The 49,901-nt window shown below is 66.6% G+C and carries 49 protein-coding genes and 1 tRNA gene; 24 read left to right on the forward strand and 26 right to left on the reverse strand.

All coding sequences use genetic code 11. The annotated features are described in order from the left end of the window. Positions 1 to 116: 116 nt before the first annotated feature. On the forward strand, positions 117 to 332 hold the full coding sequence (locus ASE91_RS06455; protein WP_056002471.1) for a hypothetical protein: 216 nt from the start codon (positions 117 to 119) through the stop codon (positions 330 to 332). A gap of 92 nt (positions 333 to 424) precedes the next feature. Here the strand turns inward: ASE91_RS06455 and ASE91_RS06460 are convergent, their stop codons facing one another. Further along, the gene (locus tag ASE91_RS06460; protein WP_056624025.1) at positions 425 to 1,480 is read right to left on the reverse strand and encodes a glycosyltransferase family 4 protein; all 1,056 of its coding nucleotides are present in this window, start codon (positions 1,478 to 1,480) and stop codon (positions 425 to 427) included. Continuing rightward, complete coding sequence (locus ASE91_RS06465) at positions 1,477 to 2,349, reverse strand: UDP-2,3-diacylglucosamine diphosphatase (RefSeq protein ID WP_056624126.1); 873 nt, start codon at positions 2,347 to 2,349, stop codon at positions 1,477 to 1,479. The genes ASE91_RS06460 and ASE91_RS06465 overlap by 4 nt, the downstream gene beginning before the upstream one ends. 266 nt (positions 2,350 to 2,615) lie before the next feature. Between ASE91_RS06465 and ASE91_RS06470 the strand changes: the two genes are divergently transcribed. The 5 genes from ASE91_RS06470 to ASE91_RS06490 all read left to right on the forward strand — a co-directional run bounded on the left by ASE91_RS06470 (position 2,616) and on the right by ASE91_RS06490 (position 7,423). Continuing rightward, entirely contained in the window at positions 2,616 to 3,302 is a 687-nt protein-coding gene (locus ASE91_RS06470) for a class I SAM-dependent methyltransferase (protein WP_082449873.1), read from the forward strand. 31 nt (positions 3,303 to 3,333) lie between these two features. Further along, on the forward strand, positions 3,334 to 3,945 hold the full coding sequence (locus ASE91_RS06475) for a hypothetical protein (protein ID WP_056501337.1): 612 nt from the start codon (positions 3,334 to 3,336) through the stop codon (positions 3,943 to 3,945). Between the two features lie 627 nt (positions 3,946 to 4,572). Next, positions 4,573 to 6,534: a vanadium-dependent haloperoxidase gene (locus tag ASE91_RS06480; protein ID WP_056624028.1), complete on the forward strand. Its 1,962-nt coding sequence runs from the start codon at positions 4,573 to 4,575 to the stop codon at positions 6,532 to 6,534. Positions 6,535 to 6,739: 205 nt separating this feature from the next. Then, a complete protein-coding gene (locus ASE91_RS20510) occupies positions 6,740 to 7,210 on the forward strand; it encodes a hypothetical protein (protein ID WP_235530359.1) in 471 nt (156 codons plus the stop codon). Positions 7,211 to 7,228: 18 nt separating this feature from the next. Then, on the forward strand, positions 7,229 to 7,423 hold the full coding sequence (locus ASE91_RS06490; protein WP_056002454.1) for a hypothetical protein: 195 nt from the start codon (positions 7,229 to 7,231) through the stop codon (positions 7,421 to 7,423). A 21-nt stretch (positions 7,424 to 7,444) separates the two neighbouring features. Here ASE91_RS06490 and ASE91_RS06495 read toward each other — a convergent pair whose 3' ends face one another. Further along, positions 7,445 to 9,097, reverse strand: coding sequence for an aminotransferase class III-fold pyridoxal phosphate-dependent enzyme (locus ASE91_RS06495; protein WP_056624032.1), 1,653 nt, complete (start codon positions 9,095 to 9,097; stop codon positions 7,445 to 7,447). A gap of 35 nt (positions 9,098 to 9,132) precedes the next feature. Here ASE91_RS06495 and asd point away from each other — a divergent pair, with 35 nt between their 5' ends. From asd to ASE91_RS06510, 3 genes are all read left to right on the forward strand, one after another. Further along, positions 9,133 to 10,053, forward strand: coding sequence for an archaetidylserine decarboxylase (asd, locus tag ASE91_RS06500; protein WP_235530360.1), 921 nt, complete (start codon positions 9,133 to 9,135; stop codon positions 10,051 to 10,053). A 130-nt stretch (positions 10,054 to 10,183) separates the two neighbouring features. After that, positions 10,184 to 12,058, forward strand: a complete 1,875-nt coding sequence (locus ASE91_RS06505; RefSeq protein WP_056624038.1) for a M61 family metallopeptidase — start codon at positions 10,184 to 10,186, stop codon at positions 12,056 to 12,058. 2 nt (positions 12,059 to 12,060) lie between these two features. Then, positions 12,061 to 12,948: an ROK family protein gene (locus ASE91_RS06510; protein WP_056624042.1), complete on the forward strand. Its 888-nt coding sequence runs from the start codon at positions 12,061 to 12,063 to the stop codon at positions 12,946 to 12,948. 102 nt (positions 12,949 to 13,050) lie between these two features. On the opposite strand, the gene ASE91_RS06515 is transcribed toward ASE91_RS06510, so the two are convergent. The 4 genes from ASE91_RS06515 to ASE91_RS06530 all read right to left on the reverse strand — a co-directional run bounded on the left by ASE91_RS06515 (position 13,051) and on the right by ASE91_RS06530 (position 18,468). Next, positions 13,051 to 13,383 carry a hypothetical protein gene (locus ASE91_RS06515; protein WP_056002442.1) on the reverse strand — a complete coding sequence of 111 codons (333 nt, stop codon included), beginning with the start codon at positions 13,381 to 13,383 and terminating at the stop codon, positions 13,051 to 13,053. A gap of 125 nt (positions 13,384 to 13,508) precedes the next feature. Then, positions 13,509 to 14,243 carry a GDSL-type esterase/lipase family protein gene (locus ASE91_RS06520; RefSeq protein ID WP_056624044.1) on the reverse strand — a complete coding sequence of 245 codons (735 nt, stop codon included), beginning with the start codon at positions 14,241 to 14,243 and terminating at the stop codon, positions 13,509 to 13,511. Continuing rightward, positions 14,240 to 15,739 carry a carboxylesterase/lipase family protein gene (locus ASE91_RS06525; RefSeq protein ID WP_235530361.1) on the reverse strand — a complete coding sequence of 500 codons (1,500 nt, stop codon included), beginning with the start codon at positions 15,737 to 15,739 and terminating at the stop codon, positions 14,240 to 14,242. Before ASE91_RS06525 ends, ASE91_RS06520 begins: the two co-directional genes overlap by 4 nt. Before the next feature lie 218 nt (positions 15,740 to 15,957). Continuing rightward, positions 15,958 to 18,468: a glycoside hydrolase family 3 protein gene (locus tag ASE91_RS06530; protein WP_082453854.1), complete on the reverse strand. Its 2,511-nt coding sequence runs from the start codon at positions 18,466 to 18,468 to the stop codon at positions 15,958 to 15,960. A 224-nt stretch (positions 18,469 to 18,692) separates the two neighbouring features. Between ASE91_RS06530 and ASE91_RS06535 the strand changes: the two genes are divergently transcribed. Beyond that, entirely contained in the window at positions 18,693 to 19,889 is a 1,197-nt protein-coding gene (locus tag ASE91_RS06535) for an ROK family transcriptional regulator (protein ID WP_056624050.1), read from the forward strand. A 9-nt stretch (positions 19,890 to 19,898) separates the two neighbouring features. Here ASE91_RS06535 and ASE91_RS06540 read toward each other — a convergent pair whose 3' ends face one another. After that, positions 19,899 to 20,288, reverse strand: a complete 390-nt coding sequence (locus ASE91_RS06540) for a hypothetical protein (protein WP_056624053.1) — start codon at positions 20,286 to 20,288, stop codon at positions 19,899 to 19,901. A gap of 206 nt (positions 20,289 to 20,494) precedes the next feature. Here ASE91_RS06540 and ASE91_RS06545 point away from each other — a divergent pair, with 206 nt between their 5' ends. After that, complete coding sequence (locus tag ASE91_RS06545) at positions 20,495 to 21,430, forward strand: ROK family protein (protein ID WP_235530362.1); 936 nt, start codon at positions 20,495 to 20,497, stop codon at positions 21,428 to 21,430. A gap of 88 nt (positions 21,431 to 21,518) precedes the next feature. On the opposite strand, the gene ASE91_RS06550 is transcribed toward ASE91_RS06545, so the two are convergent. The 3 genes from ASE91_RS06550 to ASE91_RS06560 form a co-directional block, all read right to left on the reverse strand. Further along, positions 21,519 to 21,857 carry a DUF3060 domain-containing protein gene (locus ASE91_RS06550; protein ID WP_056002422.1) on the reverse strand — a complete coding sequence of 113 codons (339 nt, stop codon included), beginning with the start codon at positions 21,855 to 21,857 and terminating at the stop codon, positions 21,519 to 21,521. A gap of 76 nt (positions 21,858 to 21,933) precedes the next feature. Beyond that, positions 21,934 to 23,283 carry an MFS transporter gene (locus tag ASE91_RS06555; RefSeq protein WP_056002419.1) on the reverse strand — a complete coding sequence of 450 codons (1,350 nt, stop codon included), beginning with the start codon at positions 23,281 to 23,283 and terminating at the stop codon, positions 21,934 to 21,936. Between the two features lie 448 nt (positions 23,284 to 23,731). Continuing rightward, positions 23,732 to 25,123, reverse strand: coding sequence for a glutamate ligase domain-containing protein (locus tag ASE91_RS06560; RefSeq protein ID WP_056624056.1), 1,392 nt, complete (start codon positions 25,121 to 25,123; stop codon positions 23,732 to 23,734). 48 nt (positions 25,124 to 25,171) lie between these two features. On the opposite strand from ASE91_RS06560, the gene ASE91_RS06565 reads away from it, so the two are divergent. After that, positions 25,172 to 25,987 (forward strand): LD-carboxypeptidase, encoded by an 816-nt coding sequence (locus ASE91_RS06565; protein ID WP_056624059.1) that lies wholly within the window; start codon positions 25,172 to 25,174, stop codon positions 25,985 to 25,987. Between the two features lie 3 nt (positions 25,988 to 25,990). Here the strand turns inward: ASE91_RS06565 and ASE91_RS06570 are convergent, their stop codons facing one another. Both ASE91_RS06570 and ASE91_RS06575 read right to left on the reverse strand, forming a co-directional pair. Beyond that, entirely contained in the window at positions 25,991 to 26,671 is a 681-nt protein-coding gene (locus tag ASE91_RS06570; RefSeq protein ID WP_056624062.1) for an NYN domain-containing protein, read from the reverse strand. A 121-nt stretch (positions 26,672 to 26,792) separates the two neighbouring features. After that, entirely contained in the window at positions 26,793 to 27,992 is a 1,200-nt protein-coding gene (locus tag ASE91_RS06575; RefSeq protein WP_056624065.1) for a penicillin-binding protein activator, read from the reverse strand. A 13-nt stretch (positions 27,993 to 28,005) separates the two neighbouring features. On the opposite strand from ASE91_RS06575, the gene rsmI reads away from it, so the two are divergent. Further along, complete coding sequence (rsmI, locus tag ASE91_RS06580) at positions 28,006 to 28,842, forward strand: 16S rRNA (cytidine(1402)-2'-O)-methyltransferase (RefSeq protein WP_056624133.1); 837 nt, start codon at positions 28,006 to 28,008, stop codon at positions 28,840 to 28,842. Between the two features lies 1 nt (position 28,843). On the opposite strand, the gene ASE91_RS19245 is transcribed toward rsmI, so the two are convergent. From ASE91_RS19245 to ASE91_RS06590, 3 genes are all read right to left on the reverse strand, one after another. Beyond that, positions 28,844 to 29,041: a hypothetical protein gene (locus ASE91_RS19245; protein ID WP_156357704.1), complete on the reverse strand. Its 198-nt coding sequence runs from the start codon at positions 29,039 to 29,041 to the stop codon at positions 28,844 to 28,846. 144 nt (positions 29,042 to 29,185) lie between these two features. Beyond that, positions 29,186 to 29,545: a GntR family transcriptional regulator gene (locus tag ASE91_RS06585; RefSeq protein WP_056624068.1), complete on the reverse strand. Its 360-nt coding sequence runs from the start codon at positions 29,543 to 29,545 to the stop codon at positions 29,186 to 29,188. A 38-nt stretch (positions 29,546 to 29,583) separates the two neighbouring features. Further along, entirely contained in the window at positions 29,584 to 30,162 is a 579-nt protein-coding gene (locus ASE91_RS06590; RefSeq protein ID WP_056624072.1) for a nitroreductase family protein, read from the reverse strand. Between the two features lie 236 nt (positions 30,163 to 30,398). On the opposite strand from ASE91_RS06590, the gene ASE91_RS06595 reads away from it, so the two are divergent. The 5 genes from ASE91_RS06595 (at position 30,399) to ASE91_RS20930 (ending at position 36,132) form a co-directional block, all read left to right on the forward strand. Continuing rightward, on the forward strand, positions 30,399 to 31,973 hold the full coding sequence (locus ASE91_RS06595) for a peptide MFS transporter (protein WP_082453858.1): 1,575 nt from the start codon (positions 30,399 to 30,401) through the stop codon (positions 31,971 to 31,973). Between the two features lie 37 nt (positions 31,974 to 32,010). Continuing rightward, positions 32,011 to 33,879, forward strand: coding sequence for an acyltransferase family protein (locus tag ASE91_RS06600; RefSeq protein ID WP_056624082.1), 1,869 nt, complete (start codon positions 32,011 to 32,013; stop codon positions 33,877 to 33,879). Positions 33,880 to 33,948: 69 nt separating this feature from the next. After that, positions 33,949 to 34,024, forward strand: a tRNA-Val gene (locus ASE91_RS06605). Between the two features lie 148 nt (positions 34,025 to 34,172). Next, a complete protein-coding gene (locus tag ASE91_RS06610) occupies positions 34,173 to 34,484 on the forward strand; it encodes a hypothetical protein (RefSeq protein WP_056624086.1) in 312 nt (103 codons plus the stop codon). Further along, positions 34,474 to 36,132, forward strand: a complete 1,659-nt coding sequence (locus tag ASE91_RS20930) for a methyl-accepting chemotaxis protein (protein ID WP_327196765.1) — start codon at positions 34,474 to 34,476, stop codon at positions 36,130 to 36,132. The genes ASE91_RS06610 and ASE91_RS20930 overlap by 11 nt, the downstream gene beginning before the upstream one ends. On the opposite strand, the gene ASE91_RS06620 is transcribed toward ASE91_RS20930, so the two are convergent. The 7 genes from ASE91_RS06620 to ASE91_RS18705 all read right to left on the reverse strand — a co-directional run bounded on the left by ASE91_RS06620 (position 36,090) and on the right by ASE91_RS18705 (position 41,067). Further along, positions 36,090 to 37,064, reverse strand: a complete 975-nt coding sequence (locus tag ASE91_RS06620; RefSeq protein WP_056624090.1) for a winged helix DNA-binding protein — start codon at positions 37,062 to 37,064, stop codon at positions 36,090 to 36,092. The two genes, ASE91_RS20930 and ASE91_RS06620, sit on opposite strands and share 43 nt — an antisense overlap. 22 nt (positions 37,065 to 37,086) lie before the next feature. Further along, positions 37,087 to 38,589, reverse strand: coding sequence for an NAD(P)(+) transhydrogenase (Re/Si-specific) subunit beta (locus tag ASE91_RS06625; RefSeq protein ID WP_056624099.1), 1,503 nt, complete (start codon positions 38,587 to 38,589; stop codon positions 37,087 to 37,089). 5 nt (positions 38,590 to 38,594) lie between these two features. Further along, positions 38,595 to 38,873, reverse strand: a complete 279-nt coding sequence (locus ASE91_RS06630) for an NAD(P) transhydrogenase subunit alpha (protein ID WP_055757824.1) — start codon at positions 38,871 to 38,873, stop codon at positions 38,595 to 38,597. Between the two features lie 3 nt (positions 38,874 to 38,876). After that, on the reverse strand, positions 38,877 to 39,257 hold the full coding sequence (locus ASE91_RS20520; protein ID WP_327196766.1) for an endonuclease domain-containing protein: 381 nt from the start codon (positions 39,255 to 39,257) through the stop codon (positions 38,877 to 38,879). Between the two features lie 173 nt (positions 39,258 to 39,430). Further along, positions 39,431 to 39,799, reverse strand: a complete 369-nt coding sequence (locus tag ASE91_RS06640) for a PH domain-containing protein (RefSeq protein WP_056394053.1) — start codon at positions 39,797 to 39,799, stop codon at positions 39,431 to 39,433. A 13-nt stretch (positions 39,800 to 39,812) separates the two neighbouring features. Next, the gene (locus ASE91_RS06645) at positions 39,813 to 40,940 is read right to left on the reverse strand and encodes a Re/Si-specific NAD(P)(+) transhydrogenase subunit alpha (RefSeq protein WP_056624106.1); all 1,128 of its coding nucleotides are present in this window, start codon (positions 40,938 to 40,940) and stop codon (positions 39,813 to 39,815) included. 1 nt (position 40,941) lies between these two features. Further along, complete coding sequence (locus tag ASE91_RS18705) at positions 40,942 to 41,067, reverse strand: aa3-type cytochrome c oxidase subunit IV (RefSeq protein ID WP_082453856.1); 126 nt, start codon at positions 41,065 to 41,067, stop codon at positions 40,942 to 40,944. A gap of 166 nt (positions 41,068 to 41,233) precedes the next feature. On the opposite strand from ASE91_RS18705, the gene ASE91_RS06650 reads away from it, so the two are divergent. Further along, the gene (locus ASE91_RS06650) at positions 41,234 to 42,664 is read left to right on the forward strand and encodes a sigma-54-dependent transcriptional regulator (protein WP_056000277.1); all 1,431 of its coding nucleotides are present in this window, start codon (positions 41,234 to 41,236) and stop codon (positions 42,662 to 42,664) included. A 71-nt stretch (positions 42,665 to 42,735) separates the two neighbouring features. On the opposite strand, the gene ASE91_RS06655 is transcribed toward ASE91_RS06650, so the two are convergent. Beyond that, positions 42,736 to 43,284 (reverse strand): pseudouridine synthase, encoded by a 549-nt coding sequence (locus ASE91_RS06655; protein ID WP_056624109.1) that lies wholly within the window; start codon positions 43,282 to 43,284, stop codon positions 42,736 to 42,738. Between the two features lie 40 nt (positions 43,285 to 43,324). Then, complete coding sequence (locus ASE91_RS06660; RefSeq protein WP_056000283.1) at positions 43,325 to 44,155, reverse strand: DUF4253 domain-containing protein; 831 nt, start codon at positions 44,153 to 44,155, stop codon at positions 43,325 to 43,327. Between the two features lie 94 nt (positions 44,156 to 44,249). On the opposite strand from ASE91_RS06660, the gene fghA reads away from it, so the two are divergent. Next, positions 44,250 to 45,089, forward strand: coding sequence for an S-formylglutathione hydrolase (gene fghA / locus ASE91_RS06665; protein WP_056624112.1), 840 nt, complete (start codon positions 44,250 to 44,252; stop codon positions 45,087 to 45,089). 32 nt (positions 45,090 to 45,121) lie between these two features. Here the strand turns inward: fghA and ASE91_RS06670 are convergent, their stop codons facing one another. Further along, positions 45,122 to 45,856 carry a FadR/GntR family transcriptional regulator gene (locus tag ASE91_RS06670; RefSeq protein WP_156357706.1) on the reverse strand — a complete coding sequence of 245 codons (735 nt, stop codon included), beginning with the start codon at positions 45,854 to 45,856 and terminating at the stop codon, positions 45,122 to 45,124. Between the two features lie 76 nt (positions 45,857 to 45,932). On the opposite strand from ASE91_RS06670, the gene ASE91_RS06675 reads away from it, so the two are divergent. The 4 genes from ASE91_RS06675 to ASE91_RS06690 form a co-directional block, all read left to right on the forward strand. Beyond that, a complete protein-coding gene (locus ASE91_RS06675; RefSeq protein WP_056624114.1) occupies positions 45,933 to 47,513 on the forward strand; it encodes a sodium/sugar symporter in 1,581 nt (526 codons plus the stop codon). Continuing rightward, positions 47,504 to 48,373, forward strand: coding sequence for a 2-dehydro-3-deoxygalactonokinase (locus tag ASE91_RS06680; protein WP_056624117.1), 870 nt, complete (start codon positions 47,504 to 47,506; stop codon positions 48,371 to 48,373). Before ASE91_RS06675 ends, ASE91_RS06680 begins: the two co-directional genes overlap by 10 nt. Continuing rightward, positions 48,370 to 49,008, forward strand: coding sequence for a 2-dehydro-3-deoxy-6-phosphogalactonate aldolase (locus ASE91_RS06685; protein WP_056624119.1), 639 nt, complete (start codon positions 48,370 to 48,372; stop codon positions 49,006 to 49,008). The genes ASE91_RS06680 and ASE91_RS06685 overlap by 4 nt, the downstream gene beginning before the upstream one ends. A gap of 374 nt (positions 49,009 to 49,382) precedes the next feature. Continuing rightward, positions 49,383 to 49,901 (forward strand): DUF1440 domain-containing protein (locus ASE91_RS06690; RefSeq protein ID WP_156357707.1); only part of this gene is annotated, 519 nt, incomplete at its 3' end.

Below are 49,901 nucleotides of genomic sequence, written 5' to 3' on the forward strand. Positions count from 1 at the left end.
ACCGCCTTGAAACTCGCCCTTCCGCGAGTTTCCAAACGGACTCCAAGGCCGGATCGGGCGTACCGAAGGGAACGCCCGCCCGCGTCCGGGCATTGGACGCCCCGAAAGGAATTCCCATGCCCGACGCGATCACCGAAACCCGCCACCGCGAGATCGCGGTCGAGCATCTGCTGTTCTGGACGATGCGCTATGTCGAGGAACAGCATCCCGGCCTGCTCGATTCGCTGGAGGCCAGCCTCGACAAGCTGGGCGACCCGAGCCCGGGCGGCGACAAGAATGACGGGGCCGTGCGGCATATAGCCGCGAAGATGATCGCCGGCGCACGGGGCTGAACCGGCCGTTCGTCACCCCGGACCCAAGCGGTTCGTCGGCGATCAGGGGTGACGGGTGCGGCCGGGAACCCGGTGCGGAGGAACGCTCTTCGCTACGCAGCCACCGCCGCACCATCTGTCGTCAGGCCGGCATCGACCAAATTGCCGACGAACTGGTCGGTGCAGTGCGACCAGCAATAGCCGGTGCCGACACGGACGCAGGCGTCGCGGTCAGCAATGATCGCCTGTTCGACCGCCGCTGCCAGATCGGCGTCGAGCGCGCCGACGCGTCCGCTGCCGCCGCCCGTGCCGTCCAGCCCGATCACGTCGAGTGGCCCCGGCACCGGATAGGCGGCAACCGGCGTGCCGCAGGCCAGCGCCTCGATCATGACGAGGCCGAACGTGTCGGTGCGGCTGGGAAAGACCAGCACATCGGCAGCGCGATAGGCAGCGGCGAGCGCCGCGCCCTGCTTCACCCCAACGAATTGCGCCAGCGGATAGCGGCGCTCCAGATCGGCGCGCGCCGGGCCGTCGCCCACCAGCAGCTTGGCGCCCGGCGTATCGAGCGCGAGGAACGCCTCGATATTCTTTTCGATGGCGATGCGCCCGACATGGAGCAGGATCGGGCGCGGTAGCGTCGCCACGTCGAGCTGCGCGCCATCGGGCTTGAACAGCGACAGGTCGACCCCGCGCGACCAGCGCCGGGTATGGGCGATGCCGTGGTCGTGGAGCGCGCCGGCGACACGCGCGGTCGCGGTCATCACCCCGCTGGCGGCGGCATGGAAGCGGCGCAGGAACGGCCAGAACAGTCCGGCGGGCAGGTGCGTGCGCATCGCCAGATAGTCGGCGAAATTGGTGTGGAACGAGGTGGTGAAGCGCGCGCCCCGCCCCCGACACCAGCGCCGCGCCGCCCAGCCGAGCGGCCCCTCGGTCGCGATATGGATCGCGTCGGGGTGGAAGGCAGCCATCCGCCGGCCGAGTTCGGAACCACAGCCGAACGCCAGCCGGATTTCGGGATAGCCGGGGCATGGCCGGGTGGCGAAACCGTCGGGGGTGAAGGTTTCGACCACATGGCCGCGATGTTGCAGGCGAGAGATCGTCGTTTGCAGCGTGCGGACGACACCATTGACCTGCGGGCTCCACGCATCGCTGACGATGGCGATCCTCACGCGGTGGCGACCGCCCGGCCGGCATCAACGGCCTTGCCGTTCGACCTGGCCAGTTCGCGTTCCCACGTCTCGGCACGCCAGTCGATCAGCGACAGCGCCCCCTGGTGATCCTCGACCAGCGCGGTGCAGCTCTCCACCCAGTCGCCGTCGTTATAATACATGATATCGCCGATCTGGCGGATTTCGGCGGTGTGGATATGGCCGCAGACCACGCCGTCGACGCCATGTTCGGCGGCGGCGTGCGCCACGGTTTCCTCGAACCGGCCGATGAAGTTGACCGCGTTCTTAACCCGGTGCTTGGCATAGGCCGACAGCGACCAATAGGGGAGCCCCAGCTTGCGCCGTGCGAAGTTCCAGACGCTGTTGGCCTTGAGCAGCGCGGTGTAGGCATGGTCGCCGAGAAAGGCGAGCCATTTGGCATAGAGCACCACGCCGTCGAACTTGTCGCCGTGCAGCACCAGCAGGCGGCGGCCATCGGCGGTTTCGTGGATATCCTCTTCGACCATTTCGACGCCGCCGAATTCGAGACCGGTATAGTCGCGAAACGCCTCGTCATGGTTGCCGGGGATGTAGATGACGCGGGTGCCGCGCCGCGCGAACTTCAGGATCGATCGGATCACGTCGTTATGGCTTGACGGCCAGTACCAGCCGCGCCGGATCTGCCAGCCATCGACGATGTCGCCGACCAGATACAGCGTCTCGCATTCGAACGAATGGAGGAAGTCGACCAGTTGCGTCGCGCTGCATCCCGGCGTGCCGAGATGGACGTCGGAGATGAAGACGGTGCGATAGGACTTTTTCGCACCCTCGGCACGATAGCTTTGCGGGTCGTTGATCCAGTCGGGAATCTTTCGCGCGAGGGACTTCACGGTCGCGGCCGATGAATTCTGTCGATTGGTCCGGGATACAAATGCCGTCGTCATCGTACTTCTCCACGCCAGTGGACGGGACTTGCGTCCCTGCGATGACGTCGCTGTAGCGATGCCGCGCGACAATTGTATTTCGCGCGTGTGACGGCGAGTTCCATCAAACTGAAACCTTGCTGACACGTCGGCGACATTGGCGTGTCATCGACGCACGTCATCTTATCGGGCCAGACAAGCCCGGTGCGGCACTGGACAAGGAAACTCTCGGATTGGCTCAGGAACTGAACCGCCTCGGCGTGGCGACCGCCTATGATCGCTGGGCACCGATCTACGATCTGGTCTTCGGTCCGGTGTTCAAGCGCGGGCGTCGTGCCGCGATCGATGCCGCCGAAACGGTCGGCGGCCGCATCCTTGAGGTCGGCGTCGGCACCGGCATCTCGCTGCCGCATTACCGCGCCGACAGCCGGATCACCGGCATCGATATCGCCGACCAGATGCTCGACAAGGCCCGCGACCGGGTTCGCCGGCTGAAGCTGAACCATGTCGAACGGATCGCGATCGGCGATGCCGAGGCGCTGGACTTCGCCGATGCGTCGTTCGACGTGGTCGTCGCGCAATATGTCGTGTCGGCAGTGCCGCATCCCGACCGCGCACTGAGCGAATTCCTGCGCGTGGTGCGGCCCGGCGGCATGATCGTGATCGCGACCCGGCTGGGTGCGGAGGCGGGGATGCGCGCGAAGATCGAGCGGGTGCTGATGCCGATCACCAGCCGGCTTGGCTGGCGCACCGATTTCCCGTGGTCGATCTATGGCGACTGGGCGGCGCGCAACCCGCAGGCGGAGCTGATCGAGCGCCGCCCGCTCCCCCCGCTCGGCCATTTCTCGCTGGTCTGCTTCCGGCGCGCGGCGGGCGTGCAGGACAACCACCCGACGCCCGCGCACGCCGCGACCGCCTGAACCCAAACCCTTTTGATCAAAGGCTTATTCGATGTCCGGATTCAAGGAAGCGCTGAAGGAACAGCGGTGGGACGATCATCGCTATTACCATCACAGCATCATCAACCAGGCGCTGCATTTCGTCAGCGCGACGACGTTCCTGATCGCCTATGTCGTGGTGTGGATCGATCCGGCGGTCGCCAGCCTGCTCGGCTGGCTGGTGGCGATGACCGCGCGGCAATCGGGGCATTTCTTCTTCGAACCCAAGACCTACGACCATCAGAATCAGGCGACACACGAACACAAGGAAGAGATCAAGGTCGGATATAACCTGTTCCGCAAGGTCGTGTTCATGGGCCTGTGGGCGGCGACGCCGATCCCGCTGCTGATCGATCCGACCTTTTTCGGCATCTTTGAACCGCATGTCGGGTTCGTCGGGTTCCTGCGGCATCTGGCGCTGCTGTGGCTGGCGTTCGCGGTCGGCGGGTTGCTGTTCCGGGTGGTGCAGCTGTTCGTGCAGCGCGACGTGATGACCGGGCTGGTGTGGGCGACGAAGATCGTGACCGATCCCTTCAACGACTTCATCCTGTATCGCAAGGCGCCGGTGCAGTTGTTGAAGGGCGCGCGGATCGACACCGATTTGCAGGAAGCGGCGCGCCACTAAGCGCCGGGCAAGGCGTAGCGAAGCTACGCCACGCCTCAAGGCGCCCCCGGCCGGCGGCGCGAAAAGCGCCGTCCGACGAGCGTCGAGGTGCGGACTGCCCCGCAGTCCGCAGATCGTGCCGGGTGCACGATCGCCCTCGACGCTGGCTTTGCCCGTGGCGGGGCCTGAAAACACAGCTGTTTTCCACCAAAGGTCACAAACGTCACACTCGCGACCGGTTTGCCACACAGGCGGACCGGTCGCTTTGCGTTCGCATGGGGCCGACGCTGAGAAAGAGCGGTAGCAACCATGACAGGTAGCTATGCTGTAGGACAGCGCCGGGATCGACCACCACCATATACCGCGCGCGATCGTGCTTCTGTCGTCTGGACTGTTTCGTTACCATTGGGATATAGTTCCGGATACTACATTTGCAGTACATCGGGTGCAATTTACTTACGAATTGCATATTAGCACCTTTTCTACATTAAGACCGATCGTATACTTCAAATTATGCGTTTAATTATGTCGTGTTATGATACACATATCTTGTCGATTCGCGAATCCTTGACCTTGTCTGCTTAACCCGTCCCGGCTTTCGACTGGCGCGGGTACCGTAGCCTACTGTAAAGAACAGGAGAGGATTCCATGCTGCAACTGCCCGATGTGTCGCACGACGAACCCGATTTCGAACATAAGAACGCATTTCCCGTCTTCTACTGGAACCATGTCGCGCTGGAGATGAACCGCGTGACGCATTCGCTCGGGGGGCCACAAACCGGTCCGACGATGAGTTCGCGAGCGATCGGCCTGCTTCATATGGCGATGCACGATGCGTTTTTCGCGACGCTGAAATTTGGAACGGGGGCTTTGCCCGCCGGGACGGGTTCCTTGTACGAACCTTATCTGGCCGAGTTGCGCCAACCATTGCCCCCACCGCCCGGGGCGTCACCGGCAGCACAGATGTTGCTTGGCAAGATTAACGGCGTCGCGAAAACGCTGCCGGACGCCAACGAAGCGCTGACGGGTGCCGCGATCGCTGTCCTCGATCGGCTTTACGGCTCCCGCGGCCCTGGCATCTCGGCGGTCGCGCATCAAACGCTGACCAGCACGCTGTCGCAACTGGTGGCCGACTATCAAGCGCCAATCAACGTGCTATCGGCAGCCCATGGCTTCGGAGAGTATGTCGCGAACCTGATCCTCGCACGGCTGGCAGTGAAACCGGGCGAACCGGGTGCCGATCAAGGCCGGTTCGAGCCAATGCAGGCGCGTTACGCGTTTCGCGACGAACCGAGCAATCCGGTGCGTCGCGACCCGATCGACCGCGATCATCCGGAATTCGGCGACAAACCGGTTCGCATCTACCATGGCCCGTTTTACGGCACGACCGTAGCCACGTTCGCGGTCAGCGACGATGCGCTGCATGCGCTCGCACCGCCGCCGGTCTGGCATGGTGGGCCGCAGGCCTCGACGGTCTATGACGACAGCCTGTTCGAAGTATACCGGGCGGGTGGGCAGCCAAACTCACCGCTGACCCAGCGGACACCCGACCAGACGTTGGCGGCGCTGTTCTGGGCCTATGATGGGGCCAATCTGATCGGCACGCCGCCGCGGCTATACAATCAGGTCATCCGGGTCGTGGCGTGGAATAAAAAGAACACCGGTATCGCCGGCCCCACTAACCCGGCGACGCCGATCCCGGCGAACGTTCTGGACCAACATGCCGAATTCGTCCGCATCTTCGCGCTGTGCAATGCGGCGATGGCCGATGCCGGCAAGTTCGCTTGGCGGGAGAAGTACAAGTTCCAGCTATGGCGCCCATTGAGCGGCATCCGCGAACACGACATGGCAAGCGGCCCTGCCGCGAACGTAGCAGGTGGCTCCAACCACATCGCGTCCAATGCAGACCCGTTCTGGGTGGCGTTCGGCGCACCGGAGACGAACACGAACCGGATCACGTTCAAGCCGCCCTTCCCTGCCTATCCATCGGGCCATGCCACGTTCGGCGCTGCGTGTTTCCAGATGCTGCGGTTATTCTATCGCGATGCGGAACCCGGCAAGTGCGACCAGATCGGCTTCTCGTTAGTGTCCGACGAGATGAACGGAATCAGTCGCGACCTGTATCAGGGGTATCGCGGTGACCAGCCGCTGGCCGATCAACCGGGACTGGTCCGTACGCGCGTCGTCCGGCGATTCACATCGCTGTGGCATGCGATCTTCGAGAATGCGTTCAGTCGCATCTGGCTGGGCGTGCACTGGAATTTCGATGCTTTCGGCTCCGCCAACGCGGTCAAGACCGTCGCCACGGCGGACAAGGTGCCAGTATATCACGATCCCGGCGACATCGATTACGACAACGTCTACGATCCGGCCAACACTCCGGCCAACATTCCGGCCAAGGAATCGGCAGTTGGCGGCGTTCCGCTTGGCCTCGGTATCGCCAACGACATTTTTGCCTCGGGGCTGGTCGACCCCAGGGTGGCGCAGATGGCAGCCACCGACGGAGACGCGACCATGACGCAACCCCTGAAAGCGATCGCAGCGGCGTTGCAGGGCGAACAGATCGCCATCAAGGCGACCAACACCAGCACTACCCAATCGGCGCGATAATTGCGACCGATGACGGCGGCATCCCTTCGGGGTGCCACCGCTGCCTTATCCTCGACAAGAGCCGTCGCGATAGCGTTTCCTTCGACACCTGCCGCCGCAACGGCTTGTCGGTAGGGCCGGGCGCGCTTCACCACCAGTCGTTCGTCCGCATCGCTCACGCCGCAATGGACTGTTTGATCGGACCTTAGCGGCATCTTCGAGCCGCATGCACGTTCCGTCCGCTTCCCGTGGCATCTGGCGGCCCGAAAGCCTCAGGACAGCAGAAAGCCCCAAACCCCTCTGGTTTGCCGCCGCCGGCACCCCATATACGATCTGGTTCGCCCGGTATCGACCGAACGACCCTGCTACCGGCGCCGGCTGGCTAAACTTTCCCGCGTGGCCCGGCTGGTCCGCATGCTCGAAATATGAATGGATCTGCATGCAGGACGATTGGCGCCGGGGCGCTTCGACCCCGACCACGACATCGCGCGCGATGAATGTCAGCATCGCTCAGGCCGATGTGGTGGCGTTGTGCCGCAAGCACGACGCATTGATCAGTGCCATCGAGACGCTGCATTCGGGGGGCACGCATGTCGTGCTGCGGAACGGCGAAGGTGCCGACAAGATGCGCAAGGCGTTCGGCAAGAAGGTCATTACCGGTGCCGTCGTGCGAACGCCGTGGGTGCGGAACGGCTGAGCAGACGGGCGACAGCGCGTGGCTCGCGAAACGCCGGCGTTGACGCGGGCAATCGAACTGGCCGCTACCGGCGACTATATTTCGGTGAATCATATCCGACAGGCACTGCGCCGCGAGGGCTTTACCACGCTGGCGCAGGATCTGTCGGGACCGGTGGCCAACCGGGCGATCATCGACGCGTTGCAGGCGGCAATGGCGCAGCGTCGCCAATAGGCCGGGACGGGTCGGGGATGCCTATCCCCGACCCAGCCGCCGCGACAGGGTTTCCTTCAGCACCTGCCGCCGCAACATCTTGTTGGTCGTGCCGGGGGTGCTCCACCACCAGCCATCGGCCTGACACGCCTGTGCCGCCTGTACGAAGCGCGCGACGACCTCGGCAAACGCCGCATCGTCGTAATTCAGGCTGAAGATCAGGCGACCGGTGCCGACCCAGCTGAGCGCCAGCCCTTCGGCACGGCAGTAATATTGCAACATCCAGTTGTAGCGCGACGGCACGGTGTAGCCGATCGTCCAGACCGTCTGCATGCCGGTGGCACGGACCGGCAGGTCGGCCTGTGCCATCGCGGCGTTGAACTGGTCGATGCGCGCGTCCCAGCGGGCGTCGACGTTCGCGTACATCGCCCGCACCTCGGGTGAATCGAGGCGTTCGAGGAACACGTCCATCGCCCCCATCACATAAGGATGCGCGTTGAACGTGCCGCGCGCGAAGCAGATGTCGGCGGGCTGTTCGGGACGGAAGCGCTTCATCAGATCGGCCCGACCGCAGACGACGCCGACCGGCAGGCCACCGCCCAGCGTCTTGCCATAGGTGACCATGTCGGGCTGCACCCCGAACGCCTCGGCCATGCCGCCCTTTGCCAGCCGGAAGCCCATGAAGACTTCGTCGAAGATCAGGACGATGCCGGCTTCGGTACAAACTTCCCGCAAGCCCACCAGCCAGTCGCGATAGGCGGCGCGATCGAGATGCGCCGAGCGACTGCTGTCGATCAGCGTCCCGTCGGACGGCGCGCCCTTGTTAGGGTGCATCGCCTGTAGGGGGTTGACCAGCACGCAGGCGATATCCTTGCGCGTCGCCAGCACGTGCAGCGTCCGGTCGGACATTTCGGACAGGGTCAGCGTGTTGTCGGCCGGGGTCGGGTTGCCGATGCCCGGCTGCACATCACCCCACCAGCCATGATAGGCCCCGGCGAAGCGGACCACACGGCGACGGCCGGTGTGGTAGCGGGCGAGGCGTACCGCCTGCATGACGGCTTCGGTGCCCGACATGTGGAACGACACCTCGTCCATGCCGCTGATCGAGCGCAGCCGGGCGACATTGCCGGCGATGACCGGGTGATAGGTGCCGAGCACCGGCCCCAGATCGGCGACGCGCGCGGTCCCTTCCGCAATGCAGTCCTTGTAGAAATCGTGCCCGAACAGGTTGACGCCGTAGGAGCCGGCAAGGTCGTAGAAGACATTGCCGTCGAGGTCGGTGGCGGTGACACCCGACGACGATTGGTAGAAGGCTCCGGTGGCGAGGCGTTCGCCGACCAGCCGGCTGAACTGGAACGGTACGCGGTAGCGGCCGGTGAATTGCAGGTCGGACAGCCCTTCGCGCAATTCCCTGGTCGCGGCGACCGTCTTCGCGAATCGGGTTTCGTAAAGCGCGGACAGGCGGTCGAAGCCGGCGCGGCGGCGGGCGGCGATCTCAGCCGGGGCATCGTCGGCGGCGAAGAAGCGGTCGTCGTCATAGTCGTAGAAGGCGATCGCCCTCGCGATCCGCTGTCCCCAGCGGACATGGCCGGTCAGCGAGCCGTGTTTGGCACGGCTGAGCGCGAGGCGGGCGCGGCCCTTGGTAGCGACGAGACCGGCGGTACCGGCGGCGAGCACGATGGCGAGTGGCGACATGACTGTCGCGAATATGACCCGATGGGGAAATATTGATGACGGCCATGGACGATATCCGCCCCGCCCCGCCCACGCCCGTGAATTCCGCGCTGTCGCGCGCCATTGCGAAGCTGACCGACATCGAATCGGTCAATTACGCGCTGACCAACTGGCTGCCGCGACGCAGCGCCACGCGGGCGATGGGGTGGTTGAGCAAGGTGGAGCAGCCGCTGGTCGCGCGCAGCCTGATCGCGGTGTGGCGAATCTTTTGCGATGTCGACCTGTCCGATGCGGCGGAGGCGCGGTGGCCGTCGCTGCACGCCGCGTTCATCCGGCGGCTGCGGCCGGGGGCGCGGACGTTCCGCGCGCCGGCGCATCAATTGTCTTCACCGTCGGACGGGATCATCGTCGCCAGTGGCCGGATCGACGGTGACAGCATCATTCAGGCCAAGGGGCGGCGCTATTCTATCAGTGAGCTGACCGGCGGCGAGGGAGAGGCGTATATCGGCGGCAGTTTCGTGACGCTGCGGCTGACGGCGGGGATGTATCACCGCTTCCATGCGCCACAGGATGCGGTGGTCGAACGGGTGCGCTACTTTCCCGGCGACTGTTTCAACGTCAATCCGCCCGCGCTCAATCGCGTCGACCGGCTGTATTGTCGCAACGAACGCGCGACGGTGCGGCTGCGGCTGGACGACGGGACGCCGGTGCTGCTGGTGCCGGTCGCTGCGATCCTGGTCGCGGCGATCCGGCTGACCTTCCTCGATACCGTCAAGCTGCTGCGCGAACGGGCCGATCCGGTCGCGACGCTGGCGACGCCGGTCGTGCAGGGGGAGGAGATGGGCTGGTTCGAACATGGCTCGACGATCGTGATGCTGACGCCCGCGCCGTTCGTGACGGCGGCGGGGGTGGCGACCGGCGACCGAGTGCGCGCGGGGGACGTGTTGTTCGATCGGGTGGTGATCGAGGACATCTAGGGCGGATCAACGATCGACCGGAACGTCGGCGGCTTAACTGCCTTTCCCGACCAGCGAGGGGAGAAGAAGGCGTGGACCGTTCCACCCCTCCCGGCCTAGAAGACGGCGACTGTCTTTCCGGGGAGCCTCCATGGTCCGTTCGCTGTTTGCTGCCTTGCTTGTTTCGTCAATCGCGCTGCCCGCGCTGGCTCAGAGTGCGCCGGTGCATCCGGCCCCTGCCCCCGGCCAGCGCGATCCCGGCACGGCGGCGAAGGTGCGCTACGACGTTTCGTTTCCGCAGGTCGAGCATCACCGCGCGCGGATCACCGCGACATGGACCGGGGTACCCGCCGGCCCCCTGCGGGTCCAGATGTCGCGGTCGTCGCCGGGGCGCTATGCGATCCATGAATTCGCCAAGAACGTCTATGACGTGACCGCGACCGACGGCGCCGGGCGGCCGCTGAAACTGACGCGGAGCGATCCCTATGGCTGGAGCGTCGCTGGGCATGACGGCACGGTCGTCGTCACCTACACCTTGTTCGCCGATCACGGCGACGGCACCTATGCGCAGATCGATACGAGCCACGCGCATCTAAACATGCCCGCCACCTTCCTGTGGGCGTCCGGCTATGACGCGCAGCCGATCCGCGTCCGCTTCCAGAGCCCGGACCCCACATGGAAGGTCGCGACGCAGTTGCCGGAGAGCGACGCGCCCGGCACCTATTGGGCGCCGAACCTGCAATATTTCATGGACAGCCCGACCGAGCTGTCGGACCATATGGTCCGCGAATGGCAGGAGGGCGGCAAGACCTATCGCCTTGCGCTCCACCATGACGGCAGCGCCGCCGACATGGACCGCTTCACCGAAAAGGCGAAGAAGGTCGTGGCGCAGCAGATCGCGATCTTCGGCGCGCCGGCTCCCTATGATTTCGGCCGCTATACCTTCATCGCCGATTACCGGCCTTCTATCGTCGGCGACGGGATGGAGCATCGCAACTCGACGATCATCACGAACGCGCAGTCGCTGGCGGAGGCGAAGGACGACCAGCTCGGCACGCTGGCGCATGAATTCTTCCATAGCTGGAACGTCGAGCGCATCCGCCCGGCCGAACTGGAACCGTTCGACTTCACCCGCGCCAATCCGACGCCGTCGCTGTGGCTGGCCGAGGGGTTCACCAGCTATTACGGGCCGCTGTCGATCCGGCGCGCGGGCCTTGCCAGCGTCGACGAGTATCTGGGCGAGATGGGGCCGATGCTGAGCGGCATCGTCAACAATCCGGCGCGGATCGCAGCGCGGATCAACGCATCGCCGCAGGAGATGAGCCTGCGCGCGCCGTTCGTCGATGCCGCGCGCTCGATCGATCCGGTCGATCCCAATATCTTCGTGTCCTATTATCCCTATGGCGCGATCATCGGCATGGCGCTCGACCTCGAACTGCGGCAGCGGTTCGCGGGCAAGAGCCTCGACGATTTCATGCGGACGCTGTGGGCGCGGCATGGCAAGGGCGAGAAGCCGTACACGCCCGCCGATCTGCGCGCGGCGCTGGCCGCGACGACGGGGGACCAGGGCTTTGCCGACGCGTTCTTCGCACGGTCGATCGATGGCAGCGGCCTGCCCGACTTCGCACCGCTGCTGGCGCAGGCGGGGCTGGTGCTGCGGCCCGCCGCGCCCGCGCGTGGCTGGATCGGACGGACGGCAGCGAGCGAGGAGGCGCAGGGCGTGACGCTGACCTTCCCGCCCGCGCAGAATTCGCCGCTGTTCGCCGCCGGGCTGGATCAGGGCGACGTCATCGTCGCGCTCGGCGGGCAGGCGATCGGCAACGGCGCTGCGTGGAACACCGCGCTGGCGGCTATCAAGCCGGGCACGCCGGTCGAGCTGCGCTATCGCCGGTTCGGGGCCGAACGCACCACGACGCTGACCCCGGCGGCCGATCCGACGCTGGAGGTAGTGCGTGGCGAGACGGTCGGACAGGCGTTGACGGGCACGCAACGGGCATTCCGCAAGAGCTGGCTGGGCGCGGAATAACGATGCGGCTTTGCGCCGATGTCGGTGGGTCGTTCGTCGACATCGGCGCGTTCGACGATGCGGGGGCGATCGGCTGGCGACGCAAGGTGCCGACGCCGGTCGGCGACTGGGCGGCGTTCGTCACCGTGTTTGCCGATGCGCTGGCGGTGACGAAGGGCGACCGGGTGTCGATCGCGACCGCCGGGCTGGTCGATCCCCTATCGGGCATCGTCACCAGCGCCAATATTCGCTGTATCGACGGGCAAGTGCTGGCCGACGAACTGGCCCGTGCGCTGGGGGTGCCGGTGCGGGTTGTGAACGACGCCGATGCGTTCGTGCTGGCCGAGGCGGCGCGCGGGGTCGCGATCGGGCATGACCGGGTGTTCGGCATCATCCTTGGCACCGGGGTCGGCGGCGGGCTGGTCGAACGCGGCCGGATCGTGAGCGGCGCGGGCGGGATCGGCGGCGAATGGGGCCATGGGCAGGTGGTGCACGAAAGCCGCATCGCGCCGGGGGCCAATCCGGTGTTTCCCTGTGGCTGTGGCCTTGTCGGGTGCCTCGATACGATCGGCAGCGCGCGTGGGCTGGAGCGGTTGCATCGCTTTCTGCACGGCGTCGAGGCTGCCAGTATCGCGATTACGGAGGGTGCCAAGGCCGGCGAGCGCCGGGCGGCGGCGACGGTCGATTACTGGTGCGACCTGGTCGGCGGGCCGCTGGCGATGCTGTTGCACGCCGTGTCGGCAACGATCGTGCCGGTCGGCGGCGGGCTGGCCAATGCCACCGCGCTGATCGCGGAACTGGACGGGCGGGTGCGGGCGAACCTGCTGACCCCGGCGACGGCGCCGATCGTCGTACCGGGGCGGCTGGGCGAGGATGCGGGACTGATCGGCGCATTCGTAGCGGCTGGATAGGCTGGCGTAACCGTTCCCCCGCACGGGCGGGGGTCAAGCAATGTCGGGTCGCGTGGCACCGGCTCCCCGCCTGCACGGGGAACCGGTTGGAGTTTCGGTCCCTTACCGCCGATGACCCGGACGGCCGTTGCGGTCGTGCTTGTCCACCCGCACCTTGTACGCCAGCGCGTCGAAGCGACGGTCGAGGTCGCGGCGTTCCTGCATCGACAGGCCGTTCGAGCGGCGATAGCGCTGTTCGAGCTGGGCGATCTGGCGGAATTCGCCGCGCAGGTTCACCGCCTCGCGCCGGCTGAGCGAACCGCTCCGGATACCCTGATCGATGCGGCGCTCGATCTGCGCCTGACGCTGGTTGACCGACTGCCATGGCTGGGCAGCGGCGGGCAGCGCGGTCATCGCGACGCCGAGGCCGGCGATCATCAGTGCGAACTTCTTCATGAACTTTCTCCTGTTCGAACCCCTTGGGCTGAACCGAAGATGGGGGCGTCGTGTCGCAGGCGTTTGTCGCGAAGGTACTAAAATTGTGTCGGATTGTCGCGGCAGAGGCGGGTTCGTTCAGCTTGTCAGGCGGCCAGGCGCTTCGCGCGCAGGACCGGGGTCAGCACCGCCTCCATCGCGGCATAGCCGGCCGGGGTCGGGTGGACGCCGTCGTCGGCGAAGCCGGGCTTCATCGCGCCGCCCGGCGTGGCGAGTGCAGGCGTATAATCGACGAAGGTCGCGCCGACCTGCCCGGCATAGGTTTTCGCCCAGGCGTTGAGCGCGCGGATCGGCGCGACGGTGGCAAGACCGGGACGCCACGGGAAGCCGTCCGCCGGGGGCACGCTGGCCAGCAACACGCCGATCTTCGCTGCCCGCGCGAGCATGACCATCATCGCCAGATTGTCCTGCGTCTGCTGCGGCGTCATCGGACCGGTATTGCCGGCGATGTCGTTGGTGCCGGCCATGATGTGGACGAACTTCGGTTTCAGCGCGATCACGTCGGCCATCATTCGCAGGACCATTTGCGGCGTCGTCTGCCCGCTGATCCCGCGGCCCACTCGCCCGGCGCGGAAAAATTCGGGGCGTTTGCCGGCCCAGCCTTCGGTGATCGAATCGCCCATGAACACGATGTCGGTCGGCTTGCCCGAAGCGGCGAGCGCGGCATTGGCGGCGGCATAGCGGCCGAGCCACGGCCAGTCAATCGCCAACTGGCGCTGGCGCTTGACCTCATAGCTGTCCTCCTGCGCGCAGGCTGCCGCGGCGGGAAGGAGCGCCGCCCCGGCGGCGAGGCTCAGGAAATAACGACGATCGTGGGTCATAGCGATCCTTGCAAACGGCAGATTTCGGGGCGGATATCGCCATCGCGCGGCGTGGCACCGCGCGCGTCGAACAGGATATTGGCGGGCTTGCCCTTGGTCGTGCGCGGCCATGCCGGGCGGCCGTCGCCATTGGGATCGCCAGTGACGGCGAAGGCCAGCCAGTAATCCTGCATCGACACCGGCCCGACGCGCTTGTCGGCAAAAATATAGCCGATCTCTGCGGCATGCGAGGTGCGGCCGGGACCGCCATCGCCAGCCATGTCGAATTCATAGCGCCACACCGGCCAGCTGCGCCCGGCGAGCAGGTTGGCAAGGTTGCCGGCCGGACAGCGGAAGGTGGCGTCGGTCGCGATCTGCTGGTCACGGGTGCCTAGCCGCGGATGGGCCATGGGATCGGGTTCGTCGAGCCGGTAGAAGGTGCGTGCGGCCTCCGCATTGGTGCCGAACGACAGGTCGACAAAGCCGTCGCGCGCCGGACGGTCGCCGGGCAGGTCGAGTTCGAGGACGTTGCTGCCGATGATGACCGGACGCTTGGGCGCGGTGACGAACAGCCGGTCGGGCGTATCGGGCAGGACCGCGCCGTCGATCGTGGAGCGCAGGTACAGATAATCGTCGGCGGTCAGCTTGGCATCGTGCAGTTTCAGATCGGCGGCGAGCAACGCGGCAGGCGAGGCGCTGCGCAGTGCCGCCGTTCCGCGCGTGCCCAGCAGCACGTCGAGCTGATCGCCGATGCGGAACGCTTCCTTGAGCGGCCGCCATGGCAGGCCGAAGCCCGGCGCGCCCGATTCCATCGCCGCCTTCGCGAACAGGCCGCGGGCGAGCGGCGAGGCGAGGAGCAGCGACACGTCCTGCGATCCGGCGCTTTCACCGGCGATGGTGACGTTGTCGGGATCGCCGCCGAACTTGGCGATGTTGTCGCGGACCCAGCGCAGCGCCGCGATCTGGTCCATCAGCCCGTAATTGCCGCTGGCCCCGTTCGCTTCCGCTGCCAGCGCGCGGTGCGGCAGGAAGCCGAAGATGCCGAGGCGGTACTGGACCGCGACGACGACCACGTCGCGCTTGCCGATCGCCGACAGCGCCATGCCGCCCGCCGATCCGGCGCGGTTGCTGCCACCGTGAATCCACACGATCACCGGGCGCTTGCCGGTCAGCGCCGGCGTGCCGACATCGAGCGTCAGGCAATCCTCCGCCGCAAAGACATGGTCGGCGCGGTTCCAGCCATAATCGTTCTGGAGGCAGGCGGGCGACGGCGCGGTGGTGGTGCGGATGCCGGTCCATTCGACCACCGGCTGCGGTTCGCGCCAGCGGTTTGCACCCAGCGGCGGGGCGGCGAAGGGAATGCCGCGAAAGAGGACGCGGTCGGCTTCGGCCTTGCCCTCGACGATGCCGCCCGAGACCGAGACGCGCGGAGGGATCGGGGCGGCAGCGGGTGCGGCGTCCTGGGCGATGGCCGGGGTGGTCGCGGCCAGCAGTAGAGATGCCCAGATTGCCTTCATCGCCATGCCCCTTTTATCCGCTTTCGTCGCTCCCGCGAAGTCGGGAGTCCATATGCGCCAACGTCGCGAATCAGCAAGAAACCTTGGCGGCAATGGATTCCCGCCTGCGCGGGAATGACAAATAGCAGAGGAGCGCGTCGCATACGGATCGGCTGCGTATGCGGACACCCCCCTCCACCATGCTGCGCATGGTCCCCCTCCCCGTGCCGGGGAGGATTTTACTTGCAGCTCACCGTCACGTCGGCCGTGGTGCCCAGCGCCACGCGCGCGACGCTGACCGTCAGCTTGCCGTCGGTCGACAGGGCGAAGGGCGTATCGACCTTGGCCATGTTCACATTGCCGCCGAAGCATTTGAGCGGGACGCCCAGCGTCTTCCACTGGCCGACCGGCAGCTTCTCCATCCGCCCGAGCGCGACCTGTCCGCCGCCGGGACCGCTGCGCAGCGACAGCGTGACCGGCATGGTCGGGGCGGCGTCGACGCGCATCGTCGATACCAGCATCACGTCGCCATTGGTCTGCCGCGTCAGGTCGACCGGCGACTGGGTGCTCAGCACGATCTGTGCCGGGCCGCTGCCGTCGATCTCGAATCGGCGCGCGCCTTCCTGTACGCCGTGGTCGGTCGCGGTAACCTTGACCCGGCCCGCGCCCGATTGCGCGGGCACGGTGGTGATGCGGGTGTTGCCGCCGGTGCCGGCACCGCCGACCTCCAGCGACCATGCGGTCGCGGGCAGCCCCTTGTCCATGAACACGTCACCGGCATCGGCTTCGGCGACCTTGGGGTCTTCGGAGAAGGCCGGCACCACCGTCTTGCTGGCGGCGGTCAGGCCATAGCCGATCGGGAACTGGGTCGGCCCGGTCGCATCGCCGGTCGCGGGCCATGGGAAGGACAGCGTGCCCGAGAAATCGCGCTTCGCCTTGCCGTCCTGTCCGCGCAGCAGCACGTCGGCGACGCCCGCGCCCTCCGATCCCGGCAGCCAGCCGACGACGAAGGCGTCGGCGGCGTTGATCGCGGCGTTCACGAACAGCGGACGGCCGGTCAGCATCAGCGCGACGACGGGAATCCCCTGCGCCTTCAGCTTCTTCATCGTCTCGATGGGGCCACGCAGTTCGGGGCGCAGCTGGAGCGTCTTCATGTCGCCCTGGAACTCGGCATAGGGCGTTTCGCCGAACACGACGATCGCCGCATCGGGCTTCTTGCCCGAGAAGCTGCCATCGGCCGACAGCGTCGCCGAGCCACCGGCCGCCTTTGCCGCCGTATCGATCCCCTGCCAGATCGTGGTCGCACCGGGGAAATATTTCGGATCGATCCCCGTCCCCTGCCATGTCAGCGTCCAGCCGCCCGACTGACGCGCGACGTCGTTCGCCCCGTCACCGGCGACCAGCACCCGCGCGCCCGCCTTGATCGGCAGCAGCGAACCATTGTTCTTGAGCAGAACCAGCGACTTCGCCACTGCCTCGCGCGCGACCGCACGGTGTTCGGGACTGCCGAGCAGCTCGAACTTGCCCGACAACGGCCGCGACGACGGCTTGCCCGCATCGAACAGGCCGGCGCGCAGCTTCACGCGCAGGATGTTCGATACCGCGTCGTCGAGGCGCGCCATCGGCACTTCGCCCGACTTGACCTGCTTGACGAGGTTTTCCCAGATCGGCTTCCAGCTGTCGGGCGCCATATACATGTCGAGCCCGGCGTTGATCGCGCGCGGGCACGACGCGTTGGTGCAGCCCGCGACCTGACCGTGTGCGTTCCAGTCGCTGACGATGAAGCCGCCAAAGCCCATGCGCTTCTTGAGGACATCGGTCATCAGGCCCTTGTGCCCGGTGATCTTCTCGCCGTTCCAGCTACTGAAGCTGGCCATGACCGTCTGCACGCCCGCGTTGATCGCGGAGACATAGGGCGTGCCGTGAATGTCGCGCAGCGTGGTTTCGGGAATCCTGGCATCGCCCTGATCCTGCCCGCCAAAGGTACCGCCATCGGCAAGGAAATGCTTGGTCGAGGCGAGGACGTACGGCCCCTTGAGCTGATTGATCGAACCGGGTGCGCCCTGCAGCCCCTCGATGAACTGCGTGACGTAGCTGGCGACCAGCTTCGGATCGGACGAATAGCCTTCGTAGGCGCGGCCCCAGCGCAGGTCCTGCGGCACGGTGATCGTCGGTGCGAAGGTCCATTCGATGCCGGTCGCGCGGATTTCGGCCGCCGTCGCCTGCGCGATCTTCCGCATCAGCGCCGGGTCGTGCATCGCGCCCAGACCGACATTGTGCGGGAACAGCGTCGCGCCGACGATATTGCTGTGGCCATGCACCGCATCGGTGCCCCAGATGACGGGAATGCCGACGCCGCCGTCGCTCTTGTCGACTGAGGCTTCGTAGAAACGGTCGGCGAGCTTCAGCCATTCGGAGGCAGGCGCGAATTCGTCGTTGTTCGGCGCGGAGTTGCCGCCGTTCAGCACCGAGCCGAGATGATACCGCTTCACGTCGGCGGGCGTCAGGCTGGCGATATCGCCCTGCACGACCTGTCCGACCTTTTCCTCGACCGTCATCTTCTTCAGCAGGTCGGCGATGCGCTTCTCCAGCGCCGGATCGACCTTGTACGGCCAGTTGGCGCGCGGCCAGATGTCGGGATGCACGGTCGCGGCGGGGGCCGGTGCCGGCACAGTCTGCGCGGCGGCAGGCAACACCCCGCCGAACCCGGCGAGCATCGTGCACAACAGAAATTGAGGAACCGGTTTCATTACGTCGCTCTCCCTTTGCCCGCGATCTGGCCGCGCGCATCCCTTTGCCGCCCCGTTCGCCAATTCCGACAACGTTGTCAATCGTCGGACCGGCGTTTCGACAATACGGTTTACAATTGAACTGGTCTGTCCACTGGTCCACGCTGTCACAAAACAACGAACGGCGATGCCGTGACCGGGAGACGAAGTTTGCCATTCCCCGTAGCCGCCCGGGACGTCCGGACGTGATCGATCGTACGCCGATTCGACTGTCGGGGACCAACCTCGAACGTGCCGCCGATCATAACCAGCGGGTCACGCTGCATGCGATCCGGGTGTCGGGGTCGCTGACGCGGATCGACCTGGCCAACATCACCGGGCTGACCCCGCCCGCGATCGCCAACATCACCCGCCGGCTGCTGAGCGAAGGATTGATCCTCGAAGCGGGGCAGCGACGCGGCGGGCGCGGGCAGCCGCCGACCAAGCTGGTGGTCAATCCCGCCGCCTGCTACGCGATCGGCATCAACATCGACCGCGATCATGTGACGATCGTGCTGGTCGACTTTACCGGACAGACGCTGGCGCGCGCCACCCGCGACGTCGATTTCGCGCTGCCAGACGAGGTTGCCGGTTTCTATCGCTCGGCGGTGGAGGGGTTGATCGCCGAAGCCGGGGTCGACGCCAATCGGATTGTCGGCATCGGCGTGGCGCGGCCCGACGATCTCGGCACCGTCGACCTGCCCGGCCGCCCGGCAAGCTATGCCGAATGGGAAAGGGTCGACATGGCCGCGTTGTTCGCCGCGCCGATCGACTTGCCGGTGTTCGTCGAAAACGACGCGGCGGCGGCGGCGATGGGCGAGTTGCAGTTGGGCCATGGCCAGCATCAGGCGAGCTTCTTCTACGTCCTGATCTCGGCGGCACTCGGCGGCGGGCTGGTGATCGATGGCAGCTATTTCCGTGGTGCCAAGGGGCGATCGGGCGAACTCGGCTTTTTGATGGGGAGCGACGGCAAGGGCGGGCGCACCCAGATCCAGCATAGCGTGTCGCTGTCGGGCCTGTTGCATCCGTTGCGGCGGGCGGGGTTCACGCTGGGCGACATCCGGGGCGAGCGCGGCGACGATGCCACGTTGTTGGCGGTGGTGGATGACTGGATCGATGCGTCGGTCGACCGGCTGGTCGAGCCGCTGATCGCGATCAACTGCCTGATCAATCCGGCGGCGATCTTCGTCGGCGGGCGGCTGCCGGGGCAGCATGTCGAAACGCTGGCCGAGCGGCTGAACGAACGGTTGCGGGTCGATGCGACGAACGTCCCCGCACTGGCCCCGGTGCGCCGGGCGATGCTGGCCGAGGATGCGCCGGCGGTGGGCGCGGCGATCCTGCCGTTCAGCCATTTCCTGTTGCCGAGCGCGACGGCGCTGTGGAAGGCGGACGAGGTCGGGTAGTCGCTGCCCTTACGGCTTCGCGAAATCGAGGAGCCGACGTAGCGAGCGGTAAGAGGTCGAGGATTTCGGTTCGAACACCGCATCGAGATTTGCCAGCCGCCGGCGGGCCTGGTCGACAAAATCCATTTTGGTATCGGCGGCGGGCGTACCGTCGGTCGCGATCAGTTCGCGCCGAAACCGGTGGAGCGTGTGAATGTCGATCACGCCGTCACCGAACAGGCGGAAGCCGTACTCGGCCATTTCGCGCGGCGTCAGATTACGGATATCGGGCGGGGGCACGATCGACGCCGGTTGCGCGGCATTGCCCTTGAACTGCGCTGCGAAGGCGAGTTCGAACCGTCCGCCGGCACCGGCATCGACCGTGCCGCCCACCTTCGCCTGTACCGTATCGATCCGCATCGCCGACTCCGTTCTCGACCCGGTTTTGGCATGGCGGACCTTGACGCCCGGTTAGCGGGCGGCGGAATTTATACGAAATCCGGCGTGCCACGATGTAACGGTACGGCCTGCCCCATTACCTTAAACAAACCGATTTTCTCATTTGCGCTTTCGTCCGAATCCCTGCAACGTTACGCCGGGGTTTACCTGTGACAGGGTTTTCGGGGATGAACATGGTTATCGATTCACTGGCGGTGCGCGATCGGGGCGAGTTGCCCTTCGCCGGGATCGAACTGGGCGGCACGAAATGCGTCTGCACGCTGGCATACGGGCCAGACCGGATATTGGCGCAGGAAACGGTCCCGACCGAACATCCCGACGTTACCCTGCCCGCCATTGCCGCCGTGTTGCAGCGTTGGTGGGACACGACCGGCTTCGCCGCCCTGGGCATTGCCAGCTTCGGCCCGGTCGATCTCGACCCCGCCTCGGCCACCTGGGGCCATATCCTTGCCACGACCAAGCCCGACTGGCCGATGACCGACGTCGCCGGCACGCTGTCGGCGATGTTCGACGTGCCCAGCGCGTTCGATACCGACGTCAACGGCGCGGCCTTTGCCGAAACGCGATGGGGCTGTGCGCAGGGGCTGGACGACTTCGCCTATGTGACGATCGGCACCGGCGTCGGCGTGGGGCTGCTGGTCAATGGCCAGCCGACGCGCGGCATCGGCCATGCCGAGATCGGCCATCTGCGCACGCCACGCCTGCCCGGCGACACCTTGCCCAGCGGCTGCCCGTTTCATGACGATTGCGTCGAGGGGCTGGCGTCGGGAACGGGGATCAAGGCTGCGCTGGGCGATGTCCATGTGTCGACGCTGTCGGCCGACCATCCGGTGTGGGACCGCGCCGCCGCGTCGATCGTGGCGATGTGCCATGCGATGGTGTGCACCACCGGCCCGAGGCGGATCGCGATCGGTGGCGGCGTGATGAACAAGCAGCCGCACCTGCTGGCGCGGATCGAACCGGCGCTGCGGGCCAGCATCAACGGGTATCTGCCGCTGCCGGAACGCGACTATGTCGTCGCACCGGCGCTCGGCGATCAGGCAGGGCCGCTGGGATCGATCGCGCTGGCGCAGAACGCGTTGCAGGCCCGCGTCGCGGCGTAAGCGTCCGTTCGGAAACGCGTCGAAGGGCGCATTACCGTGCGGTGCCGGCCCGAAGAACGCGCGTTTTGAAACTGCTTCATAGCGCCGCTTACTTCGCGACCGACACCCGGTTGCCGGCCCCGGCGACGTTGATCCGCGCCTTGCTGCCATCGGCGGTGCGGTAGGTTACCGTGTTGCTCGCGCCGGATATGCGGATGCTGCCCTTGGGTGCCAGATCGGCCTGCACGCGGTTGCTCGCCCCCTCGATCACCAGCGCCGAGCAGCGCCCGGTCACGCGGATGGTGTTGCCGGCCCCCTGGATGGTCGCGGTGCCGCCGTCGCAGTCGAGTTCCTGCGTCGCGCCGGCCCCTTCGTAGCGCGCCTGTGCCGACAACGATGCCGGCAGCACGAGCGCGGACAGGATCAGCGTGGCTTGGACGACGGTCATCTGGTCTCTCCCGTTCGGTTCTGTCCAGCGAGCCTAGTCGAAGCGACGGCCCGATACCAAGCCGCCGCTGCGCCGATCAGTGCAGGCTCTTCGCCGAAGCGATATTGCGCGTCGCGGTGCGGCCGGCGGCGATGGCGAAGCCGCACAGCGCGGCATAGCACAGCGCGGGCACGAGGAACGCCGGACCATGGCCGACCGCGCCCGACACCAGACCGACGACCGGCGGGATCACCGCCCCGCCGAAGATCGCGGTGCACAACAGCCCCGATGTCGCTGCTTCGCTGGCGGTCGAGCGTTCGAGGGTCAGGGTGAAGATGACCGGGAACATGATCGAGTTGAACAGGCCCATCGACAGCGCGACGAACCCGGCGGTCACCCCGCCGACCGCCGCGACATAGCAGCACATGCCGACGGCAATGGCGGTGAACAGCGCCATCAGCTTCCACGCCTTCACCTTCGACAGCAGCACCGATCCGATCGCGCGACCGACCATCGCGCCACCCCAGTAGAAGGCGACGGCCTTGCCCGCTTCCTGCAACGACACGCCGGGCACCCCGTCGCTGCCCATCGCAAAGCCCAGCAGCGGCACGCCGAACGGCGCGTTCGACGCGCCCCATACAGTGTCGGCGTTCAGGAAGAGCGCCATCTGCGTACCGATCGCGACTTCGGCACCGACATACAGGAAGATCGCGCTTGCCCCCAGCAGTGCCCAGCGCGACGAAAACGCATCGCGCAGCAGCGCGGCGGGCGACGGCGTATCGGCCGGGGTTTCGGGCACGGCGGCCGACACGACCTTGCGGCTGAGGAAGAAGAACACCGCCAGCGCCGCGATCAGTCCGGCGATCCAGAAATAGGCGCGGTCGATCCCAGCCAACGCGCCGGCGCGCACCGCTTGCGTCAACACCGTGCCGTCCTTCACCTCGACCCCGTCGAGGAACAGGCTGGCCCCGAGCAGCGGCCCGAGGAACGTGCCGAACGAATTGAACGTCTGGCTGAGCGTCAGGCGGAAATGGCTGAGCTTCGGGTCGCCCAGCGCGGCGGCCAGCGGGTTGGCCGCGACCTGCAACACGGTGATGCCGGCGGCGAGAATGAACAGGCCGAGCAGGACCAGCGGGAATACGGCGAGGTTCGCCGCGACCAGCATCGTCAGGCAGCCGACGACCATCGTCACCAGCGCGAACAGGATCGAGGGAACCGCCTTCAACCGGCCGAGCAGGATCGCGGCGGGCATCGAGATGAGGCCATAGGCGAGGAAAAAGGCCGATGCCGCCAGCTGCGCCTCGAAATCGGTCAGCGTAAAGATACCCTTCACCGCCGCGACCAGCGGATCGATCAGCGAGGTGATGAAGCCCCAGGCGAAAAACAGGGTGGTGACGGCGGCGAATGCCAGCCCGGTGGTGGCGGATCCCGCCTGTTTGTCAGCCAAAGCGGCGCTCCCCTTAGTCGGACTAATTCGACTATTTGCTTATGATATTCACAGCGCTCGCCGAGGGCGGGGGGAATGTCAAGCAGGGGGACGGTCGCGATGTGCCAGTCCCGGACCACGTTCCCCTCGTCACCCCGGACTTGGGCCAGGCTCCTGCCAAAGTCCCGAACGGAGCCAAGCCGAGCCGTACCCCGGCGAAGGCCGGGGTCCAGTTGGGAAGGTTCTCGCGCAGCTTGCCAACTGGACCCTGACCTTCGCGAAACCCCGGCGAAACCACTGATTCCTGTCCCTTGCCGTACCCCCGCGCAGGCGGGGGTCCAGGATTCCGAGCGCAAGCCGTTGTTCTGCTTGGCTCTGGACCCCCGCCTGTGCGGGGGTACGGCGAGTTTTTGACGAAGCTTGCGGCTTTCGCAGCGGTCTCCAGTAAATCCGGGGTGACGGTGAAGTGCTACCCGAGCATCGCCAGCATCTGCGCCGCGAGTTCGGACAGCGTGTCGTCGCGCGCGCCCATGACCACGATCCGGTCGCCTTCGCGCGCCTGCGCCACCAGATGCGCCGCCGCCGCCGCTCGGTCGGGGATGTGGCGGGCGGGCGCTCCCTGTATGCTCAGATCGTTGACGATGTCGACGCTGGTGACCTCGCGCGTGACCGTGCCGCCGCGATAGACCGGATCGGGCAGCACCAGCAGGTCGTCGGGGGTCAGCGCGCCGGCGAACATCGTCACCAGCTCGCGGCGCATGACCTTGAGCGGACCATAGCCATGCGGCTGGAACAACAGCAGCAACCGTCCCGGCTGGGTGCGAAGCGTGGCGATGGTCGCGGAGATCTTGTCGGGATTATGCCCGAAATCGTCGATCACGCCAACGCCACGCGCCGTCCCGACCAGCTCGAAGCGGCGCTTGAGCCCGGAGAAGCCGGCAATCGCCGCGACCGCATCGGCGATCGGCACCCCGGCGGCGACGACCGCGCCGATCGCGGCCAGCGCGTTGGCGATATTGTGCCGCCCCGGCACCGCGAGGCGGACGGCGTGGAACACCCCATCCGCCACCAGCTCGAACCGGCTGGCAAAGGGTTCGAGCACCAGCGCGCGCGCGACCAGATCGGCATCACCCTCGACCGAAAAGGTCGTGCGCCTGGTCGCCGGGACCGCCGCCGCCAGCGCCGCCGCCTCGCCATCGCCGACATTGACGACGACATGGCCCGCGCGGTCGGCGAACCCGCCGAACAGCGCGCGCAGTTCCTCCAGCGTCTTGTGGTCGAGGCTGACGTTGTTCAGCACCGCGACCTGCGGACGGTAGAAGGCGATCGATCCGTCGCTCTCGTCGACTTCGCTGACAAACGCATCGCCCTGCCCGACCAGCGCGCTGGCGAAGGGGCGGTCGGAGCGCACGAAATCCTTCATCACCGCGCCGTTCATGACCGTCGGATCGCGGCCGAGCGCGTGGAGCAGATAGCCGATCATGCCGGTGACGGTCGACTTGCCGCTGGTCCCCGCGATCCCGATCGACAGCGGTGCTGCATTGAACAGGTCGGCGAGCAGTTCGGCGCGGCCCATCCGCTTGGCCCCGACCGCGTCCGCTGCGACGATATCGGCGACGGTCGACTCGATCGCGGCCGACGCGACGACGATCTGGTCGGCCGACACGACTCCGCTGCCATCTTGGCGGTAGAGCGCGATGCCGGCGGCGCGCAGCGCGTCGAACTTGGCGGGCAGGCTCGCCTGATCGAGCGAGCGGTCCGATCCGGCCACGGTCGCGCCGCGCCCGGCAAGGATCATGGCGAGCGGCAACATGCCCGAACCGCCGATCCCGACGAGGAAGAAGGATTTGCCGTACAGCATCGCGCGGGGCTATCGACCTTGACCTTCAGAGGCAAGCGGGGTTGCGGGATGCGGATCGGCGTAGTGGCACCGGCGCGGCGGGTGGATGAGGAACAGATGGCCCGGACGCAGGGCTATGCAGCGCTCACCTACCCTTCCGTCGATCTGGTCGTGCATCCGCAATGCTTCCTCGACGCCGGCCATTTCGCCGGCACCGACGAACAGCGCGCCGCAGCCTTCCTCGAATTCGCCAATGATCCCGCGTTCGATGCGATCTGGTTCGCGCGCGGTGGCTATGGTTCGAACCGCATCCTCGACATGGTGATGCCGCAGCTGAACCGCGCGGCGGCGGCGAAGAGCTATGTCGGTTTTTCCGACATGGGGTTTTTGCTGGGCGCACTCTATGCCCGGCGGATCGGGCGGCCGGTACACGGACCGATGGCGGCGCAGGTCGGCAAGGCCGGCGGCACCAACAGCGCGGCACGATCGCTGGCATGGCTGATCGATGGCGACCGGGCGATGCTGGCCCCCGAGCTCGACGGACGGCCAACCGTCGCCTTCAACCTCGTCATCCTCTGCGCGCTCATCGGTACGCCGTGGCTGCCCGACCTGACCGACCATGTCGTCATCGTCGAGGAAGTGGGCGAGGATCTGTACCGCATCGACCGCCTGTTATGGCAGCTGAGCGAGGCAACGCAGCTGAAGGGGATTGCCGGCATCCGGCTGGGCGCGGTTACCGATCGTCATCCCGACGACACCGGCTTCGGCGAAACCGAGGAAGCGATCGTCACCCGCTGGGCCGGCGCGATGGGCGTGCCGTATCTGGGGCGGGCGCATGTCGGGCATTATGCGGAGAATAGGGTAGTACCGTTCGGGGTGGTTTGAGCGTTACCAATTCGTCGGTTTATAGATTGTGTCGGTCAGCGTGATTACCGGATCGTTCAACTGCGAGCTGGCCAGTAGATGCTGACGCGGATCGATCTTGAAATCGGCCAGCGCCTTCAGTTCGACGCTACCCTTTGGCCGTGGCGGCACGAGGCCGATGACCGTACCGCAATCTTGCTTCGCCATGCGGATCGGGGTCAGCAGATCGGAATCGTTCGACACGATCACCGCGCAGTCGCAATGCCCGCGATAGGCATCGCGCAACAGATGCGCGGCAAGGTTGACGTCCGAACCCTTTTCTTCGCTCTTGTATGTCCATGTCTTCACCGGCTGTCCCGCCGGGTCGAGCTTGATGACCGGCTGCCCGCGGGATCGCAGATAGCGACCCGTCACCGGATCGGTTTCCACGACGACCTGGCTGACCACCGAACTCATGAACGTGCCGAGATGTACCTCGACCCGGGCAAGGGAGCGAAGCGCCTGAAGATAGGCGAACTGGCGGGTCGGCTGGTCGGGATCCTGCGGCCGAGCGTCGACCTGCGCCGTGAAGTAGTGGATTTTCGTGACGGCGTTGCGCGGCAGGAGTTGGTCGCACCAGCGTTCGAGATCCAGCCATTTGTACGGCGTGCCTTTCAGCAAGCCGTAATAGAGGTTGAACCCGTCAATATAGACATGGGTGTTCACGGCGTCCGACCCACAAAGAGCAACGGCGGGCTTTTTGGCCCGCCGTGCGCCCGACAGCCGAAGCCGATCGGGGGAGTTATGTTTTTATGTATGACAACAAAACATGCTTGGCAAGATGCTCTTACTCCCCGAACGTCTTCGGCGCGGGGCTGACCGTCACCGCGCCGCCCGTCCGCACCTCCTGCACCTCCAGCGCGCGTTCGGCGATGCCGTCGCGGCCGAAGCGGAAGGCACCGTCGAGGCCGGCGAACCCGTCGCCGCCGCGCAGGCGGCTTTCGGGGAAGTCGCGGCCGATCGGCCAATCGCGGGCGATGCGGACCGTCAGCAGCACCGAATCATAGCCGAGACTCGACAGGCGATAGGGTGCGGCGTTGAACCGGGCGCGATATTTGGTCGCGAACTGGCGATAGAGCGCGTTCGACACGCTGGCATACCATGCACCGTTCAGCGCCGGCATCGACCCCAGCCCCGTTTCGGTATTCCATAATTCGGTGCCGAGCACCTTCGCGCCGCGGCTGGGCGACTTGCGGATCGCGGGCACCGCCAGCGCCGCCGTGCCCGCCTGATCGGCGATCAGCACCGCTTCATAGGGTGAGGTGCGCGACAGGCGGGTGACGGCGGCGGCGACCTGTCCGCTGCCGCGATCATAGGTCTGGATCGACACGACCTGTCCCCCGGCCTGTTCGACCGCGCGCAGGAAACTGGTCGAGGCGCGCTGGCCATAGACGCCCGCCGGCACCAGCCCGGCAAAACGGCTGATCCCGCTGGTCCGCGCAAAGCCGACCACACGCTCGATCGATTGCGCCGGGGAATAGCCGAGCAGATAGGCCCCGTTGCCGGCGACCGACACGTCGTTCGAATAGCTGATGACCGGCACCTTCGCGCCGCGCGCGATCGGTGCGACCGCACGGACATCCTCGGCCAGCAGTGGGCCGAGGATCAGGCGGTTACCCTCCGCGATCGCGCGCTGCGCGGCGGCGGCGGCACCGGTGGCGGTGTCATAGGTGGTGATCCGCACACGTTCGCTGCGCGTGTCGAGCAGCGCCAGCTGCGTCGCATTGGCGATCGACCGCCCGACCCCGCCATTGGGGCCGGTCATCGGCACCAGCAGCGCGACGCGGTGGCGCTGCGTATCGGTCGGGATGCCGCCGGTCACCGGATCGGGGCGAGTCGGCTGCGGACGGGTCGGTACGGGCGGGGCCTGTTCGACCGGCCCCTTGGGCACCAGCGTGCTGCACCCCGCCAACAATGCCGCCGCCAACACCGCCGTGGCGCGCGCGAAATGGTGCCGCCATTGCCGGGGCGCTATCGTGTCTGCCATGGACCTATCCCTGATGACCGAAAAACTTTCCCCCGGGCTGTACATCGTCGCGACCCCGATCGGCAATCTCGCAGACCTAAGTCCGCGCGCCGCCGATATTTTATCCCGCGCGGACATTATCGCGGTGGAGGACAGCCGGGTGACCGCCGGGCTGCTGCGCCATATCGGCGTCAAGCGGCCGATGATCCCGTATCACGATCATAATGCCGAAGGGATGCGTCCCGGCCTGATCGCGCGCATGGCGTCCGAAGCGGTGGCGCTGGTGTCGGACGCGGGCACGCCGCTGATCTCCGATCCGGGGTACAAGCTGGTGCGCGATGCGCGGGCGGCGGGACATGCGGTGGTAACGATCCCCGGCCCCTGTGCGGCGGTGGCCGCGCTGACGCTGGCCGGGCTGCCGACCGACCGGTTCCTGTTCGCGGGCTTCCTGCCGCCCAAGGCGCATGCCCGTGCCGAATCGATCGCCGAGATCGCGGGCGTGCGGGCGACGCTGGTCCTGTACGAAAGCGGCCCGCGCCTGTCGGCGACGCTGGCGGCGCTGGCGGAAGGGTTGGGCGACCGCGACGCGGGCGTGGCGCGCGAGATTACCAAGAAGTTCGAGGAATGCGTGACCGGCACGCTGTCGACGCTCGCCGCGCGCTATGCCGAGGCACCGCCAAGGGGCGAAATCGTGATCGTCGTCGCCCCGCCCGGCGCCCCCCCGCCCGCGACCGAGGCGGACGCCGATACGGCGCTGCGCGAGGCACTGACCCGGCTACCCGCGTCGAAGGCCGCCGGGGAGGTCGCCAAGGCGCTGGGGCTCGACCGGCGCGAACTATATGCGCGGGCGATGGCGTTGAAGGCGGAGTAGCTCAGGCGGCGATGTTGCCGTAACTCTGCGTCTGGATCGGGCGGACGGCGGCGTTGATCGGCAGGGTATCGCCGCAACAGGCGCATTCGGCGATGATCCGTCCGACGAACCATTGCGAAGCGCCGCAGGTCGGGCAGCTGTTGCGCCCGTGCAATGCGTATAGCGGTACGCGGGTATGGAATAGGACGGATCGTTCCACGGCTTTCTCCCTGTTGAAAAGGGAACGCCACCACCGCAACGCGGTTCCGTGCCAAAGGGGTTGGAAAATCGAGGAAGCCACCAAAGGTTCCGGGGAATGTGCCACGGTCGGACAGGTTGACGAACCGGTCCGCCGCAATCCCGGTTACGCCGGGGTGCGTTCGTTCAGCAGCCCGTGCGCGTCAAGCCCCAGCAACGCGATATGCGCGCGGATGCGCGGCCAATGCCCGGTCAGGAATCGTTCGCGCTCGGCAATGCGCAACCGCTCGACCGCGCCGGGCAGCACGAACATGCCGACGCCGCGCCGTACCTCGACATAGCCGTCGTCCTGAAACGTCTGATACGCTTTGGCCACCGTCAGCGGATTCGCACCGTGTTCGGCAGCGAACGCCCGGACCGAGGGCAGCTGGTCCCCCGCCCGATACTCGCCCCGCAGGATCGCCGCCGCGATCAGTGCCCGCAGACGAAGGTAGACGGGCGTGTCCTCATGGTCGATCGCTGTCATGCTGACTTAATACAGCAACGGCCAGGAAAGTCCACCGTTCACCCGGCCCAAACCGTACGAACGCGCGCCGGATCGGGACGTGGCCGTTCGTCGAGCGGACGGCCCGGCGAGCCGATATAGACGAAGCCGGCAATGGTTTCGTGCGGGGAGCCGAACGCGTCGCGGACCTGCGGGCTATACGCCGCCCAGCCGGTCAGCCAGCTGGCGACATAGCCCATTGCGTGCGCGGCATGGAGCAGGTTCATCGTCGCCGCCCCGGTCGACATCGTCTGCTCCCACCGCGGAATATGGCTTTCGACCGGCGACGACAGGACGACGATCAGCGCCTGCCCCTCGTGCGCGAACCGGTCGCACGCCTCCAGCTGTGCTGCCGTCGCCTGTTCCTGTTCGTCGGCATAGGCCTTGCGGAGCAACGCCGCGAACGCCGCGCGGCGATCCTGCGGGATCACCACGAACCGCCACGGTGCCAGCTTGCCATGGTCGGGCGTCCGTGCGGCGATGGCGATCATCTGGTCGATCTCGGCATCGCTCGGCCCCGGCGCGACCATGTCGCGCGGCTTGCCCGAACGGCGGGTTTGCAAATGGCTGAGCAGCGTGGATCGGTCGTTGAAGGTCATGGCCGGCACGTAGGGTCCCGCCCCCGTCCGCACAATGCGCTTGGCATTGCCGTTTCTTGCGTTACGAATTGACGACAGGAGACGGTCGCACGGCGGCCCGGTCAAGATACCCCAGGACAAGGGACAACAGCGTGCCTGAATTCAAGGCTTTTGCACTATGGAACGAGGCCGACTGGATCGCGGCGATCGCGACGGTCATCCTTGCCGCGTTCCTTGCCGGCGGGTTGGCGGTGGGAATGAGCCGCAAACCCGAATTCGCCGGCCATCCGCGCGGTCTCTACATGCTGTTCTTCGCCGAGATGTGGGAGCGTTTTTCCTATTACGGGATGCGCGCGATCCTGATCTTCTACCTGACGCAGCACTGGCTGTTCAGCGATGGCAAGGCGAACCTGATCTATGGCGGCTATACCGCGCTAGTCTATATCACGCCGGTGCTCGGCGGCTATCTTGCCGACCGCTATCTGGGTCAGCGCAAGGCGGTGCTGTTCGGCGGCGTGCTGCTTGCTTTCGGCCATCTGTTCATGGCGTTCGAGGGGATGGAGGGCGTCACCGATGCCGCGGTCAAACAGGCCGATCCCGCGATCAACGTCTTCTGGCTGGCATTGGCGCTCATCATCGTCGGGTCGGGATTTCTGAAGGCCAATATCTCGGTGATGGTGGGCCAGCTCTACCGCATGACCGATATCCGCCGCGATTCCGCCTACACCATCTTCTATATCGGCATTAACCTCGGCGGCGCGGCCGGTTCGATCCTCGTCGGGTATCTGGGCCAGACGATCGGCTGGGCGTTCGGCTTCGGCCTTGCCGGCATCGGCATGGTCGCCGGCCTGCTGGTGTTCGTGGTCGGCAAGGGGCTGCTCGGCGGCAAGGGCGAGGCACCCGACCCGGCGGCGCTCAAGCGGAGCGTGGCCGGCATGCCGTTCGAATGGCTGCTCTACGGCACCGGCCTGCTCGCGACCCTCGTGATGTGGGGGCTGATCCAGTATCAGGACGTCATCCAGTCGCTGCTGATCGTCTCCGGCATCGGGCTGCTCGGCTATGTCCTGTTCGAAGCGTTCAAGCTCGAAACCCATGCCCGTCACCGCATGTTCGCCATCCTGTTCCTGATCGCGCTCAACCCGATCTTCTGGGGTCTGTTCGAACAGGCCGGCGGCAGCTTCAACCTGTACACCGATCGCTTCGTCGATCGCGGCGGGGTGCCGGCGGCGTTGTTCCAGTCGATCAACTCGATCTACATCATCCTGCTCGGCGCGATCTTCGCCGGTATCTGGGCGTTCCTTGCCAAGCGGGGGCGCGAGCCGTCGGCGCCGGCCAAGTTCGCACTGGCGCTGATGCAGGTCGGCCTCGCCTTCCTCGCGTTCGTGTGGGGCGCGAACAGCGTCGGGCCGGAAGTCGCGACGCCGGTGGCGTTCGTCTTCCTGTTCTACTTCTTCCAGACCACCGGCGAGCTGTGCCTGTCGCCGGTCGGGCTGTCGGCGATGAACCGGCTGGCCCCCAAGCACCTCGCCTCGCTCATCATGGGCGCGTGGTTCTACATGACGGCGGTCGGCAATTTCGTCGCGGGCAAGATCGGCGAGGCGACCGGTGGCCATGACGGCGAAATGACCAAGGAAGGTACGCTGGCGGTCTATTCCACCATCGGCTGGTGGACGATCGGCATTGGCGTGGTCGTGCTGCTGCTGTCGCCGTTCGTGAAGCGGCTGATGCACCTCGACACGCTGACCGACGATGTCGACCACAGTCTGGCCGGACAGGCCGCGATCGGCGAGCCGAAGGCGGCAGGCGTCGACGTGTGGAAGGAACAACGCTGACCGGACCGCAACGCGGGACGCGTGCTAGCCGCGTGACATGATCCGGTATCGCGACGACATCGACGGGCTACGCGCGTTCGCGGCGTTGCTGGTCGTCGCGTTTCATTGCGGCTTTGCGAAGTTCGTGCCGGGCGGGTTCGTCGGCGTTGATATCTTCTTCGTCATCTCGGGCTATCTGATCACCGGCATCGTGCATGGCGAGGTGCAGGCCGGGCGCTTCTCGCTCTGGCAATTCTACGAACGGCGGGTGCGGCGCATCTTTCCGGCGTTGATCGCGGTCTATGTCGCGGTGCTGCTCGCGTCGTTCGTACTGCTGTTTCCCGGCGAAACGGCGCAGCAGGCGAAGAATGCCACCGCGTCGATCCTGTTCGTTTCGAACGTCTACTTCTATCTCGGCACCGACTATTTCGATTCGGCATCGCGGTTCAACGCGCTGCTCCACACCTGGTCGATCTCGGTCGAGGAGCAGTTCTACCTGTTCTTCCCGCCGTTGCTGGCGCTGGTCCATCGACGGTTCCGGGCGGCGCTGAAACCGCTGATCGCGATTCTGCTGCTGGCGTCGCTGATCCTGTCGGCATGGCGGGTGCAGCACGATGCATCGGCGGCCTTTTATCTGGTGCAGTATCGCGCATGGGAATTGATGATCGGCGCGGTGCTGGCGCTCGGCATGGTGCCGGCCGCGCGGCAGCGGTGGGTGGCGGAGGCCGGTGCGGTCGTCGGGGTCGCCCTGATCGTCGGTAGTGTCCTGCTGCTCGACCGCGACAGCCTGTTCCCCGGACTGACGGCGGCCCCGGCCTGTATCGGGGCTGCCTGCCTGATCTGGTCGGGCATGGCCGGGCGGACGCTGGTCGGTCGCGGCCTCGGCCTGCCGCCCGCGCGGTTCGTCGGCAGGATTTCCTATTCGCTCTACCTTTGGCACTGGCCGCTGTGGGTGTTGGGCGGGCAGGTGCACGAGATCAAGTCGATCAGGGGATCGGCGGCGTTCATCCTGTCGGCGTTGCTGGTCGCGGCGATTTCGTGGCGGTGGATCGAACAGCCGTTCCGGGGGCGCAATCCGGCGACGCCGCCCCGGCAGGCGGTATGGATCGGGGTCGCGGCGATGCTGACGACGCTGACGTTCGTGGTCGCGGCGCCGTTTGCGGCAGGGGCCTATTGGCAGGTGCCTGCGCAGATCGAACGCGTCGCGGATTTCGTCCGCTACCGCGCGGCACCCAATTCGCGCGCCGGGCTGTGCTTCCTGACCACGCATGACGATGTTTCAACCTTCGATCGTGGCCAATGCCTGCGCCTGTCGCCGACCAAACCCAACGTCCTGTTGCTCGGTGACAGTCATGCCGCGCATTTCTATCGCGGACTAGCGGCCCTCAACGGAATCAACGTCCTGCAGGCCAATGCGTCAGGATGCCGCCCGGTCGCCGATCCGATGGGGGAGGCGCGCTGTACCGCGCTGATGCGCTACGTCACCGACGATTTCCTGCCGAACCACCGCGTCGATACGGTAATCCTGTCGGCACTGTGGCGCGACGACGACTGGCCGGCGTTGCAACGACAGATTGCGCGGGTCCGGCGCTATGCCGACCATGTCGTCGTGTTCGGTCCCATTGCCGAATATGACCGCGCACTGCCCCGCATCCTTGCCGACGCCCTGTATCGGCGCGATCCGTCGATCGTCGACCGGCACCGTATCGCCAGCCGGCGCACGCTCGACGCAATGCTCGCGGCAAGGGTACCCGCGACCGGCGCGACCTATGTCTCGACCTATCGCGCTTTGTGCCCGAACGATCGCTGCACCTTGTGGACCGACGACGGCAACCCGATCCAGTTCGACTATGGTCACCTGACCGCGCGCGGATCGCGGCTGATGATCGACCGCGTCCGCCCGCAACTGCCCTTTGCGATGCGCTGATCCGATGGCGGGGCGAAATCCCTGTTGCACTTGGCCGAAACCACGGTATTCCGGCCGCTCCCCGAGAGGGGGCGCTTAGCTCAGTTGGTAGAGCATCTCGTTTACACCGAGAGGGTCGGCGGTTCGAGCCCGTCAGCGCCCACCAGCCCATTCGAGACGGCGGCGGATGGCCCCGGTTCGGCCCTGCAGCGGATAGCGCAATCCCGTACCGAGCGGCCGACGCAGCCCTTTTTAGCGGCGTACTGCAACCGGATTAACATATTGCGTTAACGATTGCCGCATATCGCAAAGACATGTGGAATCAAGGCAATCGGTCGCTGCTGGCGCTACAGGGTTTTGCCGTCGCAGCAGCATTCACGGCGTTCAGCCTTTGGCCGCCCGCCACCGGCGCGATGGTGCTGGTGTCGCTCGATGGTTCCGGCCGCAACGAAGTGGCGAAGATCGCATTGGCGGGCGGCGCGGCGCTGCTGCGGGCCGGCAACCTGCCCGGTTCGATGGTGGTATCCGGCAACCGGACGGACATAGCGACGCAGCTTCACGGTCGCGCGTTCCTGATCGTCGCCGCCTCCGGACTGACATGCGGGAGCGGCAGCCGTGGCAAGTAGAGCGGCCGAACCTGTGCTGCTGGCGCGGCTCAAGGCCTTTGCCCTGCACGAACCGGTCGATACCCTCAGTTCGCTCGACCGGCTGCGATACCATGGGATCCGGGCATGGGCAGTGCTTGGCTGGATATCGCTGATCCTGCTGCTGATCGGCAACGTCCTTCTGGGGGGCGGCGTAGCCACGCCGCTGTTCGTGACCGGCGTGCTGCTGAACCTCGTACCGACGGCCGCCGCCTTGCAGGGGCGCTACGACGCGCACGCTCGTGCACTGATGGGCACGTTGGCCGCGGCCATCCCGGCGATGCTCGTGTTCCTGCTGCGCGGCCATGCGTGGCAGATGGATGCGCATATGTATTTCTTCGTCGGGACGGCGGCGCTGGTCGTCCTGGCCGATTGGCGGCCGATCGCGGTGGCGACGGTGCTGACGGCGCTGCACCATGTCCTGCTCGAATGGCTGGCCCCCGAATATGTGTTCACCGGCGACGGCAATATCGGCCGCATCGCGTTTCACGTCGTCGCGGTCGGACTTCAGTTCGCGACGCTGGCGGTGCTGACGATCCAGTTGAGCCGCCTGTTCGAAACGCAGGATCGCGCGGTGCTGCGCGCGCAGGAACTGGCCGATGCCGCGGCAGAAGGGCAGCGTCGCACCGAGGACGCGATGCGCCGGACCGAGGAGGCGATGCGGATCGCACGGGCCGCCGAACGCGATGCCGCGGAGGAACGTCGCCGGCGCGAGGAACAGGCGGCACGCATCGCCGACGACCGGCACCGCGAACTCGTCGATCTGGCGCAGCAATTCGAACGATCCGTCACGACCGTCGTCCACAGCATCGGCGACACGACCATGCGGCTGGAGGGAGCCGCGGAAAAGCTGGAGGACGTGACCGGGCTGGCACGGACGGAAGCGGTGGAGGCATCCGCCGGAGCGCACCGCGCGACCGATGAGATCGTGGCGGTCGCCGCGTCGATCCGCGACCTGTCGACATCGATCTGGACGATCGCCGCCGCTGCCGAACAACAGAATGCACTGACCGGCACCGCCAGCGGCCATGCCGCGCGCAGCGTCCAGACCGTGGCGATGCTGGAGGAGCAGGCCGTCCAGATCGAAGGATTCCTGGCCGATATCCGGTCGATCGCTTCGAAGACCAACCTGCTGGCGTTGAACGCCACGATCGAGGCGGCGCGGGCCGGCGAGGCCGGTCGCGGCTTCGCCGTGGTCGCCGGCGAGGTCAAGGCACTGTCGGCCGATACGCGGCGGGCCAGCGACCGGATCAGCGTGCTGATCGGCGGCATCCGTGGTGGCATCGCCGATACCGGCGACAAGCTTCGATCGGTGCACCAGTCGATCGAGGAAGTCGCTGCCGCCGCGAGCGGGATCGCGGCCGCCGTCCGCGATCACAGCGTCACGTCGCGCGAGGTCGATGAAGGTGCCACGCGGGTGGCGACGGCAGCGGCCGATGCGGGGCACCAGATCGACAGCGTGGCGAATGCCGCCGGTGCCGCGTCATCGCTATCGGCGGCGGTTCGCGGCAGCGTCGGACAACTGGCCGGAAGCGCCGGCGACCTGCGCCGCTCGACCGACCAGTTCGTCGCCTTTCTGCGGTCCGATCAGGCCCAGCCCAGCCCCGCGCGCGCCACCGCTTCGGCATAGCCCTGCATCCCGGCGACACCGCGCGCGGTCAGCACGATGAACGCGCGGCGCTTGTCGGCGGGGTCCTCCTGCCGCGCGACCAGCCCGGCATCGGTCAGTGTCGTGATCCATCGCAGCGCCGTGGTCGGTGGTACCGCAGAAGCGATGCACAGGCTCGATACCGATACATTGCCGCCCTCCAGCCGTGCGGCGAACAGGTCGAGCAGCATGTCCCATGCCGGATCGGCGAACAGGTCGCTCGCAAAGAATTGCTCGCGCAGCCGCCGCGCCCGGATCGCACCGCGTACCGTTGCCGCCGATACGGTCGGCACCGGTCCGTCACCGGTATCGGGCGCGACGAAATCGTCGGTCCGGTCGCGCACGCCCTCCCCGGTGTCGCCGTCACGCGCGAGCTTTGCCAGCGCTTCGGCGATCCGCGCCACTTCCGCGTTCAACCGTTGCAGCCGTTCGGCGTCGCGTTCGGCTGCGTTGAAACCCGCCTTCGTCCCGCTGCCCAATACGATCGCAGCGACGCGCTCCTCGGGTCGCGCCTCGCACAACAGCGTCGCCGGACCGCCCAGCAGGTGCAGCGACACGACATCGATCGCCTCGATACCGAAACTGACCACCAGCTGTGCCCGGTCGCGTTCGGCCCGTGCTGCAAGGACCGGCAGTGCACCGTCGAGCGTCTCGACCGGGACCCCGGTCGCATCGACCAGCAACAGGTCGGCATGGGTGATGTCGTCGAGGGCGGTGGTCAGGTTTGCAAAAAAGATCGTCGCGGTGACAGCAACGCCGGCATGGCGCACCGCCGCCTGTGCATCGGCCACTGCCAGCGGATCGTCGGCGACGATCACCGCCCGCCGCGCCGCTGCCGCGAGCTGCTCGAATCCTTCGAACCCCGTCACTCTATGCCCCTTCGCTTCGGCGGCGCACATCGCGGCCGCGACCATTGCGATGGAGCAACGAATACGATCAGTCCATCGCCTTGACGATCTCCTCGACCATCTTCTTGGCATCGGCGAGCAGCATCATGGTGTTGTCGCGGTAGAAGACCTCGTTATCGACCCCGGCATAGCCGACGCCGCCCATCGACCGCTTAATGAACAGTACGGTTTTCGCCTTTTCGACGTCGAGTACCGGCATGCCGTAGATCGGGGAGGTCTTGTCGGTCTTCGCCGCCGGATTGGTGACGTCGTTGGCGCCGATGACGAAGGCGACATCGGTCTGCGCGAATTCGGAGTTGATGTCCTCGAGCTCAAACACATCGTCATAGGGCACGTTCGCTTCGGCGAGCAGGACGTTCATATGCCCCGGCATCCGCCCGGCGACCGGGTGGATCGCATATTTCACGCGGACACCGTGTTCCTTCAGCTTGTCGCCCATTTCGCGCAGCGCATGCTGTGCCTGCGCCACCGCCATGCCGTATCCGGGGACGATGATGACCTGTTCGGCCTGCTGCATCAGGAACGCCGCGTCCTCCGCCGAACCGCGCTTCCACGGCCGGTCGATCGCGCCACCGCCGGCCGCACCGCCGCTGTCGGTCGCGCCGAAGCCGCCGGCGATCACGCTGATGAAGCTGCGGTTCATCGCGCGGCACATGATGTAGGACAGGATCGCGCCCGACGACCCGACCAGCGCGCCGGTGACGATCATCGCGGTGTTGCCGAGCGTGAAGCCCATCGCCGCCGCCGCCCAGCCCGAATAGCTGTTCAGCATCGACACCACGACCGGCATGTCCGCCCCGCCGATCGGGATGATCAGCAGGAATCCGATCGCGAACGACAGGATGACGATCGCCCAGAACGGCCACGTATCCTGCGTATGCGCGAACTGCGCGACCAGCAGCAGGATGGCCGCCAGCACGCCCAGATTAATGACATGGCGACCGGGCAGCAGGATCGGCTTGCCCGACATGCTGCCGTTCAGCTTCAGGAACGCGATAACCGACCCGGAAAAGGTGATCGCGCCGATCGCGACGCCGAGGCCCATTTCGACCTTGCTCACGGGGTTGATGACTGCGAACGGCTGGCCGATCATCGGCACGACCAGCGACGAAATGCCGAACGCATCCGGATTGAGATAGGCGGCGACCCCGACCAGCACCGCCGCCAGACCGACCAGCGAGTGGAAGGCGGCGACCAGCTGCGGCATCGCGGTCATCGCGATGCGTTTGGCGGTGGTCAGGCCGATGGCCGCGCCGATGGCGATGGCCGCGAGGATTTCGCCTAACGTCGCCCAATCGGTTGTCGCACGGTCATAGATCGGAACGGTGGGGTCACCGGGACTGAGATCGATCACCGGCAAATGGGTGAAGATCGTGGTTAGCACCGCGATCCCCATGCCGACCATGCCGAGGCGATTGCCGCGCCGACTGGTCGCAGGCGACGACAGACCCCGCAACGCGAGGATGAAGCACACCCCGGCCACCAGATAAGCGAAGGCGACCCATGGATTGACCGGCGCGGCCTCGTGCATTCCGCTCACCCCTTCTTCTTGTACATGGCGAGCATCCGCTCGGTCACCGCGAACCCGCCGAAGATGTTGATGCTGGCCAGCACGACGCCCAGCAGCCCCAGCCACTTCGCACCGGGTACGCCGGCGGCGGCAGCGGCGATCAGCGCGCCGACGATGATGACCGACGAGATTGCGTTGGTCACCGCCATCAACGGCGTATGCAGCGCCGGCGTCACCGACCACACGACATAATAGCCGACGAAACAGGCGAGGACGAAGATCGACAGGATCGAGAGGAAGTCCATCGGCTACTCCGTTGGGTGGGTGCGGTAGAAATCCTCCCCGGGACGGCGAGGGGGACCAGCCGCAGGCTGGTGGAGGGGAGTGGCCACGAGCGTTGCGATCGCATCGGCCACCGTGTCGGCATCCGCCATGACCCGCCGGGCAGCAATCCGCACAACGCGATAGCCCTGTCCGCGCAGAAACCGCAGTCGGTTTTCGTCCCGATCTGGATGATCGGCACGGTTATGTACGTCGCCGTCGATTTCCACGATCAATCTGGCTTCCCGACAATAAAAGTCGACGACATAGGGTCCGACCGGATGCTGGCGGCGAAATTTTGCACCCGTTTGGCCACCACGCAGCTTCTGCCACAGCATCGCTTCGGGGTGCGAGAGGTCGCGGCGCAAGCGACGGGCGATCGTCACTTCCGGGCGTAGTGTGCGTGGAACTCCCCCTCCACCGGCTGCGCCAGTCCCCCTCCCCGTGCCGGGGAGGATAAGAGGGGCTGCCCCTCCACCACGCTTCGCGCGGTCCCCCTCCCCATGCTGCGCATGGGGAGGATTTGGGGCGGGCGTTTCGTTCACCGCTTCGCCAGCACCAGTTCCGCCAGCAACCGCTGGATCGCGGCCGGGTCGGCATTGCGGCTGACCTTCAGCGACAGGGGCATCGCCTCGCCGGTCACCCATAGCTTCAGGTCGCTGTCGAGGTCGAACGTCCCCGCGCTTTCGACCGAAAAGCTGGTGATCGAACGATACGGCACGCTGCGGAACGCGATTTTCGAGCCCGTAAGGCCCTGTACGTCGACCAGCACGAAGCGAAAATTGGTGAGGAAGGCCGTGTCGCGCAGCGAGCGGAATGCGGCCAGCACTTCCTCGCCGTCGATCAGCGCATGGCCGTATTTCTCACGGATTTCGGCCGGGTCGACTTCGTGGCTGCTGAACAAACCCATCTGCGTTTCCTCGTCAGGCGGTCAGGCGTGGGTTCACGACCTGGCCGTTTTGCGTCAGGCGGATCGCCTGCGTCACTTCGTCGTCGGGCGGCAGGACCGGACGGCCGGCATCCTTGTCCCAATAGGCCGCCAGAAAGTTGTAAAGGTTACGCGCAAATAGCGCCGATGCGTCCGCTGCCAGACGGCTGGGGACGTTGCGATGGCCGACGATGTTGACACCGTGACGCCGTACGACCTCGCCCGCGACCGATCCCTCGACATTGCCGCCCTGTTCGACCGCCAGATCGACGATGACGCTGCCCGGCCGCATCGAGGCGACCTGCGCATCGCTGACGAGGCGCGGCGCGGGCTTGCCGGGGATCAGCGCAGTGGTGATGACGATGTCCTGCCTGGCGATATGGGCAGAGACCAGTTCGGCCTGTGCCGCCTGATATTCGGCACTCATCTCGCCGGCATAGCCGCCGGCACCCTCACCCTCGATCCCCGCCACCTTCTCGACGAAGATCGGCTTGGCACCGAGCGACTGGATCTGTTCCTTCGTCGCCGAGCGGACGTCGGTGGCGCTGACCTGCGCACCCAGCCGCCGCGCGGTGGCGATCGCCTGCAATCCCGCGACACCGACGCCCATCACGAAGACGCGCGCCGCGCTGATCGTTCCGGCGGCGGTCATCATCATCGGAAAGGCGCGACCATATTCGGACGCGGCGTCGAGCACCGCCTTGTACCCCGCCAGATTCGCCTGCGACGACAGGATGTCCATCGACTGGGCGCGGGTGATGCGCGGCATCCATTCCATCGCCAGCGCTTCGAGTCCCAGCGCGGCATAGCCATCGATCCGCGCCCGGTCGGCGAACGGATGGAGTGCGGCCACCAGCCAAGCGCCGCGCTTCGCGCCACCCAGACTGTCGGGCGAGGGCGGGGCCACGCCCAACAGGATGTCGCCATCGGCAAGCGCCACCGCCCGGTCGGCGATGGTCGCGCCGGCGGCGGTATAGCCGGCATCGTCGATCGACGCGCCGGTGCCGGCACCGTGTTCGACGACGACCGTCGCACCCAGCGCGATCAGCTTCTTGACGGTTTCGGGGGTCGCGGCGACCCGGCGCTCGCCGGCAGCCTGTTCGGCGAGGAGCGCGACCTGCACGTCAGCCCGCGATCAGCCAGATGACCAGCGCGGCGATGATCGCGCAGATCACCGTACCCCAGGTGAACCAGCGGATGAAGCTGTTGTACGTCCCGGCATGGGCGGGGGTGCGGCCGTTGGTCGCCATCGATGAACCTCTCCATACTGCGTCGTTCAGACAACTCTAACGCAGGTTGGATCAAGAACAAGCCCCGCACCGCCCCTGACGGTTTTCACGACCGTCTTAAGGCGAACTTTACGCCCCCTGGCGCATGACGGTGTCGATCCGGGACGACAGGGACTTGGGAGCAGCAATGACGCGAGACGGACAGCGAGTGCTGATGGTGATCGACGACGAACCGGCACAGCGCCGGTTGGTGGGGGCGATCGCGGGTCGGCGCGGCTGGCGGACAGTGTTCGCGAGCGATGCCGCCACGGCGCTGATGATGCTGAACACGCCGGACGGGCTGGCGCTCGATGCGGTGCTGCTCGACCACTGGTCGCCCGATGCCGATGCGCTGGCGCTGATCGCCGATCTGCGTGCGGCACGGCCGGTGCTGCCGATCCTGATGCTGACCGCCAACGAATCGGTCGCCGGCGCGGTCGCGGCGATGCGCGCGGGGGCGACCGACTTTCTGGTCAAGCCGCTGGCCGCCGAGCGCCTGCTTTCCGCACTGGAGGCGGCGGCGGGGGCGGGCGACCATGGCGAACTGCGGCCGCTTACCGAGAAACTGTCGGCCTCGCTGGCATTCGACGAGATCGTCGGTTCCGCCCCGCAATTCCGCGCGGCGCTGGCCATCGCGGCCAAGGCAGCGCGCGCCCGCGTACCGGTGCTGATCGAGGGCGAGAGCGGGGTCGGCAAGGAAGTCGTCGCCGAGGCGATCCACGCCGCCTCCCCGCGAGCCCGCAAGCCGATGGTCCGCGTCAATTGCGGTGCGATCGCCGCCAATCTGGTCGAAAGCGAGCTGTTCGGCCATGAAAAGGGCGCGTTCACCGGCGCGTTCGAACGCAAGGCCGGCCGGTTCCAGGAAGCCGATGGCGGCACCATCTTCCTGGACGAGATCGGCGAGATGCCGTTCGAGACGCAGGTAAAGCTGCTACGCGTCCTGCAGTCGGGCGAGATCCAGTCGGTCGGCGCGCGCACGACGCGCGAAGTCGATGTCCGCGTGATCGCCGCGACCAACAAGACGCTGATGGCCGAGGTCGAGGCCGGGCGGTTCCGCGAGGACCTGTATTACCGGCTGAACGTCGTGCAGGTGACGATCCCGCCGCTTCGCGAACGGCGCGGCGACGTACCGGCGCTTGCCCGCCACCTGCTGGCGCGGATCGCGCAACAGCCGGGGTTGCGGCAGCTGGGCATCACCGACGACGCCATCGCGCTGCTCAACACCTATGGCTGGCCGGGCAATGTCCGCCAGTTGCAGAATGCGCTGTTCCGGGCAGCGGTGCTGTGTGACGGCGATACGCTGACCCGCGGCGATTTTCCGCAGATCGCCCAGATTGCGCAGGGCGATGCGCCGCAGCCGGTGTCACTGGTCCCGCGTCAGGACATGGCGGGCGGCGTGACGCTGTTCCGTCCCGACGGCCATCTGCGGATGCTGGAGGAGATCGAGGCTGACGTCATTCGCCTCGCCATCGGCCATTATCGCGGCCGCATGACCGAAGTCGCGCGGCGGCTGGGGATCGGGCGGTCGACGCTGTATCGCAAGCTGGGCGAATTGGGGATCGATCAGAGCGCGGCGTGAGGGGGCAACCCCCAGTCCCAACACCGTACCCCGCGCAGGCGGGGATGCGGCTGGTCCACGGAAGTTGGGGCTTACACTGGAAGCTCGCGCCACGCCCCCGGTGCCAGCCCCTCGACGCTCCATTCCCCCACCCGCCACCGGACCAGCCGCAGCGTCGGCAGGCCGACCGCCGCCGTCATCCGGCGCACCTGCCGGTTGCGGCCTTCGCGGATGGTGATCGACAGCCAGTGATCGGGCACCGACTTGCGGAAGCGCACCGGCGGCACCCGCTCCCACAAGTCAGGCGGGTCGATCGCGGCGACCTCCGCCGGGCGGGTCGGTCCGTCGTTGAGCGTCACTCCGCGCCGCAACCGGTCGAGCGCCGCATCGTCGCGCGCGCCCTCGACCTGCACGAAATAGGTCTTGGCCAGCTTGAACCGGGGATCGGCGATGCGCGCCTGCAGGCCGCCATCGTCGGTCAGCAGCAGCAAGCCTTCGCTGTCACGATCCAGCCGCCCGGCCGGATAGACGCCGGGCACCGCGACATGGTCCGACAGCGTCGCCCGCGCCTCCCCGGTCCCGCGATCGGTGAATTGCGACAGCACGCCGTACGGTTTGTTGAGCAGGATCAGCCGCGCCATGACGCCCTGTCGCCGCGCGCGGGCGCACTGTCCAGTGCGTTCAATCCCACCAGAAGAACCACCAGTCACTGGCCAGCAGCGTCGCCGCCAGCGCCTCGATCGTGTCGACGCCCTGATCGACGGTGTCCGGGCAATAGGCATAGCACTCGTGCGCCAGTGCCAGTGCTTCCGCGCGATCCTTCGGCCGGCGCTTCACGCGCAGGTTGATGGTGTCACGGTCGATCCCGACCAGTTCCGCACCATAGCGTTCCTGCCAGCGGCGCAGCATGGCACACTGATATTCGGCCGGCGGACAGGCGTTCCAGCCGCCCCATCGCAGATAGGCCGGTACTTCCCACGACGTTCGGGTCGGCAAGGTTACGATATGAACCCTGTCATACGGCTTGCCGGTCGACAGGTCGGTGGCGACGGTCAATTCGACCTGTTCGGTACGCGCCGGCCACGGACCGTTCGCAGGTACGAGACCGCTGTCATAACCCTGCCATTTCGCCAGATCGCCCGGCATGGCGATCATCCGGCTGGTCGCGACGATCCGTTCGACGGGCCGGACCGCCAGATCCGCCGCGCCTGGCGACAAGATCGACGGCATATCCATGCTGAACTGGTCGCAGATCGCATCCAGCCCCTCGTCGCCGCCGACGATTACGGGCCATCCCTTGCCCTCGGCACGGATGCGTTCCCATGCGGCCAGCGCCTGCGCGCCCGAAACGGTGGTGACCGGGTAGGGAAAGGCGGCGCGCAGCTTCGCTCGTGCCGCCTGCATCTGTTGGTCCATCGACGGTTCCGGCTCGATCGAAGGCGGAACCTTCGCCGCCGTCCGCCCCGCCGCGAACAGGCGCATCAGTCCGGCAATCCAGTTGCGTCGCGTCATCGTCGCCCCTTCAACCACAGCCTGCGGGAACCGACTATCCCGCCAAACCGTCCCTCACCTATAGCCTATAGGATTATCGGTGGAGAGCGACCCCATGAAGACCGTTTCGACCGCCCGCGCCCATGGCGGCACGCAGGGCGTATATTTCCATGAATCGACCACGACGGGCACGACGATGACCTTTTCGGTGTTCGTTCCGCCATCGGAGCCGGGACAGCGCGCGCCGGTGCTGTGGTATCTGTCGGGGCTGACCTGCACCCATGCCAATGTCACCGACAAGGGCGAGTTTCGGGCGGCCTGCGCCCAGCAGGGCATCGCCTTCATCGCGCCCGATACCTCGCCGCGCGGTGACGGCGTGCCCGACGATCCGGAGGGGGCGTGGGATTTCGGTCTCGGCGCGGGCTTCTATGTCGATGCGACGCAGGACCCGTGGGCGAAGCAGTATCGGATGCGCTCCTATATCGAGGACGAGCTGCCCGCGCTGATCGCCGGCCAATTTCCGATGCTGGATTGCGGTCGCCAGTCGATCACCGGCCATTCGATGGGCGGGCATGGTGCGCTGACCATCGCGCTTCGCAATCCCGACCGCTTCCGCTCGGTCTCCGCCTTCGCGCCGATCGTCGCGCCGTCGCAGGTACCGTGGGGGGAAAAGGCGTTGGGCGGCTATCTCGGCAACGACCGCTCGGCATGGCGCGCGGCGGATGCGGTCTCAATGATCGAGGATGGCGCGCGGGTGCGGGAGGTTCTGGTCGATCAGGGGGATGCCGACAATTTCCTCGCCGACCAGCTGCAACCGGAATTGCTGGCGAAGGCGTGTGCCGATGCCGGAATCGACTGCACGCTACGAATGCAGCCGGGATACGATCACAGCTATCACTTCATCTCGACCTTCATGGCCGATCATGTGCGCTGGCATGGCGAGCGGTTGAAGTAAGTCAGCCCCTTCCCGCCAGATAGGGAAGAACGCTAGACCGCGACCGGCGCGTCGATCAGGTCGAGGACGTCGCCGATTAGCGCGCGCATCGCCGCGCGGGCCGCGACCGGATCGCGCGCGGCGATCGCTTCGGCCACCGCCGCATGTTGTTCGACGCTGGCCGATCGACCGACGATGGTGTTGGTGAAGCGGATCGAGGTGTTGAGCGCGGTCGCCACCGTCTCGCGGAACTGGGCGTAGAAGGGGTTTTTCGCCGCCAGCAGGATCGCGACGTGGAAGTCGATGTCGGAGTCGAGCGGATCGTCCTCGCCACGCTCGGCCGCTGCCATCCGGGCGAGACCGTCGGCGATCCGTGCCTGATCCTCCGCATCGGCCGCGACCGCCGCCAGCGCCGCCGCCTCCGGCTCGATCGCGACGCGCAGCTGGTTGAACTGGCGCAGCAGGTCGACCGAGAATTTGCGGTCGAGCAGCCAGTGCAGCACGTCGGGATCGAACAGGTTCCACGCCGCCGCCGGGCGCACCACCGTCCCCTGACGCGGGCGGGCGCTCACCAGTCCCTTGGCGGTCAGCATCTTCACCGCCTCGCGCGTTACCGACCGGCTGATGCCGTGCGTCTTGCCGATCTCCGCCTCGGTCGGGAACGGGCGTTCGTCATATTCGCCGGTGACGATGGCGCGGCCGAGCGTGTCGAGCGTCGCGCGGGTCAAATTGCCGCCGGGCATTCCCGTCATCCGCGCCGCCATCCCGTCTCCTTTCGGTTCATCCATGCCGCTTGGCACTGGACACAGTGCATTCGTCGTATAATTGTCTGCCTCCAAAAGCCAGTGGGCCGGGGAGGAAACCATGCGTCTGTCGACGATCGATCTGATCGTGGTCATCATCTATGCGATCGGCATCTTCGGCCTGGCGCAATGGGTGAGCCGCGACAAGGGGGGGCATCAAAAGGATAGCTCCGATTACTTCCTCGCGTCCAAGTCGCTGCCATGGTGGGCGATCGGCGCATCGCTGATCGCGGCCAATATCTCGGCCGAACAGATCGTGGGAATGGCGGGATCGGGCTACGCCATCGGCCTCGCCATCGCGTCGTATGAATGGATGGCGGCGCTGACGCTGCTGATCGTCGGCAAATTCTTCCTGCCCATCTTCCTGCGCAACGAAATCTACACGATGCCGCAGTTCCTCGAACAGCGGTACGGCCCGTCGATCCGCACGCTGATGGCGGTGTTCTGGCTGGCGCTGTACGTGTTCGTGAACCTGACCAGCATCATCTGGCTGGGGTCGATCGCGGTCACGCAGGTCGCGGGCGTCGACCAGACGGTGGCGCTGGTCGGGCTCGGGCTGTTCGCGCTGCTGTACCAGCTGCGCGGCGGGCTGAAGGCGGTGGCGCTGACCGATATCGTGCAGGTCACGTTGCTGGTGTTCGGCGGCCTCACCATTTCCTATCTGACGTTGTCGCAGATCGGCGGCGATGCCGGGGTGATGGGCGGCTTCCACGAACTGACGCGGCGGGCGCCCGAAAAGTTCGACATGATCCTGACCGCCGACAATCCTTTCTACAAGGATCTGCCCGGCCTGTCGGTGCTGATCGGCGGCATGTGGATCGCGAACCTCAGCTATTGGGGCTTCAACCAGTATATCATCCAGCGCGCATTGGCCGCCAAGTCACTGCCGGAAGCGCAGAAGGGCATCGTCTTCGCCGCGTTCCTGAAACTGTTGATGCCGCTGGTGATCGTGGTGCCGGGCATTGCCGCCGTCGTACTGGCACCCGATCTGGCCAAGCCCGACGAAGCATATCCGACGATGATGCGGCTGCTGCCCTCGGGCCTGCTCGGCCTCGTCTTCGCCGCGTTGATCGCCGCGATCATCGCGTCGACCGCGTCCAAGATCAATTCGATCGCGACGATCTTCACCCTCGACCTTTATGCCAAACGCACCAGCGAGAGCGGGGCGATGGATGCAGCGCAGGAGCGCAAGCTGGTCCGCGTCGGCCGCATCGCCGCGAGCGTCGCGATCCTGATCGCGATCGTCGCCGCCAGGCCGCTGCTGGGCGGTGCCGACCAGGCGTTCCAGTTCATCCAGGAATTTTCGGGCTTCTTCACGCCGGGGATCACCGTGATCTTCCTGCTCGGCCTGTTCTGGAAGCGCGCGACCGAAGCCGGCGCGATCGGCGCGGCGATCGCATCGGTCGTCCTGTCCTATCTGTTCCGTACTTTTGCGCCGGGCATTCCGTTCATGGACCGGATGGGGCTGGTGTTCCTGCTGAGCCTCGGCCTCGCCGTGGTGCTGTCGCTGGCGCTGAAAGGGCGCGGCAACGCCAACCGTATTACGATGCAGGGCGTATCGTTCGGCACCTCGACCGGGTTCAACATCGCCGGCCTTGGCGTGATCCTGATCCTGATCGCACTGTACGCGACATGGTGGTGAGTCCGTTCATCGCCCTCGACTGGGGCACGACCAACCGCCGCGCCTACCGGCTTGAGGATGGCGGCATCGCTGCCGTGGTCAAGTCGCCCAAGGGCGTATCGGCAATGACGGCCGACGCGTACCCGCAAGAACTGGCGGCGATCCGGGCCGAACTGGGCGATTTGCCCGTGCTGATGGCGGGCATGGTCGGGTCGACGATCGGCTGGCGGGTCGCGCCCTATGTCGCGGTCCCGGCCGACATCGCCGACATCGCCGCGCAGCTGACGTGGATCGACGATCGGACCGCGATCGTGCCGGGCCTGTCCTTCACCGACGGCAGTCACGGCGACGTGATGCGCGGCGAGGAGGTGCAGTTGCTCGGCGCGGCGCTCGCCGGACAGGTGCCGCCCGACGCGCTGCTGTGTCAGCCGGGCACCCATTGCAAATGGGTCGAGCTGACCGGCGGCAAGGTCACCGCCTTCGCCACCGCAATGACCGGCGAACTGTTCGCGCTGCTCAAGGGCGGCGGCGTGCTGGCGCCGCAGCTGACCGCGCCGGTGACCGCAAGCGATGCGTTCCGCGACGGCGTTCGGGAAGGCGCAAAGCGCGATCTCGCCGCCAGCCTGTTCGGCATCCGCGCGTCGCACGTGCTGGGCCTGCGCAACGAAGCGGATGCCGCTTCCTACGCCAGCGGCGTGCTGATCGGCGGCGACGTCGCCGCGCGCATCGGCGATGGCCGCGACGTGCATCTGGTCGCCGACGGCGATCTCGCCACCCTGTACGCCACCGCCATCGAGACGCTGGGCAGCCGCGCCATTGTCAGCGGCTGCGAGGATGCCTTTATCGCTGGTATCACCCACATCCGAAAGTTGTCCGCATGAGCCACCTGACTGCCTTCGACACCGCCTTTGCCCGTTGCCCGCTGGTTGCAATCCTGCGCGGCGTCCAGCCGCACGAGGTGGAGGCGATCGGTGACGCGCTGATCGATGCCGGCTTCGCCGTCGTCGAGGTGCCGCTCAACTCGCCCGACCCGTACGAAAGCATCACCCGCCTGTCGAAGAAGCTGGACGGCTATGCCGCGGTCGGCGCGGGCACGGTGCTAAGCGTCGAACAGGTCGACCGGGTCGAGGCAGCGGGCGGCACGCTGATCATCTCACCCAACGCCAATCCCGCAGTTATCTCGGCGGCGGCGGAGCGCGGGCTGGTGGCGATGCCGGGCATCGCCACCCCGACCGAAGCTTTTGCCGCACTCGAAGCCGGTGCCGCCGCGCTGAAGCTTTTCCCCGCCGAAGCCGCCAGCCCGGCGGTGATGAAGGCGATGCGCGCCGTCCTGCCGCGCGACGTGCGGATGCTGCCGGTCGGCGGCATCGTGCCGTCGGTGCTGGTCGATTGGCACAAGGCGGGCGCGGCGGGGTACGGTCTCGGTTCGGCGCTGTATGTGCCGGGCATGAATGCCGAAACCGTCGGCGAGCGCGCGCGGGCGTTCGTGGCGGCGTGGAACGCGCTGGAGAAGTAGGCACCGCCCCGCGCGGACGGGTCGCGCTTCGATCAGCTACCCCATCGTTCCCCCGGACTTGTCGAGGCCGCTGCGAAAGCCGCGCGCTAAACCAAACCGAGCCGTACCCCGGCGAAGCCCGGGGTACGGTCAAAGGAGTTTGGCAGAGGTCCCGACTTGTTCGAGGTTTCTGCGAAAGGCTTGGTTCCTCGCACTATGCCCTATCCCCGCGCGGAGGTACGGTCCCCCGGTCGTCGAAGGCGCGACGTTCGCAGGTGCCTCGACGGGTGACGGGGTGACGGGGGTGGAGCGCGCTACCGCACCGTTCCGCCCGGACACGGAAACCCCTGCCCCCTCAACCGTTTGCCCCGCTCCTTCTTGCCGGAGCATCGTCCATGTCGCACCCCCGTCCCGTCCTTGGCCTGTTCGCCGGGATCGCCGCCGGCCTGATCGCCTCGGCGGCGATGGCCGCGTTCCAGTCGGTCGCCGCGAAACCGCTCGGGCAAGACGGCGGCGACGACGATCCCGCGACGGTGAAAGCCGCCGACAAGGTCGCGATCGCCACCACCGGCGACCGCATCCCCGACGCCTACCGTCCGCAGGCGGGGCAGGCAGTGCATTATCTGACCGGCGCGGCGCTCGGCGGCCTGTACGGCGTCCTCACCGAATATCGCCCGCAGGCGGCGAGCGGTTTCGGCAGCCTGTATGGGATCGCGACCTCCGCGCTGCTCGACGAAACGGTGGTGCCGGCGACCGGGCTGGGGTCGCCCCCATGGGAGACGTCGGCTGCGACCCACGCCTATGGCGCGTTGGCGCATCTGGTATTCGGGGTGTCGCTGGAGGGGGCACGGTTGAGCTGCTGCCGGTTCCGTGGACACCGAGATAAGGTGTTTTTGGAACCGGAGGATGGAGAT

It is taken from the genome of Sphingomonas sp. Leaf62 (assembly GCF_001421915.1).
In the GTDB taxonomy this organism is placed as follows: Bacteria; Pseudomonadota; Alphaproteobacteria; order Sphingomonadales; family Sphingomonadaceae; genus Sphingomonas.

What these genes read in the sequence shown, in the direction of transcription:
- ASE91_RS20510 (WP_235530359.1), top strand. Translation starts at nt 6,740, where the DNA reads ATGCACGTTCCGTCCGCTTCCCGTGGCATCTGGCGGCCCGAAAGCCTC.
- fghA (WP_056624112.1), top strand. Translation starts at nt 44,250, where the DNA reads ATGAAGACCGTTTCGACCGCCCGCGCCCATGGCGGCACGCAGGGCGTA.
- ASE91_RS18705 (WP_082453856.1), bottom strand. Translation starts at nt 41,067, where the DNA reads ATGGCGACCAACGGCCGCACCCCCGCCCATGCCGGGACGTACAACAGC.
- ASE91_RS06610 (WP_056624086.1), top strand. Translation starts at nt 34,173, where the DNA reads ATGTGGAATCAAGGCAATCGGTCGCTGCTGGCGCTACAGGGTTTTGCC.
- ASE91_RS06540 (WP_056624053.1), bottom strand. Translation starts at nt 20,288, where the DNA reads ATGCGGATCGATACGGTACAGGCGAAGGTGGGCGGCACGGTCGATGCC.
- ASE91_RS06625 (WP_056624099.1), bottom strand. Translation starts at nt 38,589, where the DNA reads ATGCACGAGGCCGCGCCGGTCAATCCATGGGTCGCCTTCGCTTATCTG.
- ASE91_RS06590 (WP_056624072.1), bottom strand. Translation starts at nt 30,162, where the DNA reads ATGACCTTCAACGACCGATCCACGCTGCTCAGCCATTTGCAAACCCGC.
- ASE91_RS06565 (WP_056624059.1), top strand. Translation starts at nt 25,172, where the DNA reads ATGCGGATCGGCGTAGTGGCACCGGCGCGGCGGGTGGATGAGGAACAG.
- ASE91_RS06525 (WP_235530361.1), bottom strand. Translation starts at nt 15,739, where the DNA reads ATGAAGGCAATCTGGGCATCTCTACTGCTGGCCGCGACCACCCCGGCC.
- ASE91_RS06515 (WP_056002442.1), bottom strand. Translation starts at nt 13,383, where the DNA reads ATGAAGAAGTTCGCACTGATGATCGCCGGCCTCGGCGTCGCGATGACC.
- ASE91_RS06560 (WP_056624056.1), bottom strand. Translation starts at nt 25,123, where the DNA reads ATGCTGTACGGCAAATCCTTCTTCCTCGTCGGGATCGGCGGTTCGGGC.
- ASE91_RS06670 (WP_156357706.1), bottom strand. Translation starts at nt 45,856, where the DNA reads ATGGATGAACCGAAAGGAGACGGGATGGCGGCGCGGATGACGGGAATG.
- ASE91_RS06675 (WP_056624114.1), top strand. Translation starts at nt 45,933, where the DNA reads ATGCGTCTGTCGACGATCGATCTGATCGTGGTCATCATCTATGCGATC.
- ASE91_RS06630 (WP_055757824.1), bottom strand. Translation starts at nt 38,873, where the DNA reads ATGGACTTCCTCTCGATCCTGTCGATCTTCGTCCTCGCCTGTTTCGTC.
- ASE91_RS06510 (WP_056624042.1), top strand. Translation starts at nt 12,061, where the DNA reads ATGCGGCTTTGCGCCGATGTCGGTGGGTCGTTCGTCGACATCGGCGCG.
- ASE91_RS06620 (WP_056624090.1), bottom strand. Translation starts at nt 37,064, where the DNA reads ATGGTCGCGGCCGCGATGTGCGCCGCCGAAGCGAAGGGGCATAGAGTG.
- ASE91_RS06685 (WP_056624119.1), top strand. Translation starts at nt 48,370, where the DNA reads ATGAGCCACCTGACTGCCTTCGACACCGCCTTTGCCCGTTGCCCGCTG.
- ASE91_RS06650 (WP_056000277.1), top strand. Translation starts at nt 41,234, where the DNA reads ATGACGCGAGACGGACAGCGAGTGCTGATGGTGATCGACGACGAACCG.
- ASE91_RS06550 (WP_056002422.1), bottom strand. Translation starts at nt 21,857, where the DNA reads ATGACCGTCGTCCAAGCCACGCTGATCCTGTCCGCGCTCGTGCTGCCG.
- ASE91_RS06585 (WP_056624068.1), bottom strand. Translation starts at nt 29,545, where the DNA reads ATGACAGCGATCGACCATGAGGACACGCCCGTCTACCTTCGTCTGCGG.
- ASE91_RS06595 (WP_082453858.1), top strand. Translation starts at nt 30,399, where the DNA reads ATGAGCCGCAAACCCGAATTCGCCGGCCATCCGCGCGGTCTCTACATG.
- ASE91_RS06680 (WP_056624117.1), top strand. Translation starts at nt 47,504, where the DNA reads ATGGTGGTGAGTCCGTTCATCGCCCTCGACTGGGGCACGACCAACCGC.
- ASE91_RS06480 (WP_056624028.1), top strand. Translation starts at nt 4,573, where the DNA reads ATGCTGCAACTGCCCGATGTGTCGCACGACGAACCCGATTTCGAACAT.
- ASE91_RS06495 (WP_056624032.1), bottom strand. Translation starts at nt 9,097, where the DNA reads ATGTCGCCACTCGCCATCGTGCTCGCCGCCGGTACCGCCGGTCTCGTC.
- rsmI (WP_056624133.1), top strand. Translation starts at nt 28,006, where the DNA reads ATGACCGAAAAACTTTCCCCCGGGCTGTACATCGTCGCGACCCCGATC.
- ASE91_RS06545 (WP_235530362.1), top strand. Translation starts at nt 20,495, where the DNA reads ATGAACATGGTTATCGATTCACTGGCGGTGCGCGATCGGGGCGAGTTG.
- ASE91_RS06640 (WP_056394053.1), bottom strand. Translation starts at nt 39,799, where the DNA reads ATGGGTTTGTTCAGCAGCCACGAAGTCGACCCGGCCGAAATCCGTGAG.
- ASE91_RS06520 (WP_056624044.1), bottom strand. Translation starts at nt 14,243, where the DNA reads ATGACCCACGATCGTCGTTATTTCCTGAGCCTCGCCGCCGGGGCGGCG.
- ASE91_RS06660 (WP_056000283.1), bottom strand. Translation starts at nt 44,155, where the DNA reads ATGACGCGACGCAACTGGATTGCCGGACTGATGCGCCTGTTCGCGGCG.
- ASE91_RS06475 (WP_056501337.1), top strand. Translation starts at nt 3,334, where the DNA reads ATGTCCGGATTCAAGGAAGCGCTGAAGGAACAGCGGTGGGACGATCAT.
- asd (WP_235530360.1), top strand. Translation starts at nt 9,133, where the DNA reads ATGACGGCCATGGACGATATCCGCCCCGCCCCGCCCACGCCCGTGAAT.
- ASE91_RS06455 (WP_056002471.1), top strand. Translation starts at nt 117, where the DNA reads ATGCCCGACGCGATCACCGAAACCCGCCACCGCGAGATCGCGGTCGAG.
- ASE91_RS06575 (WP_056624065.1), bottom strand. Translation starts at nt 27,992, where the DNA reads ATGGCAGACACGATAGCGCCCCGGCAATGGCGGCACCATTTCGCGCGC.
- ASE91_RS06530 (WP_082453854.1), bottom strand. Translation starts at nt 18,468, where the DNA reads ATGAAACCGGTTCCTCAATTTCTGTTGTGCACGATGCTCGCCGGGTTC.
- ASE91_RS06655 (WP_056624109.1), bottom strand. Translation starts at nt 43,284, where the DNA reads ATGGCGCGGCTGATCCTGCTCAACAAACCGTACGGCGTGCTGTCGCAA.
- ASE91_RS06505 (WP_056624038.1), top strand. Translation starts at nt 10,184, where the DNA reads ATGGTCCGTTCGCTGTTTGCTGCCTTGCTTGTTTCGTCAATCGCGCTG.
- ASE91_RS06600 (WP_056624082.1), top strand. Translation starts at nt 32,011, where the DNA reads ATGATCCGGTATCGCGACGACATCGACGGGCTACGCGCGTTCGCGGCG.